Genomic DNA, 50,583 nt, shown 5'->3' on the forward strand with positions numbered 1-50,583 from the left:
GACTGCTCTTCCTCAAGGATGAGTTTTACAGCAGAGAGTTTGAAGGCTTTATCAAAGGTTTTTCTTGGCATAATGACTTTTCCTCGTTTCCACTTAATTTTGTGTCTACTTTATTATACCAAGTCCAAATACCCTAAATTTGATACAACTACCGAAAAATTAGCAGCCTTGCGACCAGCCTTTTTGAAGGACAACGGAACGGTAACAGCAGGTAATGCTTCTGGAATTAATGATGGAGCTGCAGCGCTCTTGTTGATGAGTAAGGAAAAAGCTGGGGAGTTGGGCTTACCAATCTTGGCTAGAATTGTTAGCTATGCTAGTGCTGGTGTGGATCCAAGTATTATGGGTTGCGGTCCGATTCCTGCGACACAAAAAGCCCTTGCAAAAGCACAATTAGCGATTGATGATATGGACTTAATTGAAGCAAATGAAGCTTTTGCGGCTCAGGCCTTGGCAGTCTCTAAAGACCTTGGATTTGATGATAACAAGGTTAATGTCAATGGTGGTGCAATTGCCCTAGGCCATCCAATTGGTGCTTCTGGTGCCCGTATTTTAGTGACTCTACTAGCAGAAATGGCTAAGCGTGATGCGCGCTATGGTCTAGCCACACTCTGTATCGGTGGTGGACAAGGTCAAAGTTTAATTGTAGCAAGATAGAAGGTAATCGTATGAAAAAGAGTAAAACAATTTCAATCGCAGAGGCTATCAGTCATATTAAAGATGGTGATACGATTATGGTGGGGGGGTTCATGGCTAATGGAACACCAGAAGCGTTAATTGATGCACTGGTGGAAAAAGGCACAAAAGACTTAACCTTAATTTGTAATGATGCGGGGTTCATTGACCGAGGAGTTGGCAAAATGGTTGCTGGACACCAATTTAAGATGATTTATGCGACCCATATTGGTTTAAACAAAGAGGCAGGACGACAGATGACTGCTGGAGAAACCACCGTCGAGCTCATCCCCCAAGGAACCTTTGCAGAGAAAATCCGGATCGGAGCTTATGGTATTGGAGGCTTCTACACACCAACTGGCGTAGGAACCTTGGTGGCTGAAGGAAAAGAAACGAAAACCATTAATGGCAGAACTTATCTGTTAGAATACCCATTTGAAGCAGATGTTGCCTTGATTTTTGCCAATAAGGCTGATGAACTTGGAAATCTACAGTATAGTGGGTCAGAAAATAATTTTAACCAGTTGATGGCAGCCTGTGCTAAGACTACGATTGTACAAGCCAGAGAAGTGGTGCCAGTCGGTGCCTTACAACCCGAATATGTTCACACGCCACATATTTTTGTGGACTATATTGTTGAAGAAGGAGCATAGCTATGGCCATTGAATTAAGTAAAGAAGAGATTCAAAATCGTATTGCAAAGCGTGTCGCACAAGAATTGACAGATGTTGCTTTGGTTAATCTAGGAATTGGTTTACCAACAAAAGTAGCTAATTTTGTGCCTGACGATGTGACAGTTTATTTCCAATCTGAAAATGGCTTTATTGGTTTAGGCCCCAAATCAGATGATCCCAAATCCGTGATTGTTAACGCAGGTGGTCAGCCTGTTACTGTTTATCCAGGCGCTGCTTTCTTTAATAGTGCCGATTCCTTTGGAATTATTCGCGGAGAACACGTTGATCTCACTGTTTTAGGTGCTTTGGAAGTCGCAGAAAATGGAGATATTGCCAACTACCTCATCCCGGGGAAAATGGTTCCTGGCATGGGTGGTGCAATGGACTTGTTAGTTGGCGCTAAAAAAGTGATTGTAGCGATGGAACATACCAATAAAGGTAGACATAAGCTTGTAAAAGCATGCACGTTACCTCTAACAGCAAAGGGGGTTGTTGATCTTATTATCACAGAAATGGGTGTGTTTAAAGTAACACCTGATGGTATTAAGGTGATTGAAATTAGCGAAGGCTTCACTTTTGATGATATTCAAGCAGCAAGTGGGGTTGCTTTAAGTATGGCAAAAGGTTAGATAGTCAGCTTCTGATAGTCTTTATATGAGTGCCTTAAGCTGGCCTGTCCTGGTATAGCTAGTTCTCTATTTCAGACTTGGCAGGCTACATTACTGAAAAAATCAAATGGGCTAGCCTTGCTCAGATAATGAAAGTAAACTGTAAACTCCTAAAGGAGTCAAGGCTTTCACGCTAGCCTGCCACAAAAGTTTGCTTTACAATTACGTGATTAACAAGAAAAACCAGGTGTTTATACGTGTTAAGCATCTGGTTTTTTTATTTCTAAGTGATTGCTTCATCTGCCTATACTTCATACTCTTAACCCCCGTGATAAAGGCTATTGGAAGGATTTACAAGTTGAACGAACAGCTTATTGCTATCCTTCTTTGAAAATGGCTATCAGCATAGCTTGTTTGACTGCTCAAGTTCTTGGCCAACACGAGCTTTGGTTTGCCATAGTTAATTTTTCTCATTGTCACTTGATGGTGACTCTATTGTATGAGCTAGGCTTACGTCCATAAGAAGCATTTATGGCAGCAATAAAAAAGAGATAGTTGTTTATTTTGAAAACGCTGTCATAATTGAGATGTGGATGAAAACTTTAAAAAAGTAACACAGACCTGGATGACAACCGACGAAGCGCTTACAACTACTCGTCAAAAAGATCGTGTGATAAATAGGGAAAAGTTCTTCAGACCATACGAAAGGAAAGAACAACATGAATGATATCAAAAGCAAAAAAAGATTTATGGATCGTTACATTGATGGCTTCATGAAATGGATGCCAGAGTCGCTGTTTATCTGTTTTATCCTAACCTTTTTAGTGGTAGCAATGGCTATATTTATGACAGATAGTCCCTTGATTGGTGCAGAAAAAACAGGCGGAATTATCTATGGCTGGGTCAATGGTTTTTGGGGACTCTTATCATTTGCCATGCAGATGACAGTGCTTTTGGCAACCGGAAATGCAGTCGCTAGTTCACCACCAGCTCATAAACTCTTTAAATTTTTAGCAAAACTACCTCAAACAAGGACGCAAATCTTTATCTTTTCAATCATTGTAGGATCTGTTTTTGGTTTCTTACATTGGGGATTAGGCATGATGGTGGCGATTGTATTTGGTAGAGAATTGCTCGTCCAAGCCCGACAAAAAGGAATTAAAGTTCACACCCCTTTGTTTGTTGCAACCTTATTCTTTACCTTTTTACCAGCAACTTCTGGTTTGTCAGGGGCAGCCGTTCTTTATTCGGCAACGCCAAACTATTTGCGCAACAGTGTTGCACAAGCCTATAAACAGGTGGTACCTGAAAGTGTTCCCTTAACAGAATCTGTTTTAAATGTTCCTTTCATCAGTCTTTTGATTGTGTGTATGCTAGTACCCCTTTGTTTTGCCTTGTTAGCACATCCAAAAGACGACGCTAAAATTATGGAACTGGATGATGAGATCTATCAAAATAGTATTAACGGGGCCTCACATATCGTCATTCCTAGAAATACACCAGCTGAGAAGATGAACGCTTCACGGGTGGTGATGTACCTTATTGGTGGAGCCATTTTTGGTTACAGCCTCTATCACTTCTCAGTAGTGGGCTTATCTGGCCTTGATTTGAATAGTTTCAACTTCTTATTCCTTGGTCTAGGTTTATTACTTTGCGGTCAACAAGGTCCTGATTACTACGCGTCACTCTTTAAAGACGGCGTGATGTCTTCTTGGGGCTTAGTGCTTCAATTTCCCTTTTATGCCGGTATTTTTGGGATTATTCAAAGTACAGGTTTGGGACTAGAGATTTCTCACTTCTTTGTCAATATCTCAAATGGTACCACTTGGCCCGTTTTTGCTTATATTTATTCAGCCTTGCTTAACATTGCAGTACCATCAGGTGGCTCTAAATTTGTGATTGAAGCGCCCTACATTGTCCCTGCAACGATTGAAGTTGGCAATGATCTAGGGAAAATTTTACAAGCCTATCAACTGGGAGATGCGACAACTAACTTGATTGTGCCATTTTGGGCTCTGTCTTACCTGTCCAATTTCAAACTCAAATTTAACCAGATTGTGGCCTACACGATTCCATGTGTCTTAATTGTTTCAGGTCTGGTCATCGTTTATTTATTAGTCTTTTAAATAAGAAGAAAGTTAGCAAAGGCTGTGGACATCTGTGCCCCGACCTTTGGATGTTTGACAGCTAATTTGCCGATCTAAAGTGGCTGGTTATCGGCTACAAAGCTCTTTGCTCTTTGCTTTTAGCTGTCATATTGCTTATTCTCTTAAAAGATAAGAGAATAAGCATCACAAGGTTTGAAAATGAGAGTATTTTAATGTAATAAGAAGGATTCCTCTGAGATGCTTGACGTTACTTGAAATTAGGTCCTTGTACAAAACATAAGCTAAGAAATTCCTTGATAGGAAATGCCATAAACAGAATGTTTTTTGAACTTGCTGATGCTTCATGCTGCTTTAAAACTAACCTAGAGTTGCAGGAATGCAGTCTTGCTGCTTAATTTTTGACCAAGTAGCCATTATTTTACTTAAACCTATTGTTAATCTTTTAACTTTATTGTAATATAATATACAGACTTATTTTGAAGGGAAAACATATAGTGAACAACCGTCACTCGAAAAAAGCAATTTTAAAATTAACACTTATTACGACTAGTATTTTACTGATGCACTGTAATCAGATCCAAGCAGAAGAAAAGGCCGCAAATGCACAAGAGCAGGCAATGCCAGCTGTTAGTGAAACTGTGGTCAAGGGTACAGTCTCTGTTGAAGATCTTGATTTAACCGCTGATCTTGATGGTAAAACCGAAGATGAACTATTAGAAGAACTATCAAAGGATCTTGATCTATCGACACTGGGACTTGGACTTGAGGATGAGGGGTTGACTAAGCCTGACGCAGCAGAGTCAACACTAGATTCTCCTAAAAATCAAGCTGACAATCTAGATACATTAGCCTTAACTTTAGATGGTTCAGAAAGTACCCCAATTGCTTATGAGGAAGAAGGTGTTCCTGGTAGCAAGTCATTATTAACTGTTGTGGACCCTTCTAAGGTTACGGGATTACAAGCTGCAACTCAAAAAGGTGCAGGCACATTAGTGGCGATTATTGATACAGGTTTTGATGTTAATCATGAGATTTTCCGTATTGATCACCAAACCGACGGCAAACGCTTGCTTCGCACTAAGGAAGACTTTGAAAAATTAAAAGCTGAGCAAAATATTGCTTATGGGAAATGGATTAATGATAAGATTGTTTTTGCTCATAATTATGATAAAAATACAGAAATCATTGGAAATGCAGCAGCGGCAATGGCAGACGTCTATGGACCAGAAGCCAGAAATATCCTACATGGTACGCATGTTGCAGGAATTTTAGCGGGAAATGGTAAGCGTCCAGCTGCAAATGGATTTTTGATGGAAGGATTAGCTGCGAATGCTCAGTTAATGCTGCTGCGGATTCCAGAAAGAATTGCTGCTGAACGTATGTCAGATAAATTTTCAGAATCTTATGCACAAGCAATTACTGATGCGGTCAACTTAGGAGCTCAAACCATCAATATGAGTCTTGGAAGAGCTGCAGACTCCCTTAATATTCTTAATGACAAGGTGAAAGCAGCATTACAATTAGCTGCCGAAAAAGGCGTAGCTCTTGTGGTTGCAGCTGGTAATGAGGGTGCCTTTGGCATGGATTACAGAAAGCCACGCGCTCTACATCCTGATTACGGGACTGTTAACAGCCCAGCCATTTCAGAGAATACTTTGAGTGTTGCTAGTTATGAGGCAGCAGCGACATTGAGTGAGGTGGTAGTAGCAACTGTTAATGGCGAGACTCTAAAAATTCCTATTACAACCTCTAAACCTTTTAATAAGGGAAAAACTTACGATTTAGTCTATGCCCATTATGGTACAGAGCAAGATTTTGATGCCACAGCTTTCCAAGGAAAACTCGCTCTTATTGAGCGTGGTGGCGGCCTTGACTTTGCCACTAAGATCAGAAATGCCCAAAAAGCAGGAGTTGCTGGCGTAGTTATTTTCAATGATCAGGTTAAAGAAGGTAATTTTCTTATTCCTTATCGAGAATTACCTGTGGGTGTGATGAGTAACTCAGCAGGTAATCGCTTAAAGAGCGGAGGTCCTACTTTAACATTTAACCATGACTTTGAAGTTGTTGAGAGTGTGGGTGGTAATCGTATGTTGCCACAATCTAGTTGGGGTGTGACACCTGAAGGAAATATCAAGCCGGATATAACTGCCTCTGGTTATGAAATCTATTCATCAGCTTATAATAATGACTATCAAACCCTGTCTGGTACTAGTATGTCTGCTCCTCATGTAGCAGGAATTATGGCAATGCTTAAAAGCCACCTGGCAGAAAAATATAAGGATATGAACTTAACGCCTAAGCAATTGTTAGAAATGACTAAAAACATTCTAATGAGTTCGGCAACAGCCTTATATAGTCAAGATAGTCAGGCTTACTATTCACCTCGGCAACAAGGTGCAGGAGTAGTTGATGCAGAAAAAGCAATGGCCGCTCACTACTATGTGACAGGAACTGATAGAAAAGCAAAAATTAATCTTAAACAAGTTGGTGACCAATTTGAAGTAATGGTTACAATCCATAATCTTGGAAAAGAAAACAAAGATTTATTCTATCAGGTTAATGTGGTAACAGATCAGGTGGAAAATGGCGCCTTCACCCTCAAACCTCAAGCTCTACTGGATACTCCATGGCAAAAGGTCAGCCTAAGCGGCAAAGAGACTCAATTAAAATTCACCATTGATACCAGTCAATTCACTCAAAAATTAACAGAGCAAATGGCCAAGGGCTATTTCTTAGAAGGTTTTGTACGCTTTAAAGAAACTGAAACGAGTGCTACTGAATTAATGAGTATCCCATTTGTCGGTTTTAAAGGTGACTTTGCTAATTTAGATGCTCTTGAAGAGTCTATTTACAATAATCTTTCAAAGGGAACTTTCTACTACACTCCAAATCCTTCTGATCATAAAGACCAATTGGAATATAATGAAAATGCTCCATTTGAGACCAATAACTATACTGCACTTCTGACACAGTCTGCCTCATGGGGTTATGTTGATTATGTTAATAATGATGGCGAGCTAGAATTAGCTCCAGAAAGTCCTAAGCGAATCATCTTAGGTACTTTTGAGCGTGATGTCAACGAACAAATGATACATGTCTTAGAAGTAGATGCAAACCATCAACCATACTTTGCGATTTCACCTAATCAGGATGGTAACCGCGATGAGATTATCCCACAAGCCACATTCTTAAGAAATGTTAAAGATATTTCAGCTCAAGTTATTGACAAAGACGGAAACATTATTTGGGAAAGCGAATCAGTACCTTCTTATCGTAAAAATTTCTCTAATGATTCTACTCGAAATGCTGGTCATACACCGATGGAATTATTACAATGGTCAGGTTTAGATAAAGCTGAAAAGATAGTAGCTGATGGTATGTACACTTATCGTTTACTTTATACCCCAGTTGCTGAAGGAGCAATTCAGCAAAAGACTGATTTCCTTGTTCAAGTTAGCACGCAGGCCCCAATGCTGCCTTTAAGTGCTCACTTTGAGGACAATGATCGCACAGTCACTCTGGACTTGTCTAAAGAGGTGACTCAGACACCTGTCTACCGTGTTCAGCTAGTCTTGACCTATGTTTCAAATGATGAAGAGCTGGGTGAACAAACGCTTTATCACTACTTCCCAGTAGACAAAGACGGAAAAGTCCAGCTGCCAGAAATCATTCAAAGTGATGGTGAAGAGATTGCTGTTGCTCTTGAGCAATTAACAGTAGTTGTTGAAGACAAGGCTGGTAATTTTGCGACTGTGAAGCTATCAGATCTGCTCAATAAAGCTAAGGCTACTGATCCAGATAAAAACACTGATACACTCCCACAAGAACCTAACCAAGAAAAGCCAAAAGCGCCATCTGAGCAGCCGCAGCAAGGAAACGACTTGCCAAAAGTATCAGCTCCAGATGTTAACCCTAACCCAGCGAAGCCTTCTTTAGAAGAAGTAGGGGCAGAATCTAAAGCAAGCAAGTTAGACACAAAACCAGTACAGGTAACCGAGCTAACTGAAACAGCTACGCTGCAACAAGTCCTTCCTAACACTGCAGATAAGAAGAGTCAGGGAATAATCGCTGGAATGCTTGCCCTGTTGACGAGCGGATTCCTCTTTAAACGGTCCAAGAAAAAATATGATGATCAGTAAGATCACAAACAAGTAAGCTTAAACACATTGTTAACTGCTGGTGTTGAGGGCTGCTAAACATTATCAAGCAAGGCAGTTATCAAGACACCACATGAATACCCAGAAGGCTAAAATTTAGCCTTCTGTTTTTTAATTTAAAGAGCTCAGTTCCTAAATGATGGGGCGGCAAGCGCAGTTTGGCACCAGTTTAAGGAATAGCTGGCGCTGTTTACTTGCAATTTTCACATTTTTCGTAACCAAAGCAAAGCTTGGCAAACAGTCAGGTTTTATCTGCGATTTGCAAGAAAATGTCTCCAAGAAATCAATTTTGTGATAAAATAGATGAGTTAAATGGCATGAATGTGTAAATAAGGAGAAGGTGAGTTTATGGCTGATAGGACGAAGCGTTTGTCGGTTGTGGTTCCTTGCTATAATGAAGAGGCAACAATTGAGCTTTTTTTGGCAGAGACACAAAAATATGAAAGCCGGTTAGCAGATAGGTTGATATTTGATTATATTTTTGTAAATGATGGCTCAAATGATAAGACGTTAGAGGTTTTAAGGCAAATCAGTGCTAAGTGGGACAATGTCCATTTTATTTCCTTTTCTCGGAATTTTGGTAAGGAGAGTGCTTTACTTGCGGGCTTGGATTATGCAAGTGGGGACTATGTTACTGTCATGGATGCAGACTTACAGGATCCGCCTGAACTCCTTGGTGCCATGTATCAGAAGATTCTCGAAGGTTATGACATTGTTGGTACACGTCGTAAAAACCGCGAAGGGGAACCTTTGATTCGAACCTTTTTTGCGAAGCAATTCTACAAAATTATCAACGCTGTCTCTGAGACCAAGATTGTTGATGGTGCTCGGGATTTTCGCTTGATGACTCGGCAAGTGGTTGATAGCATTTTAGAGATGGGAGAGGTAAATCGATTTTCCAAGGGGATTTTTGCTTGGGTGGGTTTTGATACCTATTACATTGCCTTTGATAATCGGGAGCGAGTAGCTGGTGCGACCTCTTGGAATTTTTGGCAATTGGTGCGTTACTCGTTAGAAGGCTTCATTAATTTTTCTGAAGCCATGCTCAGTATTGCTACCTATAGTGGCTTGATGTCGTTTGTCGCTTCCTTGCTTGGTATTCTTTTTGTCATTGTGCGTAAGCTTACAGTCGGTGGTAGTGTTGATGGCTGGGCTAGTATGATTGTTGTCATTCTTTTTATTGGAGGTCTTCAGCTATTTTGCTTGGGCATTCTTGGAAAATATGTGGCCAAAATATTTTTAGAGACTAAAAAAAGGCCTGTTTATATTATCAAAGAAACCGACCTAAAGTAGCAGAGCTGGTAGAATCTAGGTGCTAACTATAGCGCTCGCCTCAGCAGACAGCTTAGCTCTGTCTCATTCAAAAACAGGAGAAACATGCTGATTCATTTTAAGAAAATCCTCCATCACGAGTTGGTGTTATACCTTATCTTTGGGATACTGACAACTTTGGTTTATATCCTTAGTCGCTTGTTTTTGTTTTGGCTAATCGGCCAGGCAACGCTGTCAGCGACTTTGGCAAACATTATTGCCATTTTGTTTGCCTTTGTGACCAACGACATCCTTGTCTTTAAGCAGGTCTCTACCGGATGGCTGGCGCGTTTGATCAAATTTGGCCTAGCTAGATTAGTCACTTTGGCTTTGGATGTCGCTATGGCTTACCTTCTCGTTGAACGCTTTCCTGGGCTTATTGGTCAATTTGTCGAAAATGATGTGACGCGTATCAATGGTATAGAAACCCTAATCGGCCAAGTTGTGGTCATTGTTGTCAACTATATCCTTAGTAAATGGTTTGTTTTTCGAAATACACAATAAATAGAACAACTTAGATGATCTTTGGCACTGTGATTGGCAGTGCTTTTTAGTTTGCAACTAAGTAGGGCTTCGTGCTGACACCCGAGAAAAAGCAGTCATTGTATATATTGGGGGATTAGCATAAGGGTTTGGTGATGTTTGCTGGCAGAAAAAAAGTCCAATTCTAAGAATGAAGAGGCTGGTCCAGTAGTGTTTTATCTCCAAGGAAGACGTGAGTGTATCTTGAGTACGGTACTTGGTATGGACCAGTGACATTCCTAGTAGCTAAGGGAAGTTTGCCAATTATCATGTCTTTAACTTGGTGCTAGATGCCTTCTTGAAAACTCTTGCAAAAGTCGCTATAATAGATTTTGATTAGATAAAGGAGCCCGTATGCAACCAATCAACCTTTTATTTTCAATTGATGACGGTTATGTGGACCAATTTATGGTCACCTTATATTCTGTGGTCAAACAGACCCCTGAGGCAACATTTGATGTCTATGTTTTGCAAAGAGATTTACTGCAAAAAGATGCTGACATTAGGGATTTTTGTCAACAGCTTGAGCGTGTCGTCTATCATCCCGTAGTGATTGGTGACAATCAATTTTCCGAGGCCCCTACTAGTGATAGATACCCTGAGACTATTTATTATCGTCTCTTAGCACATGAATTTTTACCTAAAAAACTTGAGCGCATTCTTTATCTTGATGCGGATATTCTCTGTCTAAATGACATTACCAGCTTTTATCATATGCATTTGGGAGACTATTTGTATGCAGCAGCAAGTCATACTAAGGAACGAAATGTGACAGAGCTGATGAATAAATTCCGGTTGGGTAACTTCGAGGCCTCCAATTATGTAAATTCTGGGGTTCTGTTAATGAATTTACAGGCTATTCGCACTACTGTTAAACGACAAACCATCTTGACATTTATAGAGGAAAAAGGCCCCTTGCTCTTTTTACCTGACCAGGATATTCTTAATGCACTATATGGCCATCAAATCTTAGTTATTGCCGATGACTATTATAACTTCGACACGCGAATGGCAAAGCTTTATTATTTGAGAAGTTCAGGTCAATGTAATGATGATTGGATTGTTGCAAATACGTTGTTTCTTCATTTTTGTGGACGAGATAAGCCTTGGCGCAAGCACCATCGTGGCCATTTTGGCCTACTCTATAAGCATTATCAAAGACAAGCACTGCAGTTAAGAATGAATGATTAAACTGTTAAGCTTAGTCAGCCGCTCAGATTGAAGAAAGCCCCCTCTTGTGCTGCTTTCTTCAATCTTTTTTGTTATGCACTAAAAGCTCCTCCTTTTCTCAAGATCTTATCAGTGTCTTGAGAAAAGGAGGAGCTTTTAAAAAATGCTTGTATAGACATCAAAAGCTACAGGTCTAATTTGCTATGGCGATTTGGGCTAGCAATTGCTGGGCAGAAGTCGTTGGCATCATGCGCACACGTTTTAAAGACAGCAGACCATCTGCTTGGCTAGCTAAGCCTTCATTGGTGGTAAGCCCGAGTTTATATCCAAGTGCTTTAGCAATGGCTAAGGTTTGCTCAGTGTAGCGGCCAGAAGGATAGGCAACAGTGGTGGTTGTTTGGTCCAGTTCTTGGTCTAAATAGTTTTTAGAGTCAGCTAACTCTGCTTCTTGAGTAGCAGGATCAGACTGTGCGAGATCTGGATGGTTGACGGTGTGGTCTTCAAAGGACATGCCTTCTTGCTTCATTTCTTTCATTTGCTCTAATGTTAAGTTGGCTGGACTTTTGGCTTGAGTCAGGCCGGTAATGACATTATTGGTTGCTTTTGCTTGGTATTTACGAAGAATGGGGTAAGCCATTTTATAAAAGTCAATCATACTATCATCAAAAGTCAACCAAACAATCTTTTCAGCTGGTTTTTCTTGTTGGGTTAAAACCCGGTAGGCTTCTGCAGGAGTAAGGAAGTAGTAGCCGGCTGACTTCAGGGCTTTGATTTGCTCTTCAAATAGCTTAGGAGCAATAATGAGATTGGCATTTGGAGCTTCTTGCGGGGCCATCACATGGATGGCATGATACATGAGAATGGGAAAAGCAACCGGCTGTTTTGTTTTTTGCCAGTTGGCCTTTTGCTGCTTTGCCTTTTTAGTTTGAGGTATCTGAGAAGAAGGGTTGGTCTTACTTTGATTTACTGGCTTATGAGTGGCTCTTGACACCTGTCGTGTTGTGGTTGGATGGATGAGTGTCCTTACCAAATTTGGCTTAAAAAAGGTGAGAAGTCCAAGGACAAGTGTTAAGCAAAGGACAATGGCTACAAGCCCAGATAACATACGTTTTAGCATGGTAAACTCCTTTATAAAATCAATACCTTATTATACCATGTTTTTATGAGCTTTAAATCAGCTTTGGGAGCTTTTTTTAGTGATTGCTGAGGGGAAACGCTGTCTTTGCCATTAATTTTTGGTATAATGAAGTAAATGGAATGTTGAAAAAGTTTAGCTATCTTGACATGCCACTAAAGCAAATCAGCTGGGTATTTGTACCCATTTTTGCTGATTTCATTCATCTAAGTTTATTAGGTATTCATACCAGTTGCATATTAATGGGAACAGACCAGGAGCTTTTTTAGTGAATGGATAGGGATTTCCGACAGGATCTATTTTGTTTGCTAAAGATGGCACTGTTATTGACTAAAAGTAGTTAGCACCGAGTTGGGTTGTGTTTTTTAGGAAACGGCCAGCCTCACCTCATTGAACGTTTTGAAGTGTTAGGAGACGAAGATGCTCATTAAAGTACCTGCAACATCAACCAACCTAGGACCTGGATTTGATTCAGTTGGTGTTGCTTTATCAAAATACCTTGAAATAGAGGTGCTAGAAGAAGCAGATGAGTGGTTTATTGAACATACACTAGATGGGATTGCCCATGACAAAAGTAATTTGCTTTTACAGACAGCCCTCCAAATTGCTCCGGATTTACAACCTCATCGCCTGCGAATGCTTTCAGATATTCCTTTGGCCAGAGGTCTTGGGGCATCGTCTTCCGTGATTGTTGCTGGAGTTGAGTTGGCCAACCAATTAGCTCATCTAGACTTGACAGCTGATCGGAAGCTTGCGATTGCCTCAGCCATTGAGGGGCATCCAGATAATGTTGCGCCAGCGATTTTTGGTTCCTTGATCATAGCCTCACAAGTTAATCGCGATGTCTCTTATATTAAGGCTCCCTTTCCCACAGTCGGAATAGTAGCCTATATTCCTGATTATGAATTAAAAACAACGGATTCTCGGGCGGTCTTGCCGCAGCAGTTTTCCTATAAGCAAGCAGTCACCTCCTCTTCTGTTGCCAATGTTGCCATTGCCGCCCTTTTAACAGGCAATATGGTTGAAGCTGGACGTGCTATTGAAAATGATCAATTTCATGAAATTTACCGGCAAAAGCTAGTTCCTGAATTTCAAGAAATTAAACATACCGCCAAACAAGTAGGTGCTTATGCTACCTATCTTTCAGGGGCTGGACCGACTGTTATTTCCTTATGTCCTATGGAAGTGGTTCCTGACTTGTTAGAGACACTTCATAAGCTTAATTTAGCTGGAGAGGTTCTTGCTTTATCGGTTGATCAAGATGGCTTAGTTGTATCGGACAATTGATAATAAGATGATATAAAAAAGTGGCTTTGTGCAATCGCTTCCGCTTTTTTTATGCTGTGCTATACTAGTTAAGGAGAGAAATAAAGAGGTAGCTCATGACTTATCAAGAAGTTCTAGAATGGATACAGGGGCAATTAAAATTTGGTATCAAACCAGGATTAGAGCGTATGCGCTGGTGTTTGGCAGCATTAGATAATCCTCAAGAAAAGTTAGTAGCGGTGCATGTGGTTGGTACGAATGGCAAGGGATCTACTGTAAATAATCTTCAACATATATTAACGCAATCTGGCTATGAGGTGGGAACTTTTACATCACCCTACATTATGGATTTCAAAGAGCGAATCAGTCTTAATGGGCAAATGATCTCTGAAGCTGATTTAGTGTTGGTAGCAAATCGGGTCAAACCTGTTGCCAAACGGCTAATCCAAGAAACTAGCTTTGGCCAGTTGACAGAATTCGAATTAATTACGCTAATCATGTTTGTGTATTTTGGTCAGGTTCATCCGGTAGACATCGCAGTAATCGAAGCAGGTTTAGGCGGCCTTTATGACTCTACCAATGTTTTTCAGGCTGAGTTGGTGATCTGTCCATCCATTGGCTTAGATCATCAAGCCATCTTAGGTTCAACCTATCAGGCTATTGCTAAACAAAAAGCTGGCGTCATTAAAGGAAGTGAGCCGGTTTTAATCGCCATTTCCAATCCCGATGCTCGCCAGGTTTTTGTGGAGCAGGCAGCCCAGCTGAACTCACCTTTATATGAATTTTCTCGTGATTTTAATTTACAAAAAGCAGAGCAGGGTTTTTATTTTACCGCGGATCAAGTTTCAATTGCTGGCATTGATGTGGTTATGCCAGGTAAGCATCAGGTGTCCAATGCGGCTTTGGCCATCATGGCTGCTTGCTTATTGCGCAAGCGATTTCCTAAGATCACTGTAGCCGCTATTAAGCGTGGTCTGGCAGAGAGTTACTGGCAGGGGCGCACGGAGCTTTTGGCTCAGAATGTCATGATTGATGGTGCCCATAACAGAGAAAGTGTTTTGGCCTTGATTGAGGTTTTAAAAGAGCGCTATGCCCTCAAAAAAATCCATATTTTATTTGCTGCTATTGATACTAAACCCATTGCAGAGATGCTGGATTTGCTAGGAGACCAGGGCGACTTGCAGGTGACGACTTTTTCTCATCCAAAGGCCTATCCTTTGGACGCTTATCCGGCAAAATATCCTAAAGTTGCGCATTTTCGTGACTGGTTAGCTAAACGCCATGTCAACAGTAATGAGGATTTTTACTTAGTGACAGGCTCCCTTTATTTTATTGCCCAAGTACGACAATATTGGTTCAATGAAGAACCCACCTCAGTAACTTAACAGTAAAGGAATCAAAAAATGAATATCGAACAGGCTGAACAAGCTATTTATCACTTACTTGAGGCGATGGGGGAAAATCCAGAGCGTGAAGGTTTAGTTGATACGCCAAAACGTGTGGTAAACATGTACAAGGAAATGTTTGCCGGCTTACAAAAAGAACCCAAAGATCAGTTTACTGCCGTCTTTACAGAAAATCATGAAGATGTTGTTATTGTAAAAGATATTTATTTCTATTCAATGTGTGAGCATCATTTAGTCCCTTTTTATGGTAAGGCCCACATTGCCTATTTACCTAGTGGTGGACGAGTGACAGGGCTAAGTAAACTAGCACGAGCAGTTGAGGTGGCTAGCAAAAGACCGCAATTGCAGGAACGCTTAACAGCTCAAGTGGCAGATGCCCTAGTTGAGGCACTTGATCCCAAAGGTGTCTATGTTTTGCTCGAAGCAGAGCACATGTGTATGACCATGCGAGGGGTTAAAAAACCTGGTAGTAAGACTTTGACAACGACAGCAAGGGGAATCTACCAGGCTGACAAAGAAGCACGTAGGGAACTATTAACGTTATTAAAATCGTAAGGAAAGGAAAATAGCATGCAGATAGGAAAGTATTCCCTTGATGGCAAAGCTGCAATTATGGGGATTTTAAATGTGACCCCGGATTCGTTTTCTGATGGTGGGGCTTATAATTCAGTTGATTTAGCCTTGCAACAGGCTAAGCGAATGATTGCAGAGGGTGCAAAAATTATTGATGTTGGCGGGGAATCAACCCGTCCAGGTAGCCAATTTGTCTCCACTGCTGAAGAAATCAATCGAGTGGTACCGGTCATCAAGGCTATTAAAAAGCATTGTGATGTTTTAGTGAGCATTGATACCTATAAAACAAAAACAGCGCAAGCTGCCTTAGCAGCCGGGGCAGATATTTTAAATGATGTCTGGGCGGGCCTTTATGATGGCCAGATGTTTGAGTTGGCCGCTAAGTACCAGGTCCCGATTATTTTGATGCATAATCAAAAAGCAGAGAGCTATCAAGATGTCACCAAAGAAGTGTGTGTGTTTCTTAAAGAGCGAGCGGCTATGGCGCAAAAAGCAGGGATCGCCAAGGAAAATATCTGGCTTGATCCTGGTTTTGGTTTTGCTAAAAATGCTCAGCATAATAAGGATTTGTTAAAGGGCCTCAAGCAAGTCTGTCAGCTGGGTTACCCTGTTTTATTTGGAATTTCACGCAAACGTATTGTAGATGTTTTAATGGGAGGTCAAACGAAAGCCACTGAGCGTGATGGAGCTACAGCAGCCTTATCTGCTTATGCCATAAGTCAGGGATGCCAGATTGTTCGTGTCCACAATGTTAGGGCTAACCAAGACATTGTCTCTATTTTTAGCCAGCTTATGTGAGGTAGGGATGGATAAGATATTATTAAATGGCTGCCGCTATTATGGCTACCATGGCGCCTTAAAAGAAGAAAATGTGCTTGGTCAAATTTTTGTGATTGATTTGGAATTAGGGTTAGATTTAACACCTGCCGGACGATCTGATCAGGTGGAAGATACCGTCCACTATGGCCTGGTTTACGAGACGATACAAAAGGAAGTAGAGCAAACCAGGCATCAATTGATTGAGCATTTGGCAGAGACCATTTGTCAGCAGCTCTTTAGGGAGTATGCTCTCATTCAAACCATCTGTATTACTATTCGTAAAGAAAATCCGCCAATTGCAGGGCACTATGACTCTGTTGGCATCTATTTGGAGCGTAGCCGATGAATACTATTTTTTTATCATTAGGAAGTAACCAGGGAGATCGGACAGCCTATTTAAATGATGCTGTTCAAGCTATTGCGAATTTACCCGAGACGCATTTAATAGCTGTGTCTTCTTATTATGAAACGGCAGCCTGGGGCAAGGAAGATCAGGCAGATTTTTTGAATATCGCATGTCAGGTCGAAACGACTATGTCTGCGCATGCTTTCTTATCAAAAACGCAAGCCATCGAACAGGCCTTAGGCCGTGTCCGGCATGAGAAGTGGGGACCACGGACAATTGATATTGATTTGCTGCTTTTTAATCATGAGCGCATCACTTCTGATGATTTGCTTATCCCGCATCCTTATATGACACAACGTGCTTTTGTGCTGATACCACTTTTAGAAATCGCTCCAAACTTGCGGCTAGAGCCAGACGGCAAATTGCTGTCGCACTATCTAACAGCCTTAGATGTATCAGATGTTCGAAAAGTTAATTAGACAAGGCAGGGTCTGAAAAAATTATCGTTATTTTTAATTTTTTTTGGTATAATAATACCCGCCTTGTGTCGATTTTTTAATGTCAAAGGTAAAGAATTGGAAAGAAGTTATCCATGATTAGTGAATTAGAAGGAATTGATATTCGTTTCGACGAACCTTTAAAAAAGTATACCTATACTAAAGTAGGCGGTCCGGCTGATTATTTAGTATTTCCAAGAAATCGCTACGAATTAAAACGAGTGGTGTCCTATGCAAATGCGCATGACATCCCCTGGTTAGTGCTTGGTAACGCAAGTAATTTAATTGTTCGAGATGGTGGAATTCGGGGCTTTGTTATTTTATTAGATAACTTAAATAGTGTGACGGTTAATGGCTACACCATCGAGGCAGAAGCTGGTGCTAACTTAATTGAGACAACAAAAGTGGCTAAATTTCATAGCTTGACAGGGTTTGAATTTGCTTGTGGCATCCCTGGGAGTGTGGGTGGTGCTATTTTTATGAATGCCGGAGCTTATGGCGGTGAAATGGCACATATCTTTTTATCGGCCAAAGTTTTAACACCAGAAGGTGAGATAAAAACCCTCTCGGCACGTGATATGGCCTTTGGTTATCGTCATTCAGCTATTCAAGAAACCGGTGATATTGTGATCTCGGCAAAATTTGCCTTAAAACCTGGCAATTATGATCAGATTGGGCAGGAAATGGATCGTTTAAATCATTTGCGTCGTCTGAAACAACCCTTGGAATACCCTTCATGTGGCTCGGTCTTTAAACGTCCTTTAGGGCATTTTGCTGGGCAATTAATCATGGAATCTCATTTAAAGGGCTATCGTATTGGTGGCGTTGAAGTTTCACAAAAACACGCTGGCTTTATGATTAATGTTGCCGATGGTACCGCCGCTGATTATGAAAAGCTAATCGCCCATGTTATTACTACTGTTGAAGCTCGTTCTGGGGTCAGGCTCGAGCGAGAAGTTCGCATTATTGGTGAGAAAATGGAAGAAAGTGTTATGGAGGATTTATGACAATTGACTAAGCCAATTATCGCATTTGACCATGTTACCAAAATCTTTGAAGATAGCGGGACAAGGGTGCTTAAAGATATTAACTTTGAGCTAGAAGAAGGTAAATTTTATACCTTATTGGGAGCCTCTGGTTCAGGGAAGTCAACCATTTTAAACATCATGGCAGGGCTATTGGATGCAACGAGTGGTGATGTCTATCTTGATGGCAAACGTATTAATGATTTGCCTATTAACAAACGCGACATTCACACCGTTTTTCAAAATTATGCCTTGTTTCCACATATGAATGTTTTTGATAATGTTGCATTTGCCTTAAAATTGAAAAAAGTGCCAAAAGCAGAAATTGCTGCTCGCGTAGCAGAAACCTTGAAACTGGTGCACTTAGAAGGATTTGAAAGCCGCCCGATTCAAAAGCTATCAGGTGGCCAACGACAACGCGTTGCCATTGCGCGAGCAATTATTAATCAGCCGCGCCTTGTTCTGTTAGATGAACCTCTGTCTGCTTTAGACTTAAAACTGCGCACAGAGATGCAATATGAACTTCGTGAACTGCAACAACGCTTAGGTATTACCTTTGTCTTTGTTACGCATGACCAAGAAGAAGCACTTGCAATGAGTGACTGGATTTTTGTAATGAACGAAGGAGAAATTGTGCAATCGGGAAGTCCGGTAGATATTTATGATGAGCCTATCAATCATTTTGTCGCTAATTTCATAGGTGAATCAAATATTATTAACGGCATTATGATCGAAGACTATTTGGTTTCTTTCAATGGACAAACCTTCGAATCAGTAGACGGTGGCATGCGCCCCAATGAACCAGTCGAAGTTGTGATTCGGCCAGAAGACTTGCAAATTACCTTGCCAGAAGAAGGGAAATTACAGGTTAAGGTTGATACACAGCTATTTCGTGGTGTGCATTATGAAATTATTGCCTATGATGAACGAGGCAATGAATGGATGATTCATTCGACACGAAAGGCGATCGAAGGCGAAGTTATTGGTCTTAATTTCACACCAGAAGACATTCATATCATGCGTTTGAATGAAACAGAAGAAGAGTTCGATGCTCGGATTGAAGAATATGTGGAAAGCGAAGACTACGAAGATGGTTTAATTAATGCCATTGAGGAGGAACGCAATGAAGAAAACCTCTAAGCTTTTTTCCCTTCCTTATTTTCTGTGGATTTTTTTGTTTGTACTAGCACCGGTGGCTCTCCTTGTATATAAATCTTTTTTTGACATTCAAGGCAAGGTAACCGTTGCTAATTATCAGACTTTTTTTAGCTCTTGGACTTATCTTAGAATGAGTTTTAACTCTATTTTATATGCTGGGATTATTACTGTGGTTACCTTGTTGTTAGCCTACCCGGCTGCTTTCTTTTTAAGGCAACTAAAACATAAACAATTATGGCTCATGCTGATTATTTTACCAACTTGGGTAAATCTATTGCTTAAGGCTTATGCCTTTATGGGGATTTTTGGTCAAGAAGGTGGTGTGAATGCCTTTTTGACCTTTATCGGCATTGGTCCCAAACAGATACTATTTACTGATTTTTCCTTTATTTTTGTGGCGTCCTATATTGAATTGCCCTTTATGTTATTACCGATTTTCAATGTTTTAGATGATATTGATACCAATGTGATTAATGCTAGTCGAGATTTAGGAGCTAATGAATGGCAGACCTTTTTAAAAGTGATTTTCCCTTTGTCTTTAAATGGGGTGCGAGCTGGTGTTCAGTCAGTTTTCATTCCTAGTCTTAGTCTCTTTATGTTGACACGCTTGATTGGTGGTAACCGGGTTATCACCCTTGGTACAGCTATTGAGCAGCATTTTCTAACGACACAAAACTGGGGCATGGGTTCGACCATTGGAGTTGTTTTAATTATTACTATGGTTGTGATTATGTGGGCGACAAAGGAGAGAAGTAAATGAAAAAAATAGCTAACTTGTATTTAACTTTTACCTTTGTATTGCTTTATGTGCCGATTTTCTATTTAATTTTTTATTCCTTCAATAAGGGCGGTGATATGAATGGGTTTAAGGGAATCACCTTAGATAACTATCAAGCCCTGTTTGCAGATAGTCGCTTGATGTCTATTTTGCTTCAAACCTTTGTTCTTGCCTTTTTAAGTGCTTTAATTGCCACAGCTATAGGCACCTTTGGAGCCATTTATATCCATGAAAGACGCCAAAAATGGCAAAATGCTTTTTTATCAGTTAATAATGTGCTAATGGTTTCGCCAGATGTCATGATTGGAGCTTCTTTTTTGATTTTATTCACCACTTTGAAGTTTCAGTTGGGCCTGCTTTCTGTTTTGCTAAGCCATATTGCCTTTTCGATACCGATTGTGGTCTTGATGGTCTTACCTCGCTTGAAAGAAATGAATCAAGATATGGTGAATGCTGCTTATGATTTAGGCGCTAGCTATTTCCAAATGCTCAAAGAAGTCATGCTACCTTATTTAACACCAGGGATTATTGCAGGCTATTTTATGGCCTTTACCTATTCTTTAGATGATTTTGCGGTGACATTTTTCTTAACTGGAAATGGTTTTACAACCTTATCAGTGGAGATTTATTCTCGTGCTCGCCACGGGATTTCCCTTGAGATCAATGCCCTTTCGACCATCGTTTTTTTCTTCTCTATTTTATTGGTGATTGGTTATTATTACATTTCAAAAGAGAAGGAGGACAAGCATGCGTAAACTGTATTCCTTTATCCTGGGGGTTCTTGTGATTATTGCGCTGCTTGCGACCCTCTCGTTTACCATTACTAAAAAATCGGGCTCAGCTAACCAATCCGATAAGCTGGTTGTGTATAATTGGGGTGATTATATCGATCCTGCCCTGCTTAAAAAATTTACAAAAGAAACGGGTATCCAAGTTCAGTACGAGACCTTTGATTCCAATGAAGCCATGTATACCAAGATTAAACAAGGCGGAACCACCTACGATGTAGCTGTGCCAAGCGACTACACCATTGACAAAATGATTAAAGAAAAACTTTTGGTCAAGCTAGATAAGCACCAAATCAAAGGATTTTCTAACATCGGAGAAGCCTTTGTCGGAAAAAGCTTCGATCCCCAAAATGACTATTCCATACCCTATTTTTGGGGAACGGTTGGCATAGTGTATAACACACAGTTGGTGGATCAGGTGCCCAAGCATTGGATTGATCTATGGCGCCCAGAATATAACAATAAGATTATGTTAGTTGATGGGGCACGCGAGGTCATGGGGCTAGGTCTAAATAGCTTTGGTTATAGTTTAAATTCGAAAAATAAAGACCAACTAGCAGCGGTTGAAAAAAAATTACAGGATTTAACGCCTAATATCAAAGCAATTGTTGCTGATGAAATGAAAGGCTATATGATCCAAGGGGATGCTGCCGTAGGCGTAACCTTCTCAGGCGAGGCCAGTGAGATGCTGGATAAGAACCCTCATCTACGTTATGTCGTCCCTAGTGAAGGCTCTAATCTCTGGTTTGATAACCTCGTTATTCCCAAAACAGTAAAACATAAAAAAGAAGCCTATGCCTTTATTAATTTTATGTTAGAGCCTAAAAACGCCGCTCAAAATGCTGAGTACATTGGCTATGCCACACCTAATAATCAGGCTAAAGCTTTGCTACCAAAAGAAATTAAAGAAGATAAAGCTTTTTATCCTGATGAACAAACAATCAAGAAATTAGAAGTCTATAACAACCTAGGCAATCATTGGTTAGGCATATATAATGACTTGTATTTACAATTTAAGATGTATCGTAAATAATAATTAGCGGCCAATCGCTTAGCTTAGATACAAGCAGATACGACAAAAAGACTAAGATTAGTAATGAAGACCCTCTAATAGGAGATGACATGACTAAGCTTAGTCTTTTTTATTTAGCGCAAGCGATAGACACGATAAGGACGACCCACTTTAACATAAATCTGTTCGCTGTTTAGATAATGATTATCTTCCAAAAAAGCGATGTATTTTCGAATAGAGACATGTGATAGTTGGGTAATGTCCGCCAATTCCTGGATGGTAAAAGCTTGATTTAAGTCTTGAATCGTTTTAAGAATGAAGTTAAACGTTGCTTCAGATAGCCCTTTTTCCAATAAAATAGCGTGAGAGGACGTCGTGATTACTTGTGGGGCATTTAATTGATCAATTTGTTGTTGCTGGATGCGTTGTTGATTAAGCTGGTTTTTGACCTCTAAAAAGCGCTTGATGCTTTCTTGAAAACGGTCAAAGGTAAAGGGTTTGATCAGATAATCAACCACCCCTAAATGAAAGGCTCGCTTGATGGTTTGGCCATCATTGGCCGCTGAGATAACAATGACCTCACAGTTGTGGTGCTGTGCTCGGATGATTTCTAACAGATGGATACCTGTTCCATCTTTAATGTGAATGTCTAGCAGGATTAAATCAAAAGCATAATGTTCTAGTTGGGTTAAGGCATCAGATAGAGCATCGCTAGAAATGATACTATCAAATAGATTTGTTTTTTCAAGATAATTACGATGAATAAAGTCTACCATAGGGTCATCTTCAATAATGAGTACTTTCATAGTCAGCTCCTTTGTAAGGGGTGGTAATGGTAAAGGCAATTTGGTTATCTGTAATATGACTGGTAAAGACCGTTTGGGTATCTGATAACAGTTGCTTAAAGTAATCAATATGAAACAGTTTGGCAATTGAGGTGCTTTGCAAATTTTCATCTTCAATGAGATAGGTTGTAGAGAGATAACCCTGCTCCCAACTAATACGCATTAACACAGATTGGGGTTTCCAGCTAGTAATAACTTTAGGATGGATGAAGCGATAGAGTGCCAAGCAATGGTTAAGTTGGTTTTTGGAATACGCAAGCGGCACTTCACTCATAATCTCAAAGCGCAACTGAATGTTTAATTCTTTGTATTTTTCTTGCTCACCAATCAAGAAGCTTGCTAACAAGGGTTCCTTAATTAAAACAGATAAGCTGGAAATAATTTGATTTTCAGGTGCTAAAATACTATCTAGATAAATCTTGAGTTGATCGTAATAGGCAATATCAACCAGCCCGTAAATCACATGCATTTGATTCATAAAACGGTGTGTCTGTGCTTGAAGCGCAGAAGCGTAGGTGGTTGTATAGGCTAATTGATCTAACATGGCTAGCGCATCATGGGCGTAACGAATGAAAATCAAGTAGCCGCGGAGATCACGATTGACAATAATTGGAGAAACAGTTAGCAGATAGTCGTCGTCTTGAAAGCGAAAGAGTTGCTCATGATGGTTTGCTAGATCAATCTTAGCAAAATTGGGAAAAAGCTCGTAAATAGATTGTCCATTTGATAGCTTGAGCTGTAATTTTTCTTGAATGAGGGTAGCAGCGGCGTGGTTTGATAGTTTAATGTGCTTTTCTTGGTTGATGACAAAAACTGCAGCCTCTGTTTGATCAAGCATCGCATTACGCTCTTCTAATAGCTGAAAAATCTCTTGCGGCTCCAAATTATGGAGCTGCTGCTTTAAGCGCAACGCAATTAGGGTAATAACCAAGATAGACAGTGCTAAACAAAGCAAAAAAGCTAGAGTATATTTCTTTTTAGTCTGTAGGACCACTTCATTTAAGGTGGTGAGTTTGATTCCCACAGCCAAGGCCCCAATTTGTTTGTGCTGATTAAAAACAGGGACCAGATAGCGTACAGATTTGCCAAGGCTTCCTCGAGCAGTTGATAAGATTTTCTGACCGCGAAGGGCTGCTGTTTCATCACCACCTTGAAAAGGCTTGCCGATTTTTTGAGGATTGGGATGAGTTAAGCGAATCCCTTCTTGGTTCATGACGACAACATAATCTAGGCCATAGGATTTGGCAATACGGTTGGTATATTGGTTAACGGAGCGACCATCCGCTTGATTGAGTAGCAGTTGCTGGATACGCTGATCTTTTGCTAAAAACTGAGCTGTGGCAGTTAATAAATGGGTTTCTTGTGCCTTGATGTGGCGATAGTTTTCTTTAATCATGATCGTATAAAACAGGCTTGATGTTACCATGATTATCAATAACAAAGTTAAAGATAGGCTTTGCCAGAGCGAAAATCGTCTTTTCATGTTTTTAGTATACCATGTTGGCACCACAAAGGTTTGCTTTAAATTAATTAAATAAATTGAAATAGTTGAAGAACTTAAAGTAATTAAATAATCTTTTGCTTGAACGTTGATTTTATTATACTGAAAGCATCACAAAGGGGAGGTTTTTTCATGGAAATGCAAACATCACATGATTTACCAAAAACACCACCACCAACTAAAGGATGGATGACAGTCAAAGTTGGTTCAGTGCCGCTACCTGTATATCTTGCTATGGCTGCGCTTATTTTTGTTACGGGCTACCTGCAACAGTTACCGGTCAATATGCTAGGTGGCTTTGCGGTTATCTTAACACTGGGTTGGCTGCTAGGAACTATTGGGGCAACCATTCCAGGACTCAAACATTTTGGTGGTCCGGCAATCTTGTCTCTATTGGTTCCGTCCATCTTGGTATTTTTCAATCTCCTAAATCCCAATGTTTTGGCCGCAACCAATATTTTGATGAAACAAGCCAACTTTCTCTATTTTTATATTGCTTGTTTGGTTTGTGGAAGTATCCTAGGTATGAATCGAAAAATCTTGATTCAAGGCCTTTTTCGGATGATTATTCCTATGTTTTTAGGTATGGTTTGTGCCATGGCGGTCGGAACGCTCGTTGGGGTCCTGCTGGGACTTAAGTGGCAACACACCCTCTTTTATATTGTAACTCCTGTCTTAGCCGGAGGGATTGGCGAAGGTATTTTACCTCTTTCTTTAGGCTATAGTTCCATTACAGGTGTTGCTAGTGAGCAGTTAGTAGCACAATTAATTCCAGCTACTATCATTGGTAATTTTTTCGCCATCCTTTGCACCGCCTTACTCAACCGCTTTGGAGAAAAACATCCTGACTACTCAGGCCAAGGCCAGCTGGTTAAAATAGGTAAGACCGAAGATATGTCCGATGCTTTACAAGATCAATCGGGTGCCTTGGATGTTAAATTGATGGGAGCGGGTGTTTTGACAGCTTGTACGCTTTTTATTGCTGGTGGACTCTTGCAACATTTGACAGGCTTTCCTGGACCGGTTCTGATGATTATTCTGGCGGCTTTCTTAAAATATGTCAATATTATTCCTCAAGAAACTCAAAATGGCGCCAAGCAGCTGTATAAATTCATCTCAAGTAATTTTACCTTTCCGCTTATGGCTGGTCTGGGATTGCTTTATATTCCCCTTAAAGATGTCGTAGCTACCTTGAGTTGGCAATATTTCATTGTTGTGATTAGCGTCGTGCTTACCGTTGTTTCAGTTGGCTTTTTTGTCTCGCGTTTCTTGAACATGAATCCTGTCGAAGCAGCCATCGTCTCTGCTTGTCAAAGTGGGATGGGAGGAACAGGTGACGTTGCCATCTTAAGCACAGCAGATCGGATGAATCTTATGCCATTTGCCCAAGTTGCAACCCGTCTTGGTGGGGCGATTACAGTCATCACCATGACTGCTATTTTACGGTTTATTTTCCATTAATCATTAATCTTGAAGGGAGTTTCACATGACAACAGATTTAGGACAACGAGCGATCGATCAAGCCCGCAAGCATGGTGGTAAATTAGAAGTTAGCCCCAAGGTGAGCATTAAAAACAAGGAAGATTTGAGCATTGCTTACACCCCCGGTGTGGCCAGTGTCTCCTCAGCTATTGCCAATGATCCAGCCCTAGGCTATACTTTAACTACCAAAAAAAATACCGTTGCTGTCGTGAGTGATGGGACAGCAGTTTTAGGGTTGGGCGATATTGGCCCTCTGGCGGCGATGCCTGTTATGGAAGGAAAAGCAGCGCTCTTTAAAGCATTTGCCGGTGTTGATGCCATACCGATTGTATTAGATACTAAAGATCCGGATGAAATCGTGAGAATTGTCAAAGCAATGGCGCCAACTTTTGGTGGGATTAATTTGGAAGACATCAGTGCGCCGCGTTGCTTTGAAATCGAACAACGCCTAATTGAAGAATGCGATATTCCTGTTTTTCATGATGACCAGCACGGAACAGCGATTGTTGTGCTAGCAGCCGTCTTTAATAGTTTAAAATTAATCGGAAAAGAGCTTGCACAAGCCAAAATTGTTGTCAATGGCGGCGGTTCAGCTGGTTTATCCATCACCCGCAAGTTACTTGCAGCTGGTGCGACTGATGTGACTGTCGTTGATAGATTTGGCATTATCAATCAGGCTGATCAAAACAAACTTGCCCCACATCATTTTGAAATCGCAAAAGTAACTAATAAGGAAGGTCGTAGTGGGGGCTTAGACAAAGCCCTAGAAGGGGCAGACATCTTTATTGGCGTTTCGGCTCCAGGTGTGCTAAAAGCAGAATGGATTGCCTTGATGGCTGATAAACCGATAATCTTTGCCATGGCTAATCCCGTACCAGAAATCTATCCAGATCAGGCCTTAGCAGCCGGTGCTTATATTGTCGGGACGGGCAGAAGCGATTTTCCAAATCAAATTAATAATGTGTTAGCTTTCCCTGGAATCTTTCGTGGTGCACTAGATGCGCGTGCAAAAACCATTACCATTGAGATGCAAATTGCAGCTGCTAAAGGAATTGCAAGTCTCGTCACGGACGAGGAATTATCACCCACTCACATCATACCTGGGGCGTTTGATGCGGGCGTGGCTGATCTTGTAGCCAAAAGTGTTCGTGATGCCACGGATCATAAGGTTTAAAAATGTTCTGTTGAAAGAATAACTAAGACTGTGACTACTTGTTACAGTCTTTTTAGACGCCTTGCCTTGGCTTATTATCCCTTAATCAAAAGAAATAGGCTGTTCTTCAAAAAGCCTATAAACTAAAAAATAAATTAACGGCTCGTTTTCCTTCCTACTAGAGGCTAGTGGCTTGTTGGCTGAAACTGCCCCTAGAAACTTGTCCTTAGCTTTGATACAATAGAAAGGTATTGAACAGAAATGAGGTCAAAATGGAAAATCATCAACGCGAATATCAATTCTCAAACGAGTCAATCATTGCCTTTGTCTGGCGTGGTGCCCTTGTTGGATTGATTGCAGGAATCGTTGTGAGTTTATTTCGCTTAATCATTGAAAAAGTAGGTGGCTGGGTTATCATGCTTTATCACCAGTCGCACCAGTTGCCCTACTTGTTAATCCTAATTACCTTAGGCTCAGCACTTGCTGTGGTACTTGCAGGCTACCTTGCCCATTTAGAGCCTGACATCAAGGGCTCAGGTATTCCCCACGTAGAAGGTGAACTAAAGGGTCTTCTGTCCCCCAATTGGTGGTCTGTTCTTTGGAAAAAATTTCTAGGTGGTATTTTAGGTATTTCTGCGGGCTTTATGCTGGGACGTGAAGGACCATCTATTCAGCTTGGTGCCATGTCTGCTAAAGGCTTAGCTAAGCGATTAGGCGCCAGTCACATGGAGCGCCGCGTCATGATAGCCAGCGGAGCAGCAGCAGGACTCTCAGCCGCCTTCAACGCGCCAATAGCTGGCCTCTTGTTTGTCGTCGAAGAGATTTACCATCACTTTTCCCGCCTCATTTGGATTTCTGCCTTAGTTGCCAGCTTAGTCGCCAATATCGTCTCGCTCAAAATCTTTGGCCTAACCCCGGTCCTAGCCATGCCTTCTGATTTGCCGACGTTGACCTTGAAGCACTATTGGTTACTCCTTATTTTAGGATTATTGCTGGGCTGTTTAGGCTATTACTATGAGGTTATTATTCTCAAGATCAGTCAGTGGTATCAAAGCTGCGCAAGCAAAATTGGCTTACCTACATCGCTGCAGGCCTTATTGACCTTGCCCTTTATTATCATGATTGGCTATTATTTGCCCATATTATTAGGTGGTGGCCATCAGTTAATTTTGCAGCTGGCCCAGGCTTCACAGCCGATCATGTTGTTATTAGTCTATTTTATTATCCGTTTTGTGATTAGCATGCTGAGTTTTGGTAGTGGCTTGCCCGGAGGTATTTTCTTGCCCATCCTCACCCTAGGCGGTTTAGCCGGTTTGATTATAGGCAGTCTTTTTATTCACTGGCAGTTGATTGATGCCAGCTATGCCACCCTTTTTATTGTACTTGGTATGGCCGGTTATTTTGCGGCTGTCTCCAAAGCACCATTAACAGGAATGATTTTAGTAACTGAAATGGTAGGTGATTTCAAACCCTTGATGGCAATTGCTGTGGTGACTTTTGTGGCCTATGTGATGATGGACTTACTAAATGGCCACCCTATCTATGAAGCTATGCTGGATAAGATGACTATTCAAAAACCAGCCCGCACCTTAGAACCAACCTTAATTGAACTCACCGTCACAGATAAAATTGCTGGAAAACAAGTCAAGGACCTTAATCTGCCTATGGACGTTTTGATCACAACGCAATTAAACCATCATCGCACCCAAGTCGTGACGGGCAATACACAACTCGAGGCGGGGGCTACCATTTTTGTGGTTGTCAACCAAAATGAATTAGGTCAAGTGCGCGAGCTTTTAATGTAAAAATGCTCAATGGTTCAGTTTGGCAAAGAATCAGGACAAATACTGCTGGCTTTACTTGGTTTTTTAAGCTTCAGTCAAAAAGTAGTGACTGAACATTTTTTCGATGCTAGATTGAAAAATTTTGAAAATAAGGGAAGTACCAGCACATGAAAATCATCGTGATTTTCAAAAAACAAAGTGAAAATGTGTGTAAGTAACAGCTTTTTGTTATACTAAATATATCTTTAAAAATAGGAAGGGATGTTTTAATGATTGAAACTGTTACACAAGAGTTGTTAGCCTATCAAAATGATCGCATCAAAGATTATGCAGACGCCAATACAAAGGTTGATAAGGATGCAATTGTGTTTGTGGGAGATTCCATTATTGAATTCTATCCTCTTCGCAAATATTTTTCGACCAGCAAGCCAATTTATAACCGAGGGATAGCAGGGATTGATATCCAATGGCTGATTGACCATCTTGATCAGCAGATACTTGAGCTTAGCCCTAGTCAGATTGTCTTATTGGTTGGGACTAATGACATTGGTTTAGGTCATTCTGAAACGCTTATTCTTAAGCGAATGCAAACATTAATTCAGTCTATTCGTGCTTTTGGTATTAAGGCTCCTATTACCCTCTTATCGATTCTTCCTGTCTCTAAAAACAGTCAATTTGCTAAAACGGTTAAGGTGCGCTCTAACGAGCTGATTGATGGCCTTAATCACGCGCTAGCACAATTAAACGATGTTGATTTTTTAGATGTCAATCATGTTTTAAAAGACGCAGAAGGAGGCTTGGCTGATTCCAATACAAAAGATGGCTTGCACCTTAATCTCAAAGGCTATGAACAAATATCTAGGGTTATTGGAGAAAAACTGTCTCTAGGAACAAAAGCATAATTCCCCCTTTTGTTGTAAGGTCTTTGCGCAGCGATTTACCATAAAAAAGTCCCAGGCTAAGGCTTGGCTTTTTTACTTATCAAAGCTTACTTCAAGCTAATGCGGTAAACTATTTGATATTAGGGGCCACATTTTGATCCTAAAAGGGGATACTTGGTCCCCCTTTTTTAGTGGGAGAAACTAGTGTATAATGGTATTAATCATGATATGGGAGTTTTTATGAAATTAGAGAAAAAGCATTTTTATTATTTTATTTTGACCTTTGTGATCTGCTATGCGATTCAAGCTTATTGGGGTTTTGTTTCTAGTCAGGCTAACGTTGTTTTTAAAGCTTTATCTCCCTTCATTATGGGAGCAGGTGTGGCTTATGTCATTAATATTGTGATGTCATTTTATGAAAAAGCCTATGTTTCCCTTGTTAGATCGCATCCTAAAGCGCTGGCTTTTAAGCGGGCCATTGCGATGATCTTGGCTTATCTGACCTTTATTGGTTTAATTTTGTGGCTTTTTTCAATTGTGATTCCTGATCTTATTCATAGTTTAAAAACGCTGATGTCCATTGATCAAGGGGCCTTAACCAATATTGTTGAACACCTCAATCAGAACAAGGAAGTCAAGCACCTGGTGAATTACTTGGGGACAGATAAAGAACTCATTTCGCGTTTAAATCACTATGGTCAACAAGTCTTAAGTCAACTTCTTGGTGTTTTGACTAATCTGTTAACCTCTATGTCAACGATTGCAGCGACCATTTTAAATCTCTTCATTAGCTTAATTTTTTCCATCTATGTCTTAGCAAGTAAGGAAAAATTAGGCTTGCAGGGTAAGCTATTGGTGGATACGTATTTAGGCAGACACGCCAAAACTTTTAATAATGTTCGGTTGATTCTGCATCATCGCTTTTACCATTTCTTTGTTGGGCAAACCATTGAAGCAATGATTTTGGGGAGTTTAACAGCGCTTGGCATGCTAATTTTTCAATTTCCCTATGCAGCAACAGTGGGAGTATTGGTTGCTTTTACCGCCCTTATTCCGGTAATTGGTGCTTATATTGGCTTGGTTGTTGGCTTTGTCCTCATTGCCACACAGTCCGTCTCAGATGCTTGTCTATTTGTGGTTTTTCTTGTTGTCTTACAACAGTTTGAGGGGAATCTCATTTATCCAAAGGTTGTCGGCGGATCAATCGGATTACCAGGTATGTGGGTACTCTTAGCCGTTACACTAGGCGGAGCCCTGGGAGGAATATTAGGCATTTTGTTAGCCGTGCCTTTAGCTGCCACTTTTTACCAATTGATCAAGGACTATACTGTTTATAGGCATCAGCAGAAAAAGAACAGTCACACCAACTAATTCAGATGTCAGCAGGACTACAACAAAAAGGAAGCAAAACCGATAGGATAACATCGGCTTTGCTTCCTTTTTTATTGAGCAATTTCGAATGAATAAGTGGAGGTATTTCAATGTATTCAATAAAACAAGGAACGAATTCTTTATTACCTAGGGAAAAATTACTGCAATTTGGCTCGGAGAGTTTAAGCAATCAAGAATTATTAGCCATTTTTCTTAGAACTGGGAATAAAACCAAGCATGTTATGGAATTGTCAGCCTATCTCTTATCTGAACTAGATAGTTTGGCTGATTTTAAAAATCGTTCATTGCAGGAATTACAAAATTTATCTGGTCTGGGAAAGGTCAAAGCAATTGAAATTAAAGCGATGATTGAATTAGGCTTACGAATCCAGCAATCAGTTGATAAAGACCAAAATCAACTTCTATCTAGTTATCAAGTCGCCCAAAAAATGATGTTTGTACTTGGTGATAAGCGTCAGGAACATTTGGTAGCCATTTATTTAGATACCCAAAATCGCATTATTGAAGAAAAAACCATTTTTATTGGCAGTGTCCGGCGTTCAATTGCAGAGCCTCGAGAAATTTTGCATTATGCCTGCAGAAATATGGCTACAAGCATCATTATTGTGCATAACCATCCATCTGGTGTTACCGAACCCAGTGAAAATGATTGGCAGTTCACTCAAAGAATAAGACAATCATGTGAACATCTAGGAATTACCTGTTTAGATCATATTATTGTTTCACAAACTTCTTATTATAGCTTTCGTGAAAAAACGGATATTCTATAGGAAAAGCCATAGTGTCATAAAATAGGGAAGAGTACCTGCGGCAGCTTTTATGACACTCTTAAGCTTACAAAAAAACCAGTCACACAAAAAACAGGAGTAGAATGAACTTACCTAGCCGCCAGTCACGTGACGTATTGCTTTAGGTACTTTTTTCGAATTTCCTGTTATTTCCCTGACTGGTGGAGTAAATCAATTGTTTGATTAACGATTTTGATGCATAAAGTACAGCAGTGTTTGCAGTTCACTGGTTAAATCCACATATTGTACAATCACATCTTTTGGAATATTAAGATGAACTGGCGAGAAGCTAAGAATTCCTTTGATGCCAGCTTGGACCAATTGATCAGCTACATCTTGTGCTTCGGTACTTGGAACTGTTAAAATGGCAGTTTCAATTCCGGATTCTTGAATGTGTGTGTCGACACTTGTGATAGCATAAATCGGAATACCATCATCTGTTTTTGTTCCAACTAGAGGATTACTTTCTAGATCAAATCCCATCACGATTTGCATTTTATTGCGATCATGAAAACGGTAGCGTAAAAGAGCTCGACCGATGTTACCACAACCCACAAGTAATACATTGGTTGTGGAATGATCATTTAAAAGATCGGCAAAGAAGTTCATTAATTTGGTCACGTCATAACCAAATCCTCGGCGCCCCAATTCCCCAAAATAGGAAAAATCACGGCGTACCGTAGCAGAATCAATGCCCATAGCATCTGCAATTTGTTTTGAACTCGCTTTTTCAACTTGATCAGCATGAAAACGTTTAAAAATACGGTAATATAAAGACAAGCGCTTAGCCGTTGCCTTGGGTATAGATTTATCAATAACCACCTTGTTAGCTCCTTTTTGTTCATTATTCAGTCATTATCTAGCACTATTGTATCAAAAAGTTTGTGAAAGATGCAACAGCTAGACAATTTTTACTGGAAAAACACCCAGCAACAAAAAAACCAATAGTCCAAAACTATTGGTCACAAGTAAGTGCCCTCTGATAACGTTTAAAAACTCACTACCCTATACTAACTATCTTGAAATAACTATTTTGAGTAAGAAATAGTATCACTGTTAGACTTAGTATTTTGCCCTGCTTTGGTCAAGTTTAGATGACAAAAGCAGTAGCAATGAGAAAACTTTCAATCCTTGTTACATAGTCATAAGGAGTGGGATAAATTTTTTAAGAAATGTCATTACACTTGAGGGTGTTTCGTAAAAATCTGACGTTCTACTAAACTATCCATCAAAAAATAGAATTTATCTTGTAGGATATGGTGTTGCTCTGCTTTAAAAATATTAACCAAGCGCAAGCCGCTCTGATCAGTAATAGCCAATTTGAAGCCGTTCAACTCTTTGTTGATTGTAATTTTAAGGGGGAAACCCTCACCAGAATTAGGTATTTCTTCTAAGAGTCGGGTGAGTTCGTAATTCCCAATTTTATTTTGGATAAACGTATTATCTCGGAGGGTGTATTTTTTTACCGAAGGATTAAGCTTATAGCTGTAACGACAATCTTTTAAAGCGATTTCTTTTTCAAATGCCATGAGAAACGGATTAACCTTTCACTATTTTTTTTAATTCATGTGCTAAGATCTGTACTTCCTTTGTGGTGTTCAGATCGGAAAAACTAATACGAATAGATTCTCGTAAACGATTCGAGTCAGGACCGTAAAGAGCAGCTAATACATGACTTGGATCAACTGTGCCCGCGGTGCAGGCTGATCCTGTTGAGATAGCGATACCAGCTAAATCAAGCTGAGTGAGAATGGTGCCATTCACTAATCCTTTGAATCCTAAATTAAGAACGTGTGGAAGACGTTTATCTGAACCATTAACATAATAGGGAAGTCCAGCCAGCTGATCTAAGAGAAGGCTGTTTAGGGCTGTGACTTTTTCCCAGTTTTGTTCCATTTGGCGGTAGGCATCTTGTAAAGCTTGGGCCATGCCAATAATGCCAATCATGTTTTCAGTACCGGAACGCCGTTTTTCTTCTTGATCACCGCCATGCAATAAGGGATCCCAGATTAGATGATGGCTGTATAGAAAACCAACACCTTTTGGTCCATGAAATTTATGAGCGGAGGCTGAAAGCATGTCAATACCACTGTCTGCTAAATTGATTTTTGCTTTTCCAATGATTTGAACAGCATCAACGTGAAACACAGCTTGGTGGTTTTTGAGCAGCTGACCTACTTCATAAATAGGTAATAAATCACCAGTTTCATTGTTTGCGGCCATCATTGATACTAAAATGGTGTCTGGGCGTAGTGCTTCCTCAACTTGCTGTACCGAAATGGTGCCCTTTTGAGGCTCTAGATAAGTTATGTTAAATCCAAACTGCTCTTCTAGATAGGCCATGGTATGCAAAACAGCATGGTGCTCAATACTTGTCGTAATTAAATGACGCCCTTGTTTTTGGTGGGCTAAAGCATAGCCTTTGATTGCTGCATTATCACTTTCGGTTCCACCAGCTGTAAAGATCAGATCACGTGAGGCAACGCCTAATAAATCAGCAATGGTTTGTCTAGCCTCTCGTAGTAATTTATGAGCCTTTCGACCATAAGAATGAATACTTGAGGGATTACCAAAAGATGACATCATATAATTATTAATCGCAGTGATAACAGATTCAGTCATAGGGGTGGTTGCAGCATTGTCAAGGTAAATCATATTTATTAACTTTCTTCGGGTGTGAAAGAAAAGAGGGGACTAAGGGGCTTACGTTCGTGGATGCGGATAATCGCATCCGCAATCAGCTGGCTGGCAGTGATATAAGTGGTATTATTAGGAGTCCGATTAAGTGTTCTAATCGAATCAGTCACAAGAATATCTCTGATTGGAGCAGTTTCTAGGACCTCGGCAGCCCCATTAGCAAAGAGGCCATGGCTTGCTACCGCATAAATATCTGTTGCCCCTGCTCGCTCAAGGACTTTTGCAGCCTCTGCAAAGGTTTTTCCGGTGTTTAAAATATCATCAATGATAATAGCTTTTTTGCCTTCGACTTCACCAATAACATAGCCTTGTTCACGGTGTTTGTCATCTGCAGAATAATCAATAATCGCAATAGGAGAATTGAGGTATTCTGCTAAAGAGCGCGCTCGCTTAATCCCTGAATTTTTGGGACTAACAACCACAACATCTTCACCAGATAAACCAAGCTTGCAATATTCTTTGGCAAATAGTGGTATGGTAAAAAGATTATCTACAGGAATATCAAAGAAGCCTTGTACCTGTACGGCATGTAAATCAAGCGTTAATACTCGGTCAATTCCTGCCTTAGTTAACATGTTAGCAACTAGTTTGGCAGTAATGGGCTCACGCGATGAAGCAATCCGATCCTGACGTGAATAGCCAAAATATGGTAAGACAATATTGATTGAATTAGCGCTAGCTCGCTTGCAAGCATCAATCATAATCAGCAATTCCCATAGATTGTCATTAACTGGGAAACTAGTTGATTGGATAATATAAATGTCGTCTCCGCGGACAGTTTCTTCAATATTTATCATGATTTCACCATCAGAGAATTGGCGAGAAGAAATCTTTCCAAGTGGTATACCTGTTGCTGCAGCGATTTTTTCAGCAATTGGAAGGTTTGATGTGAGTGAAAACAATTTGATTTGCTTGTCAGCATACTGTTCTGCCATGAGAAAATGAGCTCCTTTAATTCGTTCATAAATCACCAGGTAAGACGATTTAATAGTTACAGTAAGTACTATTATTTTAGCAAAAAAAAAGAAAAAAAGCAGGTAATATGCTAAGTTTCTTGCCTAATTATTTTTGCGCTAAGGCTTGGCTAAAGCGCGCAACTTTACTTTTTGCAAAGATAAATGGTAGCTGGTTTTCTTGTAAAAAAGCATCAAAGTCTTTTTTTCCTTGTTCAGGATCGCTCACTTCTAATTCTAATTCGTAATCTGTTTTTCCTAAATAGGTATTTAGGTCTAATGCCATCTTACCAATTGACGTTTGCACTTCACGTCGTACTGTGGTTAGAGCTCCAAAGCAAGCAATTCTATCAAGTGCAATACCAGATTCTTGGATTAGCGCAGCAATTTCTGATGGTGGTAATTGATTAGAAGCTAAGATTGTTTTTGCTTGGTCAGAAGTGAGGGCTAAATTGTATTCGCGATTACCAACCGTTTCTGGCACTTTCAAAGTCAACTCCGCATGATCAGTAAATGTACGGATACGCAGGGACATTTTATGGGATTTCAGCTGAAAATTACTCGTGTCAAAATAATGATTTACCTGTGTAACAGGTGAGATGGCAATCATTTGCTTAAGTATTTTAACATAGTTTTCATAGCTAAGCAGGGTTTTATATTCAATTTCAAGCTCGGTCATTGTACATTCCTTTTGCTTTCTTTTTATGCTATAATTAATCTTATATCAAAGTCAACCGTTTGACAAGAAAGGAGCTAGCTTGTGGCTTTAGATTGGGAAATTTTCTTGGATCCATACATCCAGACAGTTGGAGAATTAAAAATAAAGTTACGCGGTATTCGCAAACAATTTCGTAAACAAAATCGTTATTCGCCAATTGAGTTTGTCACTGGGCGCGTCAAATCCGTCGACAGCATTAAAGAAAAAATGGTCCAACGGGGCGTCTTAGAAGAAAATATCGCCCGCGATATTCAAGATATTGCAGGCCTACGGGTAATGGTTCAATTCGTTGATGATATTGAAGAAGTGTTAGCTTTGCTGCGCAAACGTCAAGACATGACGATTGTCTATGAACGTGATTATATTCAAAATATGAAGTCAAGCGGCTATCGTTCTTACCATGTCATTATTGAATATCCGGTTGATACTATTGATGGTCAAAAAAAGGTCCTGGCTGAAATTCAAATCAGAACTTTGGCGATGAATTTTTGGGCCACGATTGAGCACTCATTAAATTATAAATATAATGGGGTTTTCCCTGAAGAAATTAAAAAAAGGTTAGAGACAACGGCTAAAATTGCTTTAGAATTGGATGAGGAAATGCGCAAGATTCGAAAAGATATTCGCGAAGCGCAATTATTGTTTGATCCGATTACGCGCAATTTTAATGACGGGGTCGGAAATAGTGATGACACAGATGAATTATACCGATAAAACTACCAGAGTCGCCATTATCGCTAATGGCAAATACCAAAGTAAGCGGATTGCCTCTAAATTATTCTCCGTTTTTAAAGATGATCCAGATTTTTACCTATCCAAACGAAACCCTGATATTGTCATTAGCATTGGTGGTGATGGCATGTTGCTTTCAGCCTTCCATATGTATGAAAAAGAACTCAATCACGTCCGTTTTGTCGGTATTCACACAGGACATCTGGGTTTTTATACAGACTATCGTGATTTTGAGGTAGAGCAATTAATCGAAGACCTTCGACATGATCAGGGCGAAAAAATAGCTTATCCCATCTTAAGTGTTGAGATCACTTTAGAAGATGGACGTTTGATTCGTGGACGGGCCTTAAATGAATCCACAATCAAGCGGATTGAAAAAACCATGGTGGCTGATGTGCTCATTAATCAGGTGAAATTTGAAAGTTTTCGTGGTGATGGAATTTCTGTATCAACCCCAACAGGAAGCACAGCATATAACAAGTCGCTGGGCGGTGCTGTCTTACATCCAACCATCGAAGCTCTGCAATTAACCGAAATTTCTAGTTTGAATAATCGCGTTTTTCGGACCTTGGGATCGTCACTTATCATTCCCAAAAAAGATGTTATTGAAATTTTGCCGCAGCGCCTTGGAAATTACACCCTATCCATTGATAATAAAACGTTTACCCATCGCAATGTGGTGAAGGTTACCTATACTATTGATCGTAAAAAAATTAATTTTGTGTCTTCTTCAAACCATACCAGCTTTTGGGAGCGGGTCCGCGATGCTTTTATTGGAGACATTGAACCATGAGATTTGAATTTCTGGCTTCTCGCCAAGTGAAAGTAAAGACGCTGTTAAAAGAGCATGATATCTCACGTGGCCTTTTAGCTAAGATAAAATATAAGGGCGGTAATATTCTCGTAAATGGCATTGAACAAAATGCCATTTATTTATTGCAAGCTGGCGACCTTGTTACGGTTGATATACCTGATGAGCCAGCTTTTGAGAAATTGGAGGCCATTACACACCCTCTGACTATTGTCTATGAAGATGATCATTTCTTAGTACTCAACAAACCACATGGTTTTGCTAGTATTCCTAGTGTTAATCATTCTAATACGATGGCTAATTTTGTCAAAGCCTACTACCTAGAGCAAGGCTATCCCAATCAGCAAATTCATATTGTCACACGCTTAGACCGCGATACCAGCGGTTTGATGCTTTTAGCTAAACATGGTTATGCTCATGCGCGTTTGGATAAGCAGCTGCAGGCACGTTCGATTGAAAAACGCTACTATGCTTTGGTAGCTGGTCCAAGCGACCTTCCTGATTATGGAGAAATTATTGCCCCTATCGGTCGCAGTGAAGACAGCATTATTACCCGCCGCGTTGTAGCAGACGGTAAATACGCACGAACCACCTATCAGGTTGTAGCGCGCTATCCTAAGGGTGTTCACCTGGTTGATATTCGCTTGCATACAGGCCGTACCCATCAAATTCGCGTTCATTTTGCTCACATTGGTTTTCCCTTATTAGGGGATGATTTATACGGAGGTCGTTTAGATCTTGGAATCACTCGTCAAGCCTTACATTGCCATAGTTTAAGTTTTTATAACCCCTTTACAAAATCAATCAGTCGGCATACTAATAAGTTGACAGATGACTTTGACAGCGTTATCATAGATTTAAAGAAAGGTGTAAATAAGGTGTAAACATGAGTATTAGAACATTGTTCGGTAGCTTACGAGAAAAAGTTGTAGGAAAGGATATGAAGATTGTTTTTCCAGAGGGAAATGATGAGCGCGTCTTACGAGCAGCTGCGCGCTTAAAATTTGAGGGGCTGGTTGAACCAATTATCCTTGGAGATGAAGAGGCTATTCGTAGCCTTTTAACAAAGCTAGGGTTTACAGACCAAAAGTATACCATTATTAATCCTAGCCAGTACGCTGATTTTAACAAGATGAAAGAAGTATTTGTAGAGATCCGTAAGGGAAAAGCAACAATGGAAGATGCTGATCGCTTACTTAAAGATGTCAATTACTTTGGGGTGATGCTTGTTAAAATGGGCTTGGCTGATGGTATGGTTTCAGGAGCAATCCACTCCACTGCCGACACTGTTCGTCCTGCACTCCAAATTATAAAAACAAAACCCGGCATTTCTCGTACCTCCGGTGTCTTCTTGATGAACCGTGAAAATACTGAACAACGTCTTATCTTTGCTGATTGTGCTATCAACATTGATCCAAATGCTCAAGAACTAGCAGAAATAGCTATTAACACTGCCGATACAGCAAGAATCTTTGACATTGACCCCAAAATTGCCATGCTGAGCTTCTCATCAAAAGGAAGCGCCAAAGCACCACAAGTTGATAAGGTCCAAGAAGCGACTCAATTGGCACATAAAATGAAACCAGAAATTATCCTTGATGGCGAACTCCAATTTGATGCGGCGTTTGTCCCTGAAACTGCCGCTATTAAAGCACCAGGTAGTAAGGTTGCTGGTCAGGCCAATGTCTTTATCTTCCCGGACTTACAATCTGGTAATATTGGTTACAAGATTGCTCAGCGCCTTGGAATGTTTGAGGCTATTGGACCAATCCTGCAAGGGTTGAATATGCCTGTAAATGACCTCTCACGTGGTTCAAGTGCTGATGATATTTACAAACTTGCCATTATCACAGCAGCGCAAGCCCTTGATAATGCTAAATAAGCGGAGCTTTTAAAAGTGGAGTGGGGTTTTGCCATCCACTTTTTTACTAGCTTAGAAAGAAGGCGTTTAAAATGAAAAAAACAGCATTACTGACTGGTGCTTCAGCTGGCTTTGGCTTAGCTATCGCTCAGGAATTGGTACAGCAAGGTTATCGGGTGATTGGCGCTGCACGGCGCTATTCACTATTAACAGACATACAGCAGACCTTAGGTGCTAACGATTTTTATCCTCTAGCTATGGACGTTTCAGACACTGCAGCAATTGATCAAGCGCTAGCTGATTTACCTAAAGATTGGCAGGCAATTGATCTGTTAATCAATAATGCAGGCTTAGCTCTTGGTTTGGATAAGGCCTATGAAGCTGATTTTGACCAGTGGTTAACCATGATTAATACTAACATTATTGGCTTGGCCTATTTGACACGAAAAATATTGCCCCAAATGGTAGCCAAGAATCAGGGAATGATTATTAATCTTGGTTCAACAGCAGGAACGGTTCCTTATCCAGGAAGCAATGTGTATGGCGCTTCTAAAGCTTTTGTCAAGCAATTTTCTCTTAATCTGCGAGCCGATTTAGCTGGTACAAAAATCCGTGTGACAACTATTGAACCAGGCTTGTGTGAGGGAACGGAATTTTCGCTGGTCCGCTTTCAGGGTGATCACAAACGAGTTCAAGCCCTATATCAGGGAGCACATGCTATCCAGCCCATTGATATTGCTAAAACAGTAGCTTGGGTTGTTAGCCAACCAGAGCATATCAATGTTAACCGCATCGAAATCATGCCGGTTTCACAATCCTACGGTCCCCAGCCTGTTTACCGTGATTTATAATACACAATCAAAAAGAAGGCTATCACCTCAACGTGCGACAAGCAAACCCAGGTATTTTCTGGCTTGTTTGTACCCACAATATGGGAAAGGGTATGCTAAACGAAGGAAATAGGAGGTCCAAGTCTGAGTGTGAGAGCCTGCTGTCTTTGCTTTTAAATCCTGCCAATAGTCAGCGGCATTCGTCCTAGAGGCTATCATTGGATGAACTGGGCTAAATAATTTTGTTACAGGCTTATTCTTTCTCTTTCCAAGGGACTTAAACATGGCAAGAGAAAATCAGCCTTTGCTTAATGTCATTCTTGTGTTATAATAAATCTTGTTTATATGAAAAAGAGAGAATAATTTAATTTTAAGCAGCCTGTGGGCTATTTAAATGGGTACTATGAGTGATTGTAGTACCTTTCTTACGGCTCTCATATCAGTTAGAAGGAGTAGTGACTTAATGATGCAGATCAAATCATGGCGTGTTTTACCAGCGATTATTTCAACCGCCATTTTAAGCTTTTGTGGTGTTCTTTTTGAAACCTCAATGAATGTGACCTTTCCCGAATTAATGCAGGTTTTTCATGTGCCTGCCACCTCCATTCAATGGGCCACTACGGGCAATCTGCTTGCTGTTTCCATTGTTGTCCCTCTTTCTGCCTATTTGATTAGAAATTTTTCTGAGCGGCAGGTCTTTATCCTAGCCAACGCCTTATTTATAGCAGGAGTAACAACAGATGCGCTGGCTAATCAGTTACCAACATTACTGCTAGGACGAGTATTACAGGGGATGGGAACAGGAATTGCCCTACCTTTGCTATTTCATATTATTTTACACCAGGTTGCGCTTGAAAAGCGTGGTCTTTATATGGGAATAGCAACAATGACGACTTCCTTAGCGCCAGCGATTGGCCCCACCTATGGTGGGGTAGTCTTGGCTACGCTTGGTTGGAAAATGATCTTTGTCTTGTTACTGCCGGTCTTGCTAGTTTCTTGTCTGGTTGGTTTGAAGGCTATTCCTAGTCGCTTGGTGCAAAAGAATGAAACATTGAATGTTCCTGCTTTTATCAGTCTAGGCATTGGTCTTGCTTTTTTATTGCTTACGATTGAAAAGTTATCCTTGCTTTTGGCTTGTGTTGCTCTTTTAGGCTTTGTTGGCTTTTATTATTTCAATCGCAAACAGCCGCTCCTTAAACTTACTGTCTTTAACAACAAGGCCTTTCTCATCCTACTCTATGGGGTATTAGCTTATCAAATGGTCCCCTTAGCAACCTCTTATGTTCTGCCTAATTATTTGCAACTTGGCCTTGGGCAAAATTCGGTCCAAGCAGGTCTTTTTATGTTTCCAGGAGCTATTTTAGCTTCTGCGCTCTATCCCTTTTCTGGTCATCTGTTAGATAAAATTGGCTCCTTTAAGCCAATCACGCTTGGACTTGGTTTGACACTATTAGGCTTGTTCAGTATGTCCTTATTGATTATGACTAGAAGTGTTTGGGGTCTGCTTTTAACGGATTTGTTGGTCAAGATGGGGATGGGCTTTGGCCTTAGCAATATGGTGACGACCTCGCTTTCACAGCTAAAGGAGCATGAATTTGCGGATGGAAATAGTATTTTAAATACCTTTCAGCAATTTGCGGGCGCCTTTGCGGTAGCCATATCCTCACAACTCTTTGCTCTAGCACAAGCACATCATCCTGAAATGGGTGCCCGCCTTGGTGGGCGCAATGCCCTTTATTTTATTCTCTTTGCAGTGTTTGTCGCCTTGCTTGGCCTGATGCGCGTCAAACGAGCGCGAGCGATTTCCTAATCTAATCGCTAAATGAAATGATGCAAAAACCCTTATAATTCCTTTTTGGGGTCACCACAAAGGAGCTATAAGGGTTTTTATTTGAAAAAGTTAGCCTAGCCTTTGCGTGAATCAAGGGTAATCAGGCTTGTCAGTAGAGATTGAAGGGCCTGAGGTTACATCAGACCAACCAACAATAGCTTGCGCGGTCTCATCCAAGTACTGAGCCAAAATGGGTTTTAGATCTTGGACAAGGTCAAGAGAGCCTACGTAGCAACCATTCTCATCTTGTAAGCCATAATAAGATTGAAAATAGATATGATCCAAGGAAGCAAAGGGTAAGAGCAGGTGCAAATTGCCTTGCTTGCGTAAGTGTTGCCAAATCCAAGTTTCTAAATGGTTTTCATCACTGGGTAAAAAGCTGCCATTGAACTGATGGTTATGATATAAGATCTGGCCTTTAGCGTTAGCCATGCGCATTTGGCTAGGAAATTGTTGCAGGTAAGTCTGAAGATTGCTTGTTAATTGCTGATAGAGCTGCGTCAGGGTACGTGCCAGTTCATAAGCTTTCTGACTGTCTTTTAGAGAGTCCGGCACAAGATAGTAGCCTGCTTGATCTGCAGATTCACTAAAGAGAAAGGTTTTAATAGGATAAGTATCGTCTTTAAATGAAAAAATCACATCATAGGCAGCTATCTCCTCAGGAAGGGCATTTTGGTCGTAAATGATAATCTCAAAAAGGTAGTCAAAGTGCTCTTGTAAAAAGCTATAGATGGCTTTTTGTGTTTCAGATTGATTGGTAATAATAGCTAAGACACGATAAGTTTTAATCATAACATCATAATAGCGATTATTAGATAAAATAGCAATTAGAGCGTTTTGGAATTTCTGCTAAGATTTGGCTATATTATAGTCAAAATAGTTGACTTGTTTGGTGTCACATTTTATAATAGTGACATTTCTAAGATTATTAGATGTGGTCAAAATCTAGTCAAAAAGAGCGCTGCTTTTTAATGGATAATCTGGTGATATTGACACAGACTCAAGCACAACCTGGCTAACATTTGTTTGGACTAACTCTCAAAGTGACCGTATATCTTTTTAATCACTTTAAGCACTGACTAAGGAAGTAAGGCTGTATTGGCTTACTTACATGGGAGGGATGGACTCACAGCAGATCGCACAGATGGGTTCCCTTAAAATAGGGTTCTTATGAACTTCCAACCTTGCGCAGGCGATACTGTTCTAGTCGCTTACCACAAAGCAGACGTCCTGCCTTACGAAACGAAATGGAGCTTTTATGATACGTTTTAACAATGTTTCAAAACAATTTGGTGACAATCGCGTTTTGGAAAATCAAACTTTTCAAATCAATGATCATGAGTTCTTTGTCCTAGTAGGTTCTAGTGGGTCTGGCAAGACAACGTTATTAAAAATGATAAACTGCCTCATTGAGCCTAGTTCAGGGGAAATTCTGTTAAATCAGGTGGCCCAAAAAGATCTTAATCTGCGGGACATGCGTCTTTCTATTGGCTATGTTTTACAAGAGATTGCCCTTTTCCCCAATCTAACGGTTGCTGAAAACATTGCAATTATTCCTGAAATGAAAAATTGGTCAAAAGAGGCCATTCACCAACGAACGGTAGAGTTGTTAACAAAAGTAGGTTTACAACCAAAAGACTACATGAACCGTTACCCAAAAGATTTATCAGGAGGTGAGCAGCAGCGCGTAGGCATTGTGCGTGCTATCATTGCACAACCTAAAATCCTCTTGATGGATGAGCCTTTTTCTGCCTTAGATCCGATTTCGCGCAAACAACTACAAGATCTAATCTTGTCTTTGCATCGCGAACTGGATATGACCATCGTCTTTGTCACACACGATGTTAAAGAAGCCCTTAAGTTGGGGCAGCGTGTTGCCATTCTAGACCAAGGTGAAATCATTCAACTGGATACACCGCAAGCCATTCAAGCACATCCAGCTAATCAGTTTGTTGCTAGCTTATTTGAAGGAGAACTAAATGACTAACCTCATCGCAACCTTTCAAGAACGCTTTGGCGAGTGGACCAGAGCTCTCGCAGAACATTTGCAAATTTCGCTGGTTTCTTTACTAATTGCCTTATTAATTGGCATCCCCCTAGCTAGTTTGCTCAGTAAAAGCAAGCGGTGGTCTGACTTTGTCTTGCAGCTGACAGGCATTTTTCAAACCATTCCTTCGCTAGCTCTTCTTGGTTTATTCATTCCATTAATGGGGATTGGAACTGTACCTGCCGTTACGGCCCTCGTTATTTATGCTATTTTTCCGATTATCCAAAATACCATTACCGGCTTAAATGGCATCAATTCAAGCCTTGTCGAGGCCGGCACCGCCTTTGGGATGACCAAGTGGGAGCGCCTAAAGAAGTTTGAAATTCCCATTGCCATGCCGGTTATCATGTCTGGGGTGCGGACCTCAGCAGTTATGATTATTGGTACCGCAACCCTAGCTTCCTTGATTGGAGCAGGTGGCCTGGGATCCTTTATCCTTTTAGGGATTGACCGTAATAACACCAGCTTGATTTTAATTGGGGCGATTTCTTCTGCCTTATTGGCCATTTTGTTTAATACCATCTTGCAATATTTAGAGAAAGCTTCCTTACGTAAAATCCTATCAGCTTTTGCCCTGATCGTCTTTGCTTTGTTTGCCTCTTATGCACCGACTGTCTTAAGTCAATTCAATAAAAAGCAGGCTACCATTACCATCGCTGGTAAATTAGGAGCAGAGCCAGATGTCCTGATCAATATCTACAAAGAATTGATCGAAGACCAATCAGATTTACGGGTTACTATTAAACCTAACTTTGGGAAAACCACCTTCCTCTATCAGGCCTTAAAATCTGGTGATATTGACATTTACCCAGAATTTACCGGGACCATCACCTCAAGTCTCCTTACCAAAAAGCCCGCTCTTTCCACCGACAGCCAGCAGGTCTATCAGGACGCGCGCAACGGCATATATGAACAAGATAAACTCGTCCTATTGAAGCCCTTTGCTTATCAAAATACCTATGCTATTGCTATTCCTGAGAAAATAGCTGCGCAGGAGCAGATTGAAACCATCAGTGACCTTGCTGCTCACCAAAATGGATTAAAGGCAGGTTTCACTTTAGAATTTAAGGACCGAGAAGATGGCTACAAAGGTTTGCAGAAAGCTTATGGCTTACACTTACCAGTGTCAACCATGGAGCCGGCCTTACGCTATCAAGCAATAAAAAACAAAAACATCCAAGTAACCGATGCTTACTCAACTGATGCTGAACTAATCAAGTACCACCTCAAAGTCCTTAAAGACGACCGGCATGTCTTTCCGCCATATCAAGGTGCCCCATTAATGAAAGCTAGTTTGATTAAAAAGCATCCTGAGCTTAAAAAAATCCTCAATCAGTTGGCTGGTAAAATTACCGAAAAAGAAATGCAAGCTATGAATTATCGGGTGTCAGTCAAAGGACAAGACGCCAATCGTGTCGCAAAAGATTACCTGATAAAAAAAGGCCTCATCAAGCCCTAGATTTAGAAAAAGTAACCACCTTGTGCTCTGCTTGCCAGACTTAAAAGACTCTATTATTTTTTGTAGTAGCCATACTGCTAAAATAATAGAGTTTTGTCTGGCCTTGCTTTGTTTTACAGCAGCGTCTTTTTAAAGCTCAGTCTCTAAGAAACGAGCTTGTGCTAGGCACAGCTCAATAGTTATTAAGGTAAATGCGGTTCAATTTATTATTTTTTGGAAGATATATTTTAAAAAATTGTCTTTTTTGCTAGAATAGAGGCCAGTAACAATCGATTGATTTTTCAATAGATGAGGAAAACCTAAATGAAAATAGACAAAGTTTATAACAATAATGTGGTTCATGTCAAATCAAGTGATAATCAAGAGATTATTGTAATGGGAAAAGGACTGGGATTTGGGGAAAATGTGGTGACCAAATCGATCAATCTTTAGTTGAAAAAACCTTTGTTTTACAAAATAATGCTGTCGCCACAGACTTATCCAGAGTATATACTGACCTTAGTCCAGAAGAAATGGCAACCTACCTTGCGATTATTAAATACGGACAAGAGATTTTAGCAACCACTTTTGAAGCGTCGCTATACGTCGCTTTGGCCGATCATTTGCATTATACATTAGAGCGAGCTGCCCAAGGGCTCTATATTAACAATCCGCTAGCTTGGGAAATTCGAAAATTCTATCCTAAAGAATACCAAGTGGGCAAAGAAGCACTGAAGATGATTTTTGAACGGGTCTGTGTGCTGTTGCCAGAAGACGAAATTTCCTCCATCGCTTTGCATTTTATTAATGCCCAAAAAGAGTCACACTTAAATCAAGAATCCTATCACGTTTCGAAAATGGTCACAGATATCCTTGGGATTGTTAGACTCTTTTATGGCAATATTCAAGATAATGAATCAATTAGCTATAATCGTTTTATCACCCATCTTCAATATTTTGCGCAATGGGTCGTAAATGGGATAGTTCAAGGGAAAAACGATAGTTTTCTTTATGAGCAGGTTAAGGCTAATTATCCAGAAGCATTTGCTTGTTCGCAAAAAAATTAAAAGCTATATTGAATCAACTCATCATTTTCAGATGAGCCCAGACGAACAAGTTTATATCACAATTCATATTCAACGTTTGGACACCAGTTAATCACCGCATTGACCAATTTTAAGAAAAGTAAAAAAGCGCTTGCAAAATGATTTGAGCAATGGTATGCTCAACTTAATAAAAAGGATTGTTACTGAAGAGGCAGGCAAAACCTAAACAAATACAAAATGATAATCATCGTTACCTTTTTGGGCGAATGATTGTGGTTTCGTATTTGTTTAGGTTTTTTCGGCTCTATAATATCTGTAGTGGGTAAATCCACTCTGGAGATGATGGGCCTTTTTCATGCAGACAAAAAGTCCCATATGACTTATAATGAAAAGCGTCAAATCAACTCATTAGAAAGTGTCATATGGAACACCTTAAGAATACCACAGAATTAATCGGAATTAAAGATAAAAATATAGCTTTAGACAATGTTTTTCAACATAAGACGCACATTGAACTCTATGCAAGGCTGGATTATGAGCCTAAAGGGTGTCCGACTTGTGGTGGAAAACAGATAAAATACGACTTCCAAAAGCCGTCGAAAATCCCATTTCTTGACATCAATGGCTTTCCTAGTCTGATCAGGCTTAAAAAACGTCGGTTTCAATGCAAAAGCTGTCGTAAGGTTACTGTTTCTGAAACCAATTTGGTGCGAAAGAACTGCCAAATCTCTGAGCCTCTTAGGCAAAAGGTCGCTCAAGGACTGCTCAACCGTCAAGCGCTAACACACATCGCTCAAAACCTAGCGGTTTCTCCATCAACCGTCCATCGAAAACTCAAGCAGTTCTCCTTCAAGGAAGACTTCTCGCAACTGCCTGAGGTGCTCTCCATTGACGAATTTGCTTATCGAAAGGGGAAACTCGCCTTCATCGCTCAGGATTTTGAAACCAAGAAAATCATCACCATCCTTGATAATCGGACGCAAACAACCCTTCGCAATCATTTCTTTAGGTACTCTAAAAAGGCTAGAAACAGCGTTAAAATCGTTACTGTTGATATGTCTGGTTCTTACATTCCCCTCATCAAAATCCTATTCCCAAAGGCTGAGATTGTCCTTGACCGTTTCCATAGTGTCCAGCACCTGAATCGAGCTTTAAACCAGACCCGCATTCAACTCATGAAGCTGTTTGACAAGAAATCCCTTGAATACCGAGCCTTGAAGTACTACTGGAAATTGGTCTTGAAAGATAGTCGAAAACTCTCGCTGCACCGCTTTTACTCAAGAACTTTGGCGAAAATGTTGAACAAATCAAATACTTAGCAGCCCATCATGAATTAGTTGCGTCAGCTTTAGCGACCAAAATTGGTCATGACATTGATCCTGATAATAAGATTGGCTGCATGTTGGCTGCTGGGCAATATTACCCTTATACCAGTCATCCCAAAGACTACTGGGCCGCTATGCAAAGTGACCGTGAAGGTTATTTCTTTGTTGATGTTCAGGCGCGTGGTTACTACCCTAATTATGCTAAGAAATACTGGGAACAATCAGGAAGTGACATTGACATCACAGATGAGGATTTGATCTTGCTACAGGAAAATACAGTTGACTTTATCTCGTTTTCCTATTATTCCAGCCGAGTAGCGTCAGCTAACCCAAAGCTTAATGAACAGACGGCAGGCAACATTTTTGCGTCAATCAAGAATCCCTATTTAAACGCGTCAGAGTGGGGCTGGCAGATTGATCCACTTGGTTTGCGCATTACTCTTAATGCCATTTGGGATCGTTATCAAAAACCGCTCTTTATTGTCGAAAATGGTCTTGGAGCAGTTGATATACCAGATGAGAATGGCTATGTGGCCGATGATTGCCGAATTGATTACCTCAGGGACCACATTCAGGCTATGAGTGCTGCTATTAATCTTGATGGCGTAGAGCTGTTGGGCTATACCACCTGGGGCTGTATTGACTTGGTTTCAGCTGGCACCGGTGAAATGCAAAAACGCTATGGCTTTATCTATGTTGATCGTGATAATCTAGGAAATGGAACGCTCAAGCGAACAAAGAAAAAATCCTTTGCCTGGTATAAGCAAGTCATTGCAAGCAACGGTAGTAGATTAGATTAGCAACAAGAGCTGCCCGATCAGCACAATCAGCCGCGTAGTGTAGTAGCCATTAAGTATTTACTTATGGGAAATGGTAGCCCAAACAGCCTGTCACAGCAGCTATGATTCCTAATCAAGATGATGCAGCTGGCCTTTTATCATGCTTTAAATGCTAGATTTTTGCTACTAGCTTGGTATTTGGATAAGCCCGTACAAGTTAGCAGTTCTTTTTAGATTGCAGCTTCAATAAAAGACGATGGTTATTGAGTTGGCCCAAAAGACCAGCTCCTTTTTGCTGTATCAGGATGATAAACCGAGTGAACTAATCAAGAGAAAAATCAGCAAATAAGAAAATATTACCAGAAAAACCGAACATTTTTTCATAAATAAATAGTAAAATTGACATAACCGAAATATTAGATTAGAATTTTTCAAGGAAAGGTAAGGTTTTACCTAGTGATGATTTCACTTTGAAATCATAGGAAGGTCATTTTTTTACAGAAAACCTGCTTGCTCTTAGAGCTAGTATGCAGGTTTCAAAAGGAGTAGTAAATGTTTAATGACATGCCTGTATTTGATTATGAAGATATTCAATTGGTACCCAACAAATGCATTATTTCAAGCCGTTCAGAGGCCGATACCACGGTTCAACTTGGCTCTTATCGGTTTAAGCTACCAGTGATTCCGGCCAATATGCAGACCATCATTGATGAAACAATCGCTGAAGAGTTGGCCAAAGCAGGGTATTTTTATATTATGCATCGCTTTGATGAGGCCAGTCGAAAACCCTTTATTGCTAAAATGCATGCGCAGGGATTGATTGCGTCTATCTCAGTTGGTGTCAAAGCTTACGAATATGAATTTGTCTCTTCTTTAAAAGAAGATGCGCCAGAATTTATTACCATTGATATTGCACATGGCCATGCCGATAGTGTTATTCAGATGATTCAGCATATTAAATCAGAATTGCCTGAAACCTTTGTGATTGCAGGCAATGTCGGAACACCAGAGGCGGTTCGTGAATTAGAAAATGCTGGAGCAGATGCAACAAAAGTTGGCATAGGTCCTGGTAAGGTTTGTATTACTAAAGTCAAAACAGGCTTTGGAACTGGCGGCTGGCAGTTGGCAGCCCTTCGCTGGTGCGCAAAAGCAGCCCGCAAACCCATTATTGCCGATGGCGGAATTCGCACCCACGGTGACATTGCCAAGTCCATTCGCTTTGGTGCAACCATGGTCATGATTGGTTCTTTATTTGCAGGGCATATCGAAAGCCCGGGTAAAACAGTAGAAATCGATGGTGAAAGCTTCAAAGAATACTATGGCTCAGCTTCAGAATACCAAAAAGGTGAGCACAAAAATGTCGAAGGAAAAAAGATTCTTTTACCAACCAAGGGTCACCTAGCAGACACACTAACGGAAATGAAGCAAGATTTGCAATCCTCGATTTCTTACGCTGGCGGAGATGATATTGATAGTCTGCGCCGAGTTAATTATGTTATCGTTAAAAATTCTATTTGGAATGGGGATTCCATTTAGAATCATTCCCGTAGTTAATATTGTTGTCCAATTTGTTATAGTCCAAAGGGAGATAATAATGACTTTCCTTGTCTTAACAATTGGTCAACAATATTCACTGATGCCCTTTCTTCCAATTAAATGCA

Annotated in this window: 43 protein-coding genes and 3 pseudogenes; 37 read left to right on the forward strand and 9 right to left on the reverse strand. The window is 40.4% G+C overall.

Features of this window, described 5'->3' with window-relative positions; translation table 11 throughout:
- The 8 genes from GWD08_RS04925 to GWD08_RS04960 all read left to right on the forward strand — a co-directional run.
- Positions 1-657: acetyl-CoA C-acyltransferase (locus GWD08_RS04925; RefSeq protein WP_159564546.1), on the forward strand; the 657-nt coding region annotated here is incomplete at its 5' end.
- A gap of 11 nt (positions 658-668) precedes the next feature.
- On the forward strand, positions 669-1,328 hold the full coding sequence (locus GWD08_RS04930) for a CoA transferase subunit A (protein WP_159543807.1): 660 nt from the start codon (positions 669-671) through the stop codon (positions 1,326-1,328).
- Between the two features lie 2 nt (positions 1,329-1,330).
- Positions 1,331-1,978, forward strand: coding sequence for a 3-oxoacid CoA-transferase subunit B (locus GWD08_RS04935; RefSeq protein ID WP_159564548.1), 648 nt, complete (start codon positions 1,331-1,333; stop codon positions 1,976-1,978).
- A 698-nt stretch (positions 1,979-2,676) separates the two neighbouring features.
- Positions 2,677-4,083, forward strand: coding sequence for a short-chain fatty acid transporter (locus tag GWD08_RS04940; protein ID WP_167547766.1), 1,407 nt, complete (start codon positions 2,677-2,679; stop codon positions 4,081-4,083).
- A 476-nt stretch (positions 4,084-4,559) separates the two neighbouring features.
- Positions 4,560-8,204 (forward strand): S8 family serine peptidase, encoded by a 3,645-nt coding sequence (locus GWD08_RS04945; protein ID WP_159564550.1) that lies wholly within the window; start codon positions 4,560-4,562, stop codon positions 8,202-8,204.
- 366 nt (positions 8,205-8,570) lie between these two features.
- The gene (locus tag GWD08_RS04950) at positions 8,571-9,515 is read left to right on the forward strand and encodes a glycosyltransferase family 2 protein (protein WP_159564552.1); all 945 of its coding nucleotides are present in this window, start codon (positions 8,571-8,573) and stop codon (positions 9,513-9,515) included.
- A gap of 84 nt (positions 9,516-9,599) precedes the next feature.
- Complete coding sequence (locus GWD08_RS04955) at positions 9,600-10,037, forward strand: GtrA family protein (RefSeq protein ID WP_201447706.1); 438 nt, start codon at positions 9,600-9,602, stop codon at positions 10,035-10,037.
- Between the two features lie 372 nt (positions 10,038-10,409).
- A complete protein-coding gene (locus GWD08_RS04960; protein ID WP_159548095.1) occupies positions 10,410-11,246 on the forward strand; it encodes a glycosyltransferase family 8 protein in 837 nt (278 codons plus the stop codon).
- A 172-nt stretch (positions 11,247-11,418) separates the two neighbouring features.
- Here GWD08_RS04960 and GWD08_RS04965 read toward each other — a convergent pair whose 3' ends face one another.
- Positions 11,419-12,342 (reverse strand): polysaccharide deacetylase family protein, encoded by a 924-nt coding sequence (locus tag GWD08_RS04965; protein WP_159564554.1) that lies wholly within the window; start codon positions 12,340-12,342, stop codon positions 11,419-11,421.
- A gap of 438 nt (positions 12,343-12,780) precedes the next feature.
- Here GWD08_RS04965 and thrB point away from each other — a divergent pair, with 438 nt between their 5' ends.
- From thrB to GWD08_RS05020, 11 genes are all read left to right on the forward strand, one after another.
- Positions 12,781-13,647, forward strand: coding sequence for a homoserine kinase (gene thrB, locus GWD08_RS04970; RefSeq protein WP_159543799.1), 867 nt, complete (start codon positions 12,781-12,783; stop codon positions 13,645-13,647).
- A 95-nt stretch (positions 13,648-13,742) separates the two neighbouring features.
- On the forward strand, positions 13,743-15,011 hold the full coding sequence (locus tag GWD08_RS04975; protein WP_159564556.1) for a bifunctional folylpolyglutamate synthase/dihydrofolate synthase: 1,269 nt from the start codon (positions 13,743-13,745) through the stop codon (positions 15,009-15,011).
- Positions 15,012-15,029: 18 nt separating this feature from the next.
- A complete protein-coding gene (folE, locus tag GWD08_RS04980) occupies positions 15,030-15,587 on the forward strand; it encodes a GTP cyclohydrolase I FolE (protein WP_159564558.1) in 558 nt (185 codons plus the stop codon).
- 15 nt (positions 15,588-15,602) lie between these two features.
- Complete coding sequence (folP, locus tag GWD08_RS04985) at positions 15,603-16,403, forward strand: dihydropteroate synthase (RefSeq protein ID WP_159564560.1); 801 nt, start codon at positions 15,603-15,605, stop codon at positions 16,401-16,403.
- A 7-nt stretch (positions 16,404-16,410) separates the two neighbouring features.
- Entirely contained in the window at positions 16,411-16,770 is a 360-nt protein-coding gene (gene folB, locus GWD08_RS04990; protein ID WP_159559643.1) for a dihydroneopterin aldolase, read from the forward strand.
- Positions 16,767-17,249, forward strand: coding sequence for a 2-amino-4-hydroxy-6-hydroxymethyldihydropteridine diphosphokinase (gene folK / locus GWD08_RS04995; protein ID WP_159564562.1), 483 nt, complete (start codon positions 16,767-16,769; stop codon positions 17,247-17,249). Before folB ends, folK begins: the two co-directional genes overlap by 4 nt.
- Before the next feature lie 113 nt (positions 17,250-17,362).
- The gene (murB, locus tag GWD08_RS05000; RefSeq protein ID WP_159564564.1) at positions 17,363-18,274 is read left to right on the forward strand and encodes a UDP-N-acetylmuramate dehydrogenase; all 912 of its coding nucleotides are present in this window, start codon (positions 17,363-17,365) and stop codon (positions 18,272-18,274) included.
- A gap of 3 nt (positions 18,275-18,277) precedes the next feature.
- Entirely contained in the window at positions 18,278-19,432 is a 1,155-nt protein-coding gene (locus tag GWD08_RS05005) for an ABC transporter ATP-binding protein (protein ID WP_159543785.1), read from the forward strand.
- Positions 19,416-20,210, forward strand: coding sequence for an ABC transporter permease (locus GWD08_RS05010; protein WP_159543783.1), 795 nt, complete (start codon positions 19,416-19,418; stop codon positions 20,208-20,210). Before GWD08_RS05005 ends, GWD08_RS05010 begins: the two co-directional genes overlap by 17 nt.
- Positions 20,207-20,983, forward strand: a complete 777-nt coding sequence (locus tag GWD08_RS05015) for an ABC transporter permease (protein WP_159548113.1) — start codon at positions 20,207-20,209, stop codon at positions 20,981-20,983. Before GWD08_RS05010 ends, GWD08_RS05015 begins: the two co-directional genes overlap by 4 nt.
- Positions 20,976-22,049: an ABC transporter substrate-binding protein gene (locus tag GWD08_RS05020; protein WP_159564566.1), complete on the forward strand. Its 1,074-nt coding sequence runs from the start codon at positions 20,976-20,978 to the stop codon at positions 22,047-22,049. Before GWD08_RS05015 ends, GWD08_RS05020 begins: the two co-directional genes overlap by 8 nt.
- A gap of 113 nt (positions 22,050-22,162) precedes the next feature.
- Here the strand turns inward: GWD08_RS05020 and GWD08_RS05025 are convergent, their stop codons facing one another.
- Positions 22,163-22,834, reverse strand: a complete 672-nt coding sequence (locus GWD08_RS05025; protein ID WP_159564568.1) for a response regulator — start codon at positions 22,832-22,834, stop codon at positions 22,163-22,165.
- Complete coding sequence (locus GWD08_RS05030; RefSeq protein WP_159564570.1) at positions 22,815-24,356, reverse strand: Spo0B domain-containing protein; 1,542 nt, start codon at positions 24,354-24,356, stop codon at positions 22,815-22,817. The genes GWD08_RS05025 and GWD08_RS05030 overlap by 20 nt, the downstream gene beginning before the upstream one ends.
- Before the next feature lie 207 nt (positions 24,357-24,563).
- Here GWD08_RS05030 and GWD08_RS05035 point away from each other — a divergent pair, with 207 nt between their 5' ends.
- The 6 genes from GWD08_RS05035 (at position 24,564) to radC (ending at position 31,836) form a co-directional block, all read left to right on the forward strand.
- Entirely contained in the window at positions 24,564-25,835 is a 1,272-nt protein-coding gene (locus GWD08_RS05035; RefSeq protein WP_408022843.1) for a 2-hydroxycarboxylate transporter family protein, read from the forward strand.
- Positions 25,836-25,860: 25 nt separating this feature from the next.
- Complete coding sequence (locus GWD08_RS05040; protein ID WP_159543773.1) at positions 25,861-27,030, forward strand: NAD(P)-dependent malic enzyme; 1,170 nt, start codon at positions 25,861-25,863, stop codon at positions 27,028-27,030.
- Positions 27,031-27,281: 251 nt separating this feature from the next.
- Positions 27,282-28,814: a ClC family H(+)/Cl(-) exchange transporter gene (locus GWD08_RS05045; RefSeq protein ID WP_159564572.1), complete on the forward strand. Its 1,533-nt coding sequence runs from the start codon at positions 27,282-27,284 to the stop codon at positions 28,812-28,814.
- 248 nt (positions 28,815-29,062) lie between these two features.
- Positions 29,063-29,695 (forward strand): SGNH/GDSL hydrolase family protein, encoded by a 633-nt coding sequence (locus tag GWD08_RS05050; RefSeq protein WP_159543769.1) that lies wholly within the window; start codon positions 29,063-29,065, stop codon positions 29,693-29,695.
- Positions 29,696-29,914: 219 nt separating this feature from the next.
- Positions 29,915-31,045 carry an AI-2E family transporter gene (locus tag GWD08_RS05055; protein ID WP_159548238.1) on the forward strand — a complete coding sequence of 377 codons (1,131 nt, stop codon included), beginning with the start codon at positions 29,915-29,917 and terminating at the stop codon, positions 31,043-31,045.
- A 110-nt stretch (positions 31,046-31,155) separates the two neighbouring features.
- Positions 31,156-31,836 (forward strand): RadC family protein, encoded by a 681-nt coding sequence (gene radC / locus GWD08_RS05060; RefSeq protein WP_159564574.1) that lies wholly within the window; start codon positions 31,156-31,158, stop codon positions 31,834-31,836.
- A gap of 201 nt (positions 31,837-32,037) precedes the next feature.
- Here the strand turns inward: radC and GWD08_RS05065 are convergent, their stop codons facing one another.
- From GWD08_RS05065 to GWD08_RS05085, 5 genes are all read right to left on the reverse strand, one after another.
- Positions 32,038-32,676 (reverse strand): redox-sensing transcriptional repressor Rex, encoded by a 639-nt coding sequence (locus tag GWD08_RS05065; RefSeq protein WP_159564576.1) that lies wholly within the window; start codon positions 32,674-32,676, stop codon positions 32,038-32,040.
- A gap of 356 nt (positions 32,677-33,032) precedes the next feature.
- Positions 33,033-33,383, reverse strand: a complete 351-nt coding sequence (locus tag GWD08_RS05070) for a DUF1831 domain-containing protein (protein ID WP_159559659.1) — start codon at positions 33,381-33,383, stop codon at positions 33,033-33,035.
- A 10-nt stretch (positions 33,384-33,393) separates the two neighbouring features.
- Positions 33,394-34,509 carry a cysteine desulfurase family protein gene (locus tag GWD08_RS05075; protein ID WP_159564578.1) on the reverse strand — a complete coding sequence of 372 codons (1,116 nt, stop codon included), beginning with the start codon at positions 34,507-34,509 and terminating at the stop codon, positions 33,394-33,396.
- 5 nt (positions 34,510-34,514) lie between these two features.
- Positions 34,515-35,486, reverse strand: coding sequence for a ribose-phosphate diphosphokinase (locus GWD08_RS05080; RefSeq protein WP_159548127.1), 972 nt, complete (start codon positions 35,484-35,486; stop codon positions 34,515-34,517).
- Positions 35,487-35,613: 127 nt separating this feature from the next.
- The gene (locus GWD08_RS05085) at positions 35,614-36,183 is read right to left on the reverse strand and encodes a CYTH domain-containing protein (protein ID WP_159564580.1); all 570 of its coding nucleotides are present in this window, start codon (positions 36,181-36,183) and stop codon (positions 35,614-35,616) included.
- Between the two features lie 81 nt (positions 36,184-36,264).
- Here GWD08_RS05085 and yjbM point away from each other — a divergent pair, with 81 nt between their 5' ends.
- From yjbM to GWD08_RS05115, 6 genes are all read left to right on the forward strand, one after another.
- Complete coding sequence (gene yjbM, locus GWD08_RS05090; RefSeq protein WP_159545261.1) at positions 36,265-36,936, forward strand: GTP diphosphokinase; 672 nt, start codon at positions 36,265-36,267, stop codon at positions 36,934-36,936.
- Positions 36,911-37,747, forward strand: a complete 837-nt coding sequence (locus GWD08_RS05095) for an NAD kinase (RefSeq protein ID WP_159545259.1) — start codon at positions 36,911-36,913, stop codon at positions 37,745-37,747. Before yjbM ends, GWD08_RS05095 begins: the two co-directional genes overlap by 26 nt.
- Positions 37,744-38,649, forward strand: a complete 906-nt coding sequence (locus GWD08_RS05100) for an RluA family pseudouridine synthase (protein ID WP_159564582.1) — start codon at positions 37,744-37,746, stop codon at positions 38,647-38,649. The genes GWD08_RS05095 and GWD08_RS05100 overlap by 4 nt, the downstream gene beginning before the upstream one ends.
- 2 nt (positions 38,650-38,651) lie before the next feature.
- Complete coding sequence (pta, locus tag GWD08_RS05105) at positions 38,652-39,647, forward strand: phosphate acetyltransferase (protein ID WP_159564584.1); 996 nt, start codon at positions 38,652-38,654, stop codon at positions 39,645-39,647.
- 71 nt (positions 39,648-39,718) lie between these two features.
- Positions 39,719-40,477 (forward strand): SDR family NAD(P)-dependent oxidoreductase, encoded by a 759-nt coding sequence (locus GWD08_RS05110; protein ID WP_159548133.1) that lies wholly within the window; start codon positions 39,719-39,721, stop codon positions 40,475-40,477.
- A gap of 445 nt (positions 40,478-40,922) precedes the next feature.
- Positions 40,923-42,266 (forward strand): MFS transporter, encoded by a 1,344-nt coding sequence (locus GWD08_RS05115; RefSeq protein ID WP_159564591.1) that lies wholly within the window; start codon positions 40,923-40,925, stop codon positions 42,264-42,266.
- A 111-nt stretch (positions 42,267-42,377) separates the two neighbouring features.
- Here the strand turns inward: GWD08_RS05115 and GWD08_RS05120 are convergent, their stop codons facing one another.
- On the reverse strand, positions 42,378-43,079 hold the full coding sequence (locus GWD08_RS05120; protein WP_159564586.1) for a hypothetical protein: 702 nt from the start codon (positions 43,077-43,079) through the stop codon (positions 42,378-42,380).
- Positions 43,080-43,545: 466 nt separating this feature from the next.
- Between GWD08_RS05120 and GWD08_RS05125 the strand changes: the two genes are divergently transcribed.
- The 6 genes and pseudogenes from GWD08_RS05125 (at position 43,546) to guaC (ending at position 50,458) form a co-directional block, all read left to right on the forward strand.
- Positions 43,546-44,274 carry an ABC transporter ATP-binding protein gene (locus GWD08_RS05125; protein WP_159548137.1) on the forward strand — a complete coding sequence of 243 codons (729 nt, stop codon included), beginning with the start codon at positions 43,546-43,548 and terminating at the stop codon, positions 44,272-44,274.
- Positions 44,267-45,793: an ABC transporter permease/substrate-binding protein gene (locus GWD08_RS05130; RefSeq protein WP_159559669.1), complete on the forward strand. Its 1,527-nt coding sequence runs from the start codon at positions 44,267-44,269 to the stop codon at positions 45,791-45,793. The genes GWD08_RS05125 and GWD08_RS05130 overlap by 8 nt, the downstream gene beginning before the upstream one ends.
- 303 nt (positions 45,794-46,096) lie before the next feature.
- A pseudogene (gene licT / locus GWD08_RS05135) lies at positions 46,097-46,930 on the forward strand (BglG family transcription antiterminator LicT).
- 310 nt (positions 46,931-47,240) lie between these two features.
- A pseudogene (locus GWD08_RS05140) lies at positions 47,241-48,119 on the forward strand (ISL3 family transposase); the annotation flags it as partial.
- Positions 48,107-48,943 (forward strand): annotated as a pseudogene (locus tag GWD08_RS05145) (family 1 glycosylhydrolase); the annotation flags it as partial. The pseudogenes GWD08_RS05140 and GWD08_RS05145, both read left to right, overlap by 13 nt.
- A 531-nt stretch (positions 48,944-49,474) precedes the next feature.
- Complete coding sequence (gene guaC, locus GWD08_RS05150; protein WP_159564588.1) at positions 49,475-50,458, forward strand: GMP reductase; 984 nt, start codon at positions 49,475-49,477, stop codon at positions 50,456-50,458.
- Positions 50,459-50,583 lie beyond the last annotated feature (125 nt).

This window comes from Streptococcus halichoeri, from assembly GCF_009870755.1.
In the GTDB taxonomy this organism is placed as follows: Bacteria; Bacillota; Bacilli; order Lactobacillales; family Streptococcaceae; genus Streptococcus; species Streptococcus halichoeri.

Excerpts from the sequence above, each read along its gene's own strand:
- murB (WP_159564564.1), top strand. The coding sequence starts at position 17,363 with ATGATTAGTGAATTAGAAGGAATTGATATTCGTTTCGACGAACCTTTA.
- GWD08_RS04930 (WP_159543807.1), top strand. The coding sequence starts at position 669 with ATGAAAAAGAGTAAAACAATTTCAATCGCAGAGGCTATCAGTCATATT.
- GWD08_RS05025 (WP_159564568.1), bottom strand. The coding sequence starts at position 22,834 with ATGAAAGTACTCATTATTGAAGATGACCCTATGGTAGACTTTATTCAT.
- GWD08_RS04955 (WP_201447706.1), top strand. The coding sequence starts at position 9,600 with ATGCTGATTCATTTTAAGAAAATCCTCCATCACGAGTTGGTGTTATAC.
- pta (WP_159564584.1), top strand. The coding sequence starts at position 38,652 with ATGAGTATTAGAACATTGTTCGGTAGCTTACGAGAAAAAGTTGTAGGA.
- GWD08_RS05050 (WP_159543769.1), top strand. The coding sequence starts at position 29,063 with ATGATTGAAACTGTTACACAAGAGTTGTTAGCCTATCAAAATGATCGC.
- GWD08_RS05100 (WP_159564582.1), top strand. The coding sequence starts at position 37,744 with ATGAGATTTGAATTTCTGGCTTCTCGCCAAGTGAAAGTAAAGACGCTG.
- GWD08_RS05110 (WP_159548133.1), top strand. The coding sequence starts at position 39,719 with ATGAAAAAAACAGCATTACTGACTGGTGCTTCAGCTGGCTTTGGCTTA.
- GWD08_RS05120 (WP_159564586.1), bottom strand. The coding sequence starts at position 43,079 with ATGATTAAAACTTATCGTGTCTTAGCTATTATTACCAATCAATCTGAA.
- GWD08_RS05030 (WP_159564570.1), bottom strand. The coding sequence starts at position 24,356 with ATGAAAAGACGATTTTCGCTCTGGCAAAGCCTATCTTTAACTTTGTTA.
- GWD08_RS05020 (WP_159564566.1), top strand. The coding sequence starts at position 20,976 with ATGCGTAAACTGTATTCCTTTATCCTGGGGGTTCTTGTGATTATTGCG.
- GWD08_RS05070 (WP_159559659.1), bottom strand. The coding sequence starts at position 33,383 with ATGGCATTTGAAAAAGAAATCGCTTTAAAAGATTGTCGTTACAGCTAT.
- GWD08_RS04940 (WP_167547766.1), top strand. The coding sequence starts at position 2,677 with ATGAATGATATCAAAAGCAAAAAAAGATTTATGGATCGTTACATTGAT.
- GWD08_RS05055 (WP_159548238.1), top strand. The coding sequence starts at position 29,915 with ATGAAATTAGAGAAAAAGCATTTTTATTATTTTATTTTGACCTTTGTG.
- GWD08_RS05010 (WP_159543783.1), top strand. The coding sequence starts at position 19,416 with ATGAAGAAAACCTCTAAGCTTTTTTCCCTTCCTTATTTTCTGTGGATT.
- GWD08_RS05040 (WP_159543773.1), top strand. The coding sequence starts at position 25,861 with ATGACAACAGATTTAGGACAACGAGCGATCGATCAAGCCCGCAAGCAT.
- folK (WP_159564562.1), top strand. The coding sequence starts at position 16,767 with ATGAATACTATTTTTTTATCATTAGGAAGTAACCAGGGAGATCGGACA.
- GWD08_RS05115 (WP_159564591.1), top strand. The coding sequence starts at position 40,923 with ATGCAGATCAAATCATGGCGTGTTTTACCAGCGATTATTTCAACCGCC.
- guaC (WP_159564588.1), top strand. The coding sequence starts at position 49,475 with ATGTTTAATGACATGCCTGTATTTGATTATGAAGATATTCAATTGGTA.
- GWD08_RS05075 (WP_159564578.1), bottom strand. The coding sequence starts at position 34,509 with ATGATTTACCTTGACAATGCTGCAACCACCCCTATGACTGAATCTGTT.
- folE (WP_159564558.1), top strand. The coding sequence starts at position 15,030 with ATGAATATCGAACAGGCTGAACAAGCTATTTATCACTTACTTGAGGCG.
- GWD08_RS04965 (WP_159564554.1), bottom strand. The coding sequence starts at position 12,342 with ATGCTAAAACGTATGTTATCTGGGCTTGTAGCCATTGTCCTTTGCTTA.
- radC (WP_159564574.1), top strand. The coding sequence starts at position 31,156 with ATGTATTCAATAAAACAAGGAACGAATTCTTTATTACCTAGGGAAAAA.
- GWD08_RS05130 (WP_159559669.1), top strand. The coding sequence starts at position 44,267 with ATGACTAACCTCATCGCAACCTTTCAAGAACGCTTTGGCGAGTGGACC.
- GWD08_RS05125 (WP_159548137.1), top strand. The coding sequence starts at position 43,546 with ATGATACGTTTTAACAATGTTTCAAAACAATTTGGTGACAATCGCGTT.
- GWD08_RS05015 (WP_159548113.1), top strand. The coding sequence starts at position 20,207 with ATGAAAAAAATAGCTAACTTGTATTTAACTTTTACCTTTGTATTGCTT.
- GWD08_RS04960 (WP_159548095.1), top strand. The coding sequence starts at position 10,410 with ATGCAACCAATCAACCTTTTATTTTCAATTGATGACGGTTATGTGGAC.
- GWD08_RS05035 (WP_408022843.1), top strand. The coding sequence starts at position 24,564 with ATGACAGTCAAAGTTGGTTCAGTGCCGCTACCTGTATATCTTGCTATG.
- folP (WP_159564560.1), top strand. The coding sequence starts at position 15,603 with ATGCAGATAGGAAAGTATTCCCTTGATGGCAAAGCTGCAATTATGGGG.
- GWD08_RS05045 (WP_159564572.1), top strand. The coding sequence starts at position 27,282 with ATGGAAAATCATCAACGCGAATATCAATTCTCAAACGAGTCAATCATT.
- GWD08_RS04935 (WP_159564548.1), top strand. The coding sequence starts at position 1,331 with ATGGCCATTGAATTAAGTAAAGAAGAGATTCAAAATCGTATTGCAAAG.
- GWD08_RS04975 (WP_159564556.1), top strand. The coding sequence starts at position 13,743 with ATGACTTATCAAGAAGTTCTAGAATGGATACAGGGGCAATTAAAATTT.
- thrB (WP_159543799.1), top strand. The coding sequence starts at position 12,781 with ATGCTCATTAAAGTACCTGCAACATCAACCAACCTAGGACCTGGATTT.
- GWD08_RS04950 (WP_159564552.1), top strand. The coding sequence starts at position 8,571 with ATGGCTGATAGGACGAAGCGTTTGTCGGTTGTGGTTCCTTGCTATAAT.
- folB (WP_159559643.1), top strand. The coding sequence starts at position 16,411 with ATGGATAAGATATTATTAAATGGCTGCCGCTATTATGGCTACCATGGC.
- GWD08_RS05095 (WP_159545259.1), top strand. The coding sequence starts at position 36,911 with ATGACACAGATGAATTATACCGATAAAACTACCAGAGTCGCCATTATC.
- GWD08_RS05085 (WP_159564580.1), bottom strand. The coding sequence starts at position 36,183 with ATGACCGAGCTTGAAATTGAATATAAAACCCTGCTTAGCTATGAAAAC.
- GWD08_RS05080 (WP_159548127.1), bottom strand. The coding sequence starts at position 35,486 with ATGGCAGAACAGTATGCTGACAAGCAAATCAAATTGTTTTCACTCACA.